36 protein-coding genes and 1 tRNA gene (1 of these 37 running past the window's edge) are annotated in these 57,671 nt (G+C 65.2%); 24 read left to right on the top strand and 13 right to left on the bottom strand.

Annotated elements, in window-relative coordinates; translation table 11 throughout:
• The 12 genes from pseI to N3J91_06450 all read left to right on the top strand — a co-directional run.
• Positions 1-584, top strand: the 3' portion of a protein-coding gene (gene pseI / locus N3J91_06505) for a pseudaminic acid synthase (protein MCX8156079.1). It extends 481 nt beyond the left edge of the window; 584 of the gene's 1,065 nt are visible here — the last part of the coding sequence; the start codon falls outside the window, past its left edge; its stop codon occupies positions 582-584.
• A 185-nt stretch (positions 585-769) separates the two neighbouring features.
• Positions 770-2,158: a DUF1501 domain-containing protein gene (locus N3J91_06500; GenBank protein MCX8156078.1), complete on the top strand. Its 1,389-nt coding sequence runs from the start codon at positions 770-772 to the stop codon at positions 2,156-2,158.
• A gap of 12 nt (positions 2,159-2,170) precedes the next feature.
• Entirely contained in the window at positions 2,171-4,138 is a 1,968-nt protein-coding gene (locus N3J91_06495) for a hypothetical protein (GenBank protein MCX8156077.1), read from the top strand.
• 175 nt (positions 4,139-4,313) lie between these two features.
• The gene (locus N3J91_06490) at positions 4,314-5,303 is read left to right on the top strand and encodes a MoxR family ATPase (protein ID MCX8156076.1); all 990 of its coding nucleotides are present in this window, start codon (positions 4,314-4,316) and stop codon (positions 5,301-5,303) included.
• A gap of 28 nt (positions 5,304-5,331) precedes the next feature.
• Positions 5,332-6,255, top strand: coding sequence for a DUF58 domain-containing protein (locus N3J91_06485; protein ID MCX8156075.1), 924 nt, complete (start codon positions 5,332-5,334; stop codon positions 6,253-6,255).
• Positions 6,256-6,279: 24 nt separating this feature from the next.
• Positions 6,280-6,861, top strand: a complete 582-nt coding sequence (locus tag N3J91_06480) for a hypothetical protein (protein ID MCX8156074.1) — start codon at positions 6,280-6,282, stop codon at positions 6,859-6,861.
• Positions 6,858-7,856 carry a VWA domain-containing protein gene (locus N3J91_06475; GenBank protein ID MCX8156073.1) on the top strand — a complete coding sequence of 333 codons (999 nt, stop codon included), beginning with the start codon at positions 6,858-6,860 and terminating at the stop codon, positions 7,854-7,856. The genes N3J91_06480 and N3J91_06475 overlap by 4 nt, the downstream gene beginning before the upstream one ends.
• Entirely contained in the window at positions 7,853-9,769 is a 1,917-nt protein-coding gene (locus N3J91_06470; protein ID MCX8156072.1) for a VWA domain-containing protein, read from the top strand. Before N3J91_06475 ends, N3J91_06470 begins: the two co-directional genes overlap by 4 nt.
• A gap of 67 nt (positions 9,770-9,836) precedes the next feature.
• Positions 9,837-10,763 carry a uracil-DNA glycosylase gene (locus N3J91_06465; protein MCX8156071.1) on the top strand — a complete coding sequence of 309 codons (927 nt, stop codon included), beginning with the start codon at positions 9,837-9,839 and terminating at the stop codon, positions 10,761-10,763.
• A 6-nt stretch (positions 10,764-10,769) separates the two neighbouring features.
• A complete protein-coding gene (gene nth, locus N3J91_06460) occupies positions 10,770-11,441 on the top strand; it encodes an endonuclease III (GenBank protein ID MCX8156070.1) in 672 nt (223 codons plus the stop codon).
• Positions 11,442-11,458: 17 nt separating this feature from the next.
• Complete coding sequence (locus N3J91_06455; protein ID MCX8156069.1) at positions 11,459-12,154, top strand: hypothetical protein; 696 nt, start codon at positions 11,459-11,461, stop codon at positions 12,152-12,154.
• Between the two features lie 207 nt (positions 12,155-12,361).
• Positions 12,362-18,361 carry an MG2 domain-containing protein gene (locus N3J91_06450; protein ID MCX8156068.1) on the top strand — a complete coding sequence of 2,000 codons (6,000 nt, stop codon included), beginning with the start codon at positions 12,362-12,364 and terminating at the stop codon, positions 18,359-18,361.
• Positions 18,362-18,410: 49 nt separating this feature from the next.
• On the opposite strand, the gene N3J91_06445 is transcribed toward N3J91_06450, so the two are convergent.
• Positions 18,411-20,903 (bottom strand): CHASE domain-containing protein, encoded by a 2,493-nt coding sequence (locus N3J91_06445; protein MCX8156067.1) that lies wholly within the window; start codon positions 20,901-20,903, stop codon positions 18,411-18,413.
• 117 nt (positions 20,904-21,020) lie between these two features.
• On the opposite strand from N3J91_06445, the gene N3J91_06440 reads away from it, so the two are divergent.
• A complete protein-coding gene (locus N3J91_06440) occupies positions 21,021-22,388 on the top strand; it encodes a Gfo/Idh/MocA family oxidoreductase (GenBank protein ID MCX8156066.1) in 1,368 nt (455 codons plus the stop codon).
• 17 nt (positions 22,389-22,405) lie between these two features.
• The gene (locus N3J91_06435) at positions 22,406-24,364 is read left to right on the top strand and encodes a HEAT repeat domain-containing protein (GenBank protein ID MCX8156065.1); all 1,959 of its coding nucleotides are present in this window, start codon (positions 22,406-22,408) and stop codon (positions 24,362-24,364) included.
• 51 nt (positions 24,365-24,415) lie between these two features.
• On the opposite strand, the gene N3J91_06430 is transcribed toward N3J91_06435, so the two are convergent.
• Positions 24,416-25,354: a TIM barrel protein gene (locus N3J91_06430; GenBank protein MCX8156064.1), complete on the bottom strand. Its 939-nt coding sequence runs from the start codon at positions 25,352-25,354 to the stop codon at positions 24,416-24,418.
• A gap of 104 nt (positions 25,355-25,458) precedes the next feature.
• Here N3J91_06430 and rpe point away from each other — a divergent pair, with 104 nt between their 5' ends.
• On the top strand, positions 25,459-26,145 hold the full coding sequence (rpe, locus tag N3J91_06425) for a ribulose-phosphate 3-epimerase (GenBank protein ID MCX8156063.1): 687 nt from the start codon (positions 25,459-25,461) through the stop codon (positions 26,143-26,145).
• Positions 26,146-26,155: 10 nt separating this feature from the next.
• Here rpe and N3J91_06420 read toward each other — a convergent pair whose 3' ends face one another.
• Positions 26,156-26,680, bottom strand: a complete 525-nt coding sequence (locus tag N3J91_06420) for a hypothetical protein (GenBank protein MCX8156062.1) — start codon at positions 26,678-26,680, stop codon at positions 26,156-26,158.
• 291 nt (positions 26,681-26,971) lie between these two features.
• Between N3J91_06420 and N3J91_06415 the strand changes: the two genes are divergently transcribed.
• The 7 genes from N3J91_06415 (at position 26,972) to N3J91_06385 (ending at position 37,798) form a co-directional block, all read left to right on the top strand.
• Positions 26,972-33,385: a lamin tail domain-containing protein gene (locus N3J91_06415; GenBank protein MCX8156061.1), complete on the top strand. Its 6,414-nt coding sequence runs from the start codon at positions 26,972-26,974 to the stop codon at positions 33,383-33,385.
• A gap of 94 nt (positions 33,386-33,479) precedes the next feature.
• Positions 33,480-33,785: a hypothetical protein gene (locus N3J91_06410; protein ID MCX8156060.1), complete on the top strand. Its 306-nt coding sequence runs from the start codon at positions 33,480-33,482 to the stop codon at positions 33,783-33,785.
• 3 nt (positions 33,786-33,788) lie between these two features.
• On the top strand, positions 33,789-34,604 hold the full coding sequence (locus N3J91_06405; protein ID MCX8156059.1) for a TatD family hydrolase: 816 nt from the start codon (positions 33,789-33,791) through the stop codon (positions 34,602-34,604).
• Between the two features lie 30 nt (positions 34,605-34,634).
• Positions 34,635-35,807, top strand: a complete 1,173-nt coding sequence (gene eboE, locus N3J91_06400; GenBank protein MCX8156058.1) for a metabolite traffic protein EboE — start codon at positions 34,635-34,637, stop codon at positions 35,805-35,807.
• Positions 35,804-36,814: a tRNA-dihydrouridine synthase family protein gene (locus tag N3J91_06395; protein ID MCX8156057.1), complete on the top strand. Its 1,011-nt coding sequence runs from the start codon at positions 35,804-35,806 to the stop codon at positions 36,812-36,814. The genes eboE and N3J91_06395 overlap by 4 nt, the downstream gene beginning before the upstream one ends.
• Positions 36,815-36,861: 47 nt before the next feature.
• Complete coding sequence (locus N3J91_06390) at positions 36,862-37,230, top strand: hypothetical protein (GenBank protein ID MCX8156056.1); 369 nt, start codon at positions 36,862-36,864, stop codon at positions 37,228-37,230.
• A gap of 82 nt (positions 37,231-37,312) precedes the next feature.
• A complete protein-coding gene (locus tag N3J91_06385; GenBank protein MCX8156055.1) occupies positions 37,313-37,798 on the top strand; it encodes a hypothetical protein in 486 nt (161 codons plus the stop codon).
• A 3-nt stretch (positions 37,799-37,801) separates the two neighbouring features.
• Here the strand turns inward: N3J91_06385 and N3J91_06380 are convergent, their stop codons facing one another.
• Together N3J91_06380 and N3J91_06375 are read right to left on the bottom strand one after the other, a co-directional pair.
• Positions 37,802-39,289: an insulinase family protein gene (locus tag N3J91_06380; protein ID MCX8156054.1), complete on the bottom strand. Its 1,488-nt coding sequence runs from the start codon at positions 39,287-39,289 to the stop codon at positions 37,802-37,804.
• A 38-nt stretch (positions 39,290-39,327) separates the two neighbouring features.
• Positions 39,328-40,869 carry an insulinase family protein gene (locus N3J91_06375; protein ID MCX8156053.1) on the bottom strand — a complete coding sequence of 514 codons (1,542 nt, stop codon included), beginning with the start codon at positions 40,867-40,869 and terminating at the stop codon, positions 39,328-39,330.
• A gap of 174 nt (positions 40,870-41,043) precedes the next feature.
• On the opposite strand from N3J91_06375, the gene N3J91_06370 reads away from it, so the two are divergent.
• Complete coding sequence (locus N3J91_06370) at positions 41,044-42,423, top strand: PQQ-like beta-propeller repeat protein (GenBank protein ID MCX8156052.1); 1,380 nt, start codon at positions 41,044-41,046, stop codon at positions 42,421-42,423.
• Positions 42,424-42,493: 70 nt separating this feature from the next.
• Here the strand turns inward: N3J91_06370 and N3J91_06365 are convergent, their stop codons facing one another.
• Complete coding sequence (locus N3J91_06365) at positions 42,494-44,281, bottom strand: alpha-L-fucosidase (protein ID MCX8156051.1); 1,788 nt, start codon at positions 44,279-44,281, stop codon at positions 42,494-42,496.
• A 942-nt stretch (positions 44,282-45,223) separates the two neighbouring features.
• A complete protein-coding gene (locus N3J91_06360; GenBank protein ID MCX8156050.1) occupies positions 45,224-48,247 on the bottom strand; it encodes an RNA-directed DNA polymerase in 3,024 nt (1,007 codons plus the stop codon).
• 550 nt (positions 48,248-48,797) lie between these two features.
• Between N3J91_06360 and N3J91_06355 the strand changes: the two genes are divergently transcribed.
• Positions 48,798-50,558: an AIPR family protein gene (locus N3J91_06355; GenBank protein ID MCX8156049.1), complete on the top strand. Its 1,761-nt coding sequence runs from the start codon at positions 48,798-48,800 to the stop codon at positions 50,556-50,558.
• Here the strand turns inward: N3J91_06355 and N3J91_06350 are convergent.
• The 6 genes from N3J91_06350 to N3J91_06325 all read right to left on the bottom strand — a co-directional run.
• Positions 50,497-50,805, bottom strand: coding sequence for a TetR/AcrR family transcriptional regulator (locus N3J91_06350; protein ID MCX8156048.1), 309 nt, complete (start codon positions 50,803-50,805; stop codon positions 50,497-50,499). The genes N3J91_06355 and N3J91_06350 overlap by 62 nt on opposite strands.
• 96 nt (positions 50,806-50,901) lie before the next feature.
• Positions 50,902-52,281, bottom strand: a complete 1,380-nt coding sequence (locus N3J91_06345; GenBank protein ID MCX8156047.1) for a hypothetical protein — start codon at positions 52,279-52,281, stop codon at positions 50,902-50,904.
• 30 nt (positions 52,282-52,311) lie between these two features.
• Positions 52,312-52,386, bottom strand: a tRNA-Cys gene (locus N3J91_06340).
• 101 nt (positions 52,387-52,487) lie between these two features.
• Complete coding sequence (locus N3J91_06335) at positions 52,488-55,004, bottom strand: hypothetical protein (protein MCX8156046.1); 2,517 nt, start codon at positions 55,002-55,004, stop codon at positions 52,488-52,490.
• A gap of 183 nt (positions 55,005-55,187) precedes the next feature.
• Entirely contained in the window at positions 55,188-56,300 is a 1,113-nt protein-coding gene (gene dnaN / locus N3J91_06330) for a DNA polymerase III subunit beta (protein MCX8156045.1), read from the bottom strand.
• Between the two features lie 205 nt (positions 56,301-56,505).
• On the bottom strand, positions 56,506-57,671 hold a 1,166-nt coding region (locus tag N3J91_06325), incomplete at its 5' end, for a cysteine desulfurase (GenBank protein MCX8156044.1).

The raw sequence follows: 57,671 nt of genomic DNA, 5'->3' as shown, positions 1-57,671 counted from the left end.
CCACTTTGGAGGAGATCACCGAGGCGGTCACCACGCTGCGCCAGGCCGGCGCCCGCGAGCTGGCCCTGCTCAAATGCACCAGCGCCTACCCGGCCCCGCCGGAGGAAATGCACCTGCGCACCCTGCCCGATCTGGCCGCCCGTTTCCAGGTGCCGGTGGGTCTCTCGGATCACACCCTGGGCCTGGCCGCGCCCGTGGCCGCCGTCGCCCTGGGCGCCTGCATCATTGAAAAACATTTCATCCTTTCCCGCTCCCTGCCCGGCCCGGACTCCGCCTTCTCGCTTGAACCGGCGGAGTTCCAGGCGATGGTCAAGGCCATTCGCGAAACCGAGCGGGCCCTGGGCCGCATCAACTACGAGCTCAGCCCCCAGGAAAGCAAGAGCCGCCAGTTCCGGCGCTCCCTCTTTGTGGTGGAGGCCATGCGGGCGGGCGAGGTGTTCACGCCCCAAAACGTTCGCTCCCTCCGCCCGGCAAACGGGTTGCATCCGCGGCACTATGAGGAAATCCTGGGCCGCCGCGCGGCCTGCGACATTCCCCGCGGCACGCCCTTGAGCTGGGAATTGATCCAGCCCCGGGAGCCGTGAAGCGGGCGGCGGCGAAGGCGCCGGCAAACCCCATCGGCCGGCGAGGGGGTTTGCCTTGGGCGGCGCTTTCATGTAATGTTTAAGCATCTCCAGGCGTCCAATAGTAGGCAGCCAGCGGTTTCCTTTGGCGGGAGACCGCCGGGGGCCTGCGGGTTGGGCCGGGTGCAGGCGCCCGAGATTGAGATATGAAGAACATCGCTGATCCGCTGGGGTGTCCGGAATATGCCGCGCTGGTGGCCGGCCAGGGGCCGCGTTTGACCCGCCGCTCGATGATGCGGGTGGGGTTGATGGGGGCCGCCAGCTTTCTGCTGGGGGATTTTCTGAGCTTTGGTCCGCTGGCGGCCACGCCCGATCCGGCCAAAAAACCCAAAGCCAAATCCGTCATCCAGATCTGGTTGTGGGGCGGGCCGTGTCATCTCGACACTTTCGATCCCAAGCCGGAGGCGGGCGCGGCGTATGCCGGTCCGCTGGTGTCGCCGATCGAAACGAATGTCAGCGGCATTCGCATTTGCGAGCTGCTGCCGTTGCTGGCGAAGCAGGCGGACAAATACACCCTCATCCGCAGCATGACGCACGGCAACAACGGCCACGAAACCGCCGCGTACTGGGTGCAGACCGGCCGCAGCCCCGGCGGCACGGACGTGTACCCCAGCATGGGGGCGGTCACGGCGCTGTTCAAGGGCTACGAGGCGGGCTACAGCGGTTTGATTCCGCCCTACATCGTGCTGACCGAGCCGCAGGGGCGTTTTTCGGAGGCGGGTTTTCTGGGGTCCAAATACAAGCCCTTTGCCACGGGTGGCGATCCGGCGCAGGCGCGCTTTGTGGTGGAGGGCGTGGTGGCGCAGGGGATCACCGACAAGCGGCAGCAGGACCGGCGCAATTTGTTGCAGGAAATTGACACTCTGCGGCGGCTGGCGCCGGCGGATCCGCAGGTTAAGGCCCTCAACGAGGCGGAGAAAATGGCCTATGACTTGATCCTGGGCGACGCGGGCAAGGTCTTCGATTTGTCCGAGGAAAAGGACGAGCTGCGGGATCGCTACGGGCGCAACACCTTTGGCCAGTCGTGCCTGGTGGCCCGGCGGCTGGTGGAGCGCGGTGTGCCGTATGTGACCATCAACTCGAAAGGCTGGGACACCCACAAGGAGCATTTCCAGGCCATGCGCCGCAAGCTGCCGGAATTGGACAAGGGGCTGGCCACGCTGCTGCAGGATTTGCACGATCGCGGCCTGCTGGAATCCACCATTGTCTGGTGTTGCGGGGAGTTTGGGCGGACGCCGAAGGTGGACGTGGAAGCCCCGTGGAATGGCGGGCGCGGGCATTACGGCAAGGTGTTCTCGGCCCTGGTCAGCGGCGGCGGCTTCAAGCCGGGCCAGGTGCTGGGCGCCTCCAGCGAGCGGGGCGAGGAGGTGAAGGAGCGGCCGGTGTATCCGGCGGATTTGATTGGGACGATGTACGAGCTGCTGGGCATTGATTTGCAGGCCCGGCTGCCCCATCCGCAGGGCAAGCCGGCCCGGGTGATGCCGGTGGGCGAGGAAGGGCTGAAGTCGGCGGGTTTGTTGCGGGAGATCATTTAATTCATGGCGGGGATGCACGTTGGGCGACTCATGGCCGCGCTGGCGGCGGTGATGGGGTGGGCCGCGGCGGCGCCGCTGGCGGCGCAGCGCAATCCTTATATCGGTTACCTGTACCCCGCCGGCGGGCGGCCGGGGACCACTTTTCAGGCGGTCTTGAGCGGGCAATATCTGGACGGCATCACCAACGCCGTGGTGACGGGCGGCGGGGTGGAGGGGGTGGTGGTGGAGCACATCAAGCCGCTGAACGGCCGCCAGTTGACGCTGCTGCGGGATCGCCTGCGCAACATGCAGCAGGCCCTGGCCAGCACGCCCAAAACCAATCCGGTGGTCAGCTTCGTCAGCGAGCTGAACACCAACCTCATCGAGCGCCTGGATCGCGCCGCGCTGGAGCGGGAGATGAATGAGATCCGGCGCAAACTGGCCAACCCCAAAAACCAGCGCCCGCCCAACCCGCAGTTGGCGGAGGATGTCGCCCTGCGCCTGACCCTGGCCCCGGATGCCCAGCCGGGCCGCCGCGAGCTGCGGATGCGCACGGCGGCGGGGTTGTCCAATCCCGTCGCGTTTTATGTGGGCGAGCTGCCGGAGCATGTGGAGGTGGAGCCGCGGCCCAACGCCACCGAGCTGGGCGCCAGCGTGGCGCTGCCGGTGGTGATCAATGGCCAGATCTTGCCGGGCGACGTGGACCGGTATCGCTTCAAAGGCCGCCGCGGCGAGCGGCTGGTGGTGCAGGTGCAGGCACGGCAGCTCATCCCGTATGTGGCGGACGCCGTGCCGGGCTGGTTTCAAGCCACCATTGGCCTGTACGACAGCCGCGGGCGGGAGCTGCAATATGTGGATGATTTCCGGCACAACCCGGATCCCGTGCTGTACTACGAGCTGCCGGCCGACGGCGAGTATGTCCTGGAAATCAAGGACGCCCTGTATCGCGGGCGCGAGGATTTTGTGTATCGCATCACCGCCGGGGCCGTGCCGTTCATCACCAGCATTTACCCCCTGGGCGGGCCGGTGGGGCAAACCACCAGGGTGGAGCTGAAGGGCTGGAATTTGACGCAAACCACGCTGGACATCACCCCCACTGCGGCGGGCATCCAATGGCTGCAGGTGCGCGGCGACAAGGGGGAGTCGCCCCCCGTGCCGTTTGCCGCCGACACCCTGCCCGAGCGGGAGGAAACCGAGGCCAACAACGTGGTGCGCACGGCGCAGCCGGTGGAGCTGCCGGTGGTGCTCAACGGCCGGATTGACCGCCCGGGCGATGTGGATGTGTTCGTGTGGGAAGGCCGGGCGGGCGAAACGGTGGTGGCCGAGGTCATGGCCCGCCGGCTGAATTCCCCGCTCGATGCGTTGCTGCGCGTCACGGATGCCCAGGGACGGACGGTGGCCTTGAACGATGATCACGAGGACAAGGCCAGCGGCCTGAACACGCATCACGCCGATGCGTATGTCCTGTTCAAGCTGCCGGCGGCGGGCCGTTATTTCGTCCACCTGAGCGACACGCAAAATCAGGGCGGGCCGGAATACGCCTATCGCCTGCGCTTGAGCGCGCCGCGGCCGGACTTCGAGCTGCGGGTGGTGCCGTCCAGCCTGAATGTGCGTCCCGGGGCCAGTGTGCCGGTGACCGTCCACGCCCTGCGCAAGGATGGATTCACCAATGAAATCAAGGTGGTGCTCAAAGACGCGCCCAGGGGCTTCGTGCTCGGCGGGGGGCGGGTGCCGGCGGGCACGAATGTGGCGCGGTTGAATCTCACCGCTCCGCCCGCGCCGGAGACCAACCTCCTGCGCCTCACCCTGGAGGGGCGGGCCGTGGTGGACGGGCAGGAGGTGGTGCGCACGGCCGTGCCGGCCGAGGACATGATGCAGGCCTTTTATTATCGGCATCTGGTGCCCGCGCAGGAATTGCTGGTGGCCGTGATCGGGCGTCCCGCTCCCCCGGCGCGTCCCGCCGCGGCGGCCAAAGCCGGGAATCCCCCGCCCAAGAAATAAGCGCGCCTTCAGCGGCTGAGACTTGGTCATCTCCCGCTGCCCACGCTCCGGCAGCGCAGCCCATTCCCTTGCGCCAAACGTTAACAGGCGTCCCGGCGCGGCGGCGTGAATCGGGCGGAAAATGAACATTATTGCCCCCACGCTGTCTATGGGGCAGGATACAGTGCATCAAGGCATGAGCACGGCATTAACGGCGATCAATCAGGAAGTGGCGCGGGCCTCGGCGTTTGTGCGCCCGCTGCTGGAGGAAATGGGCAGGGTCATTGTCGGCCAGTCGTATCTGGTCGAGCGCCTGATCATCGGGCTGCTGGCCAACGGCCATGTGTTGCTGGAGGGCGTGCCCGGCCTGGCCAAGACGCTTTCGGTCAAGACCCTGGCCGCCTGCCTCAACGTCAAGTTTGCGCGGCTGCAGTTCACGCCGGACATGCTGCCCGCCGATGTGATTGGCACGCAGATTTACAATCCGCAGACGGGGGGCTTCACCACGCGCCGCGGGCCGGTGTTTGCGCATCTGGTGCTGGCCGATGAAATCAACCGCGCGCCGGCCAAGGTGCAGAGCGCGCTGCTGGAGGCCATGCAGGAGAAGCAGGTGACGATTGGCGAGCAGACCTTCCGCCTGGAGGAGCCGTTTCTGGTGCTGGCCACGCAGAACCCGATCGAGCAGGAGGGCACCTACCCCCTGCCCGAGGCGCAGGTGGACCGCTTCATGCTCAAGCTCAAGATTGGTTATCCCTCGCGGGCAGAGGAGCGGCAGATTCTGGATTTGATGGCCCGCACCAGCGGGCTGCCGGCGGCGCGGCCGGTGGTCACGCCGCAGCAGATTCTGGCGGCCCGGGAGGTGCTCAATGAGATTTATGTGGATGAGAAGGTGAAGGATTACATTGTGGATCTGGTGTGCGCCACGCGCGATCCGGCGGCCTACAAGCTGCCGTTGCAAGGCATGATCCAACTGGGCGCCTCCCCGCGCGCCACCATCGCGCTGACCCTGGGCGCCAAGGCCCACGCCTTCCTCAAGGGCCGCGGCTACGTGACGCCGCAGGATGTCAAAACCATTGGCATGGATGTGCTGCGCCATCGGGTGACGGTGACCTACGAGGCCGAGGCGGAGGACAAGACCAGCGAAACCATCATTCAAAAGATTTTTGACGAACTGCCCGTGCCGTGAGGCGCGGGCGGGGCGGGCGCCCCGGCCTATGATCCCCCCGGAAATTCTCAAAAAAATCCGGCAGATTGAAATCCGCACCAACCGGCTCGTGACCGAGACGCTGGGGGGGCAGTATCACAGCGTCTTCAAGGGGCAGGGCATGAACTTTGACGAGGTGCGCGAGTACCAGCCCGGCGATGAGGTGCGCGCGATTGACTGGAATGTCACCGCCCGGATGAATCATCCCTTCATCAAGAAATTTGTGGAGGAGCGCGAGCTGACCGTCATGCTGCTGGTGGACGCCAGCGGCAGCGGGCGCTTTGGCTCCGCCGGGCCGTCCAAGCGCGAGCTGGCGGCGGAGATTGCGTCGGTGCTGGCCTTCTCGGCCATCCGCAACAACGACAAGGTGGGGCTGGCGTTGTTCACGCGGCAGGTGGAAAAGTTCATCCCGCCGCGCAAGGGCCGCCGCCACGTGCTGCGGGTCATCCGCGAGATTTTGTTTTACGCGCCGCAGCAGGCGCAGACCGATCTGGCCGGGGCTTTGGACTTTCTCAACCGGGTCCTTCCCCGCCGGGCGATTGTGGTGGTGCTGTCGGATTTTCTGGACAACACGCCGCGCTGGGCGCGCCGGGCGCCCCTGCCGTCCCCGCCCTGGCTGTCCGCCCTGCGGCAGGCCCGCCGGCGGCATGATGTGGTGTGCGTGCAGATCACCGATCCCCACGAATTCACGCTGCCCGATGTGGGCCGGCTGGTGTTGCAGGACGCCGAAACCGGCGAGCAGGCGGTGGTGGACACCGGCCACGAGGCCTGGCGCGCCGCCTGGCAGCAGCAGCGCCGCCAGCAGCAGGCGCAGCTCGAGCAAACCTTCCGGCTTGCCCGCACCGATGCCCTGCAGGTGCGCACGGATCAACCGTACGAGGCCGCGCTGGGCCGTTTCTTCGCCACGCGCGAAAAACGGCGGCTGCGCGGATGAGCGTTTATGGCGGCGGGTTTGCCCATGCCTCAACCTTCTGCGCCGGCGGCCGTGACCAACGCCGTGGAGGAGCTGCGGCCGCTCAAACCGCCGGTGGACATCCCGTCCGGCTGGGCCTGGCTGGGGTGGGTGGCGGCGTGCCTGCTGCTGGCGGCGCTGGCGTGGGGGCTGTGGCGGTGGTGGCAGAAGCGGCGCCTGGCCCCGCCCGCGGCCGCCGCCCCGCCGCTGCCGCCGCACGTGGAGGCCCGCCGGCGGCTCGAGGCGGCCTGGCAGCTTCTGGGAGATCCGGAGCGCTTCACCGTGGCCGTGTCCGCCGCCCTGCGCTGGTATCTGGAGCGCCGCTTTCATCTGCCCGCCCCGGAGCGGACCACGGAGGAGTTTCTCCAGGATTTGCAGCGCACCCTGCTGTTGCAGCCGCGCCACAAGGAGCTGCTGGCCGATTTTCTGACGGAGTGCGATCTGATCAAGTTCGCCCGCTTCGAGCCGACGGAGGAGGCGCTGCGCCGGTTGCATGCCGCGGCGCTGCGCCTGGTGGATGAAACTTCGCTGGTGGAAACCGTGCCGGCGGCGGAGGCCCCGCCCGCCGCGCCTGCGTGCCGGTCATGACCTTTGCGCATCCCCAACTGTTATGGTTGCTGCTGCTGGTGCCGGCGGTGGCGTGGCTGGTGGGGCGCACGGGCCGGCGCGCGGCGCTGGTGTATTCCTCGCTGCAACTGCTGCCCACGGGGCTGCGGCCGGCCCGCTCGGCGCCGGGGAGCTGGCTGGCGCATTTGCGCTGGCTGGCGCTGGCGCTGGCCCTCGTGGCGCTGGCCCAGCCGCGGCGGACCCACACCGAGACGTCCATCAGCGCGAGCGGGGTGGACATCATGGTGGCGCTGGACATGTCGGGCAGCATGGAGGCCATGGACTTCAACCTGCGGGGGCGGGATGTGAACCGGCTGGACATGGCGCGGGAGGTGCTGCGGGAGTTCATCAAGAAACGGCCCAGCGATCGGATCGGCATCGTGGCCTTTGCCGGGCGCCCGTACGTGGCGGCGCCGCTGACGCTGGACCATGATTTTCTGCTGCAGAATCTGGAGCGGCTGCAGTTGGGGGCGGTGCGCGAATACAACTCCACGGCCATCGGCTCGGCCCTGGCCACGGCGGTGAATCGGCTGGAGCACGTGCCCGCCAAAAGCCGCCTGGTGATCCTGATGACCGACGGCCAGAACAACGCGGGCAAGGTGCCCCCGCTGGCGGCGGCCGAAGCCGCCCGGGCGCTGGGCATCAAGGTGTACACCATCGGCATCGGGCGGCAGGGACAGTCGTATGTGCTGCGCCAGTTCATGGGCCGGCTCATCCGCGAGCCGGTGCTGGTGGACATTGACGAGGAGACCCTGCAGAAAATCGCCGAGCTTACCGGCGGCAAGTATTACCGCGCCGACAACACGGAGCGTTTCCGCCAGATTTACGAGGAGATTGACCGCCTGGAGAAAACCGAGGTGGTCATCAAAAAATTTTCGCAGCACACCGAGCTGGCGCACTGGCTGCTGCTGGGGGCGGTGGGGCTGCTGGTGCTGGAAATGGTGCTGAGCCAGACCTGGCTGCGACAGTTGCCATGAGATTTGCCGAACCCCAACTGTTATGGCTGCTGCTGCTGGTGCCGGCGGCGCTGTGGCTGTTCTGGCACCTGGGCCGGCGGCGCCAGGCGCTGCTGGAGCGCTTCATTCACGCGCGGCTGCTGCCGGGCCTCACCGAGGGGTTCTCCCCGGCCCGCCGGCGCGGGCGGCAGGCGCTGCTGCTGGCGGCGCTGGCCCTGCTGATTGTCGCCGCCGCCCGGCCGCAGTGGGGGTATCACTGGGAGGAGGTCAAACGCCGGGGCGTGGACATTCTGCTGGCCGTGGACACCTCCCGCAGCATGCTGGCCGAGGACATCAAGCCCAACCGCCTTGAACGCGCCAAGCTTGCCGCGCTGGACCTGGCCCAGACGGCCCGCAGCGACCGGGTGGGGCTGATTGCCTTTGCCGGCTCGGCGTTTCTCCAATGCCCGCTGACGATGGACACCGAGGCCTTCCGGCAGAGCGTCATGATGCTGGACACGGAAATCATTCCGCAGGGCGGCACCGCGATTGCCGAGGCGATCGAAGTGGCGCAGGCCGCCTTCACCAACGCGGGCGAAAGCCACAAGGTGCTGGTCGTGTTTTCGGATGGCGAGGATCACGAGGCCGGCGTGCTGGAGGCCGCCGCCGCCGCCGCCAGGGCGGGCATCAAGATTTTTACCATCGGCATCGGCACGCCCGAAGGCGAGGAATTGCGCGTGCCCGAGCCGGGCGGCCGCCGCGAAACGGCGCGGGATGCCGAGGGCCGGCCCGTGCGCACCCGGCTGGAGGAGCGCCTGCTGCACGAGGTGGCCACCACCGGGGGCGGGTTTTATCTGCGGCTGGCCGGGGCGGGCACCATGGCCCTGCTGTACGAAAAAGGCATTGCCCCCCTGCCCAAAGCCGAGCAGGCGGCGCGCATGGTGCGCGTCTATCATGAGCGGTATCACTGGCCGCTGGGGCTTGCCATTTTGCTGCTGCTGGCCGAAATTCTCGTGGGCGATTGTCCCATGCGTGAACGCTGGACATGGCGCCGCGCCCGGCGCGTGGTGTGGGGGCTGGCCGGCCTGGCCCTGCTGTGGGCCGGCGGGCCGGCGCAGGCGGTGTCGCCCGCGGAGGCCCGCCGGGAGCTGGATCGCGGTTACCACAAGGCGGCCAAAAAAGCCTATGAAGAGCTGCTGCTCAAACGTCCGGAGGACAACCGCCTGCGCTACAACCTGGGCGTGGCGGCCTTCCGCGATCGCGATTACGAGCGGGCCGCCCGGGAATTCGAGGCGGCGGCGATGACCCCCGAAAACCTGGATTTGCAGCAGCGCGCCTTCTACAACGCCGCCAGCGCGCGCTATCATCTGGGCCAGGCCGAGCCGGAGCTGGAGAAGAAAAAGGCCGCCTGGCAGACCGCCACCAATCATCTGGCCCATGCCCTGCGCCTGAATCCGCAGGATGCCGATGCCCAGCACAACCTGGAGGTCATCCGGCGCAAACTGGAGGAGCTGGAGCAGCTTCAACAGCAGCAGCAGCAGCAACAGCAGCAGTCCTCCTCCAATTCCCAGGATTCGCAGGGGGAGAACTCCCCCAACCCCTCCCAGCAATCCCAGGCGCAAAATGAGCAGCAAGGCGGACAGAATGCCCGGCAGCCGGAGCAGAACCCGGCGCCGCAGGCTCAACCGCAGCCCACGCCGGACCAGCAGCAGCAGCAACAGCAGGGCGATCGTTCACCCGCGGAGGCGCAAGACGCCGCGGGCAACAAAAATCCGCCGCCCGAGGGACAAGGCCAGGCGGATCCCTCCCGCGCGGTCAAAGTCATGGGCCTGACGCCGGAGCAGGCGCGGCAGTTGTTGGAGGCGGCCAAGGTGGAGGAGAAAATGCTGCCCTACATTCCGCCGGAGGCCGCTGATGCCCGCAAGCGCTCCAACCGCACTTTCAAGAATTGGTAGGCCCGCAGCCGGCGCGGGGGCGCAATTTTTTCGTGCATGAGCGGTCACACCCATTAACATCACCGCCGTGAACGGGTACCAGCAGCTTCTGGAAGCCACCATTGCCCACCTGGAAGAGCTGCGGCATCGCGGCCAGTCCTGGGTTTTGGTGAAACCTGAAACCCTGGCCGCGCTGGCCAGGCCGGCCGTGGCCGCGCCACGGCGGCCGGCGGCCGCCCCAGCGCTGCCGCCCGCGCCGTCTGCGTCCCCCGCCCCGCCGAAACCCTCCCTGCCGCCCGGCACTCTGGGTTTTGTTACCGCGCCGAAACCGCCGGCAGCGCCGCCCTCCGCTGCGCCGGCGCCGGGGCCGAAGCCGGTGCCGGTGGAGGCCGGGGATCGCGAGCTGGCCCTGGCCTCCCTGCGGGCCCGGGTGCTGGCCTGCGTCAAGTGCCCGCATCTGGTTCGCAGCCGCCGCACGGTGGTTTTTGGGGTAGGCAACCTATACGCCGATTTGATGTTTGTGGGCGAGGCGCCGGGGGCGGATGAAGACGCGCAGGGGGAGCCGTTTGTGGGGGCGGCGGGCCAGTTGCTGACCAAAATGATCCAGACCATGGGCCTGCGGCGGGAGGAGGTTTTCATAGCCAACGTGCTCAAATGCCGGCCGGACACCCCGGGCCAGACCAGCGGCAACCGCAAGCCCACGCCCCAGGAAATGGTCACCTGCCTGCCGTGGCTGCAGCAGCAGATTGATCTGATCCGGCCCAAGGTGCTCGTGGCCCTGGGCGCCACGGCCCTGGAGGGGCTGACCCAGCAGAGAGTTTCCATCACCAAGGAGCGGGGGGTGTGGCGCGATTACCGCGGCATCCCGCTCATGCCCACGTATCACCCCGCCTACCTGCTGCGCAATCAATCCCTCGCCGCCAAGCGGCAGGTGTGGGAGGATTTGCTGCAGGTGATGGAGAAGCTGGGCCTGCCGATCAGCGAAAAACAGCGCCAATATTTTCTGAAAAAGTAACCTGCCATGCCCCGTCCCGCCTCTTCCGGCCGCGAGTCCGCCGCCGCCCGCGCGGCGCGCGTCGCGCGCCTGTGCGCCGCATTGCGGGCCACCTACCCCGACGCGCATTGCGAGCTGAATTACACCAATCCCCTGGAGCTGCTCATCGCCACCATCCTCTCCGCGCAGTGCACGGATGCGCGGGTGAATCAGGTCACGGCCATCTTGTTTCAGAAATACCGCTGCGCCGCCGATTACGCGCGCGCGCCGCAGGCCGAGCTGGAGAAGGACATCCAGAGCACCGGATTTTATCGCAACAAGGCCAAAAGCATCCAGGCCGCCTGCCGCGCGCTGGTGGAGCGCCACGGGGGGGAGGTGCCGCGCACCATGGAGGAGTTGACCGCGCTGGCGGGCGTGGGGCGCAAGACGGCCAACGTTGTCCTCGGCAACGCCTTTGGGCTGAATGAGGGCATTGTGGTGGACACCCACGTGAGCCGGCTGGCGGCGCGGCTCCAGCTCACGCCCGAGAAAGATCCGGAGAAAATCGAGCGCGAGCTCATGGAGCTGGTCCCGCGCGCGGAGTGGACGCGGTTCAGCCACTGGCTGATCTGGCATGGCCGCCGCCGTTGCAGCGCCCGCAAACCGGACTGCGCCCACTGTGAAATCCGCGCCCACTGCCCCAGCGCGGACAAAGTCTAGCGCCCCCTGCCGTCTGCATGGCCGACACGCTGCATGCCTGGTATTACCTGCCCTGCGCCCTGCACGAGCCGGCCTTCAACATGGCGTTGGATGAGGCGATCCTGCGGGCCGCTCCGGCCCTTGGCCGGCCGGTGCTGCGGTTCTACGGCTGGAGCGCGCCGGCGGCCACGTTTGGTTTTTTCCAGAAATACGCCGAGCTGGAGCGGCTCACCGCGCTGCGCCCGCTCATCCGGCGTCCCACCGGCGGCGGGCTGGTGCCCCATGACGCGGATTGGACCTACAGTGTGGCGGTGCCGCCGGCCGATGCCTGGTATGACCTGCGCGCCGCGCAGAGTTATCAGCGGATGCATCAATGGATTCAGGGCGCGCTGGCGCGGCTGGGCCTCGCCACCGAGCTGGCCCCCCAGCGCCGCGAGGAAGCGCCCGGGCAGTGTTTTGCGGGTTACGAGCAATTTGATCTGCTGCGCCACGGGCGCAAGATTGCCGGGGCCGCCCAGCGCCGCACCCGCGAGGGGCTGCTCATCCAGGGCTCCCTTCAGCCGCCCCCGCGCGGTCTGGCCCGCGCCGATTGGGAGGCGGCCATGCTCGCCCACGCGCGCGAGCAATGGCAAGTGGGCTGGGAGGTGCTCGTCCCGCCCCCCGCCCTGCTGGAGGAAGCCCGCCATCTGGCGGCCACCAAGTACGCCTGCCCCGCCTACAACGCCCGCCGTTGAGGCGGCGCCCGGGCGGCAGGGCACGGCCGGGGCGGATGGCGTTTTCATGCCGGGGGAGATGTCTCCGGGGCCCAATCCACGGCGGAGGCAGCAGGAGAGGGAGCATTATTACGGTTTTGCCGTCTCACAGGGAGAGTGATACAAATACTTATGATGCGCACATGGCTAGCCCTGCTGGGGACGGTTTTGGCCGTCCAGATTCCACTTATGGCTGGTGTGAGAGATGCCCAATGGAAGAAAGTGGACGAGGCCATCAACCAAGGCCTGCCCAAATCGGCCATTGAGGCCCTCGAGCCCATCATTCAGGGGGCCACCAAAGACAAGGCCTGGGGCGAGGTGGCCAAGGCCGTCTGCCGGAAGATCGTTCTGGAGGCCAACATTCAGGGCAACAAGCCGGAGGAGAAGATCACGCGGTTGCAGGCCGAGATTGCCAAGGCGCCGCCGGAGCTGAAACCAATCTACCATGCCCTGCAGGCGACGTGGTACTGGCACTATTTCCAGCAAAACCGCTGGCGCTTCATGCAGCGCACCGCCACCGCCACCGAGCCGGGCAAGGATTTCACCACGTGGGATTTGCCCCGGCTGTTTGCGGAAATTGACAAGGAATTCACCGCCGCGCTGGCGGCGGCGGATTTGCTGAAGCAGATGCCGGTGGCGCAGTTTGATGACCTGCTGATCAAGGGCACCATTCCCGATCGGTACCGGCCGACGATGTACGATTTTCTGGCGCACGAGGCCCTGCAATTCTACACCTCCGGCGAGCAGGCCGCGGCCAAGCCGCAGGACGCCTTTGAAATCCCGGCCACCAGCCCGATTTTGGAGCCGATGGCCGCCTTTCTGGCCTGGAATCCCGAGACCACCGATACGGAGTCGCCCAAGCTCAAGGCCCTCCGGCTGTATCAGGCCCTGCTGCGTTTTCACCAGCCGGATGCTGATCCCACCGCGCGGTTGGATGTGGATCTGGCGCGGCTGCATTACGGGTACAACACGGCGTTTGGGGATGAGAAACGCGCCCGTTACAAGGCGGCCTTGAAGGCGTTTGTGGATCAATGGGCGGATCACGAGCTGGCCGCCATGGCGTTGCATCGGTGGGCCGTGGTGGTGCGCGACGAGGGCGACTGGGTGGAGGCCCACCGGCTCGCCTCCCGCGGGGCGAAGGTTTATCCCAAGAGCGCCGGGGGCATGATGTGCCGCAATTTGGTGACCGAGATCGAGAGCCGCGAGCTGAGCCTCAACACCGAGCGGGTGTGGAATGCGCCCTGGCCGCCGATCCGGGTGCACTACCGCAATCTGACCGAGGTCCACTTCCGCCTGGTGCCGTGGGACTGGAATGCCGCCTTCTCCAATCGCGGCCGCCGGCCCGAATGGCTGGACGACGCCGGGCGCAAGGAAGTTCTCAAACGCGCGCCGGCGCAGGCGTGGTCCGTGAAGCTGCCGGCCACCACCGATTATCAGAGCCGGGTGGAAAAGGTGGCGGTGCCCGAGAACCTGAAGCCCGGCTTTTACTACCTCCTGGCCAGCGCGAAGGCCGACTTTGGCGAGCAGGATAATGTGGTGCACTTCACCGATATCTGGGTGAGCGAGCTGGCCCTGATCCCGCGCACCTTCAACGGGATGCTGCAGGGCTTTGTGCTGGACGCGCGGAGCGGCGAGCCGGTGGCCGATGCCGAGGTGCGGAGCTGGCATTTCGACGCCCAGGGCAACCGCGTGGCCAACGCGCCGGTGCGCACGGACGAAAACGGGCTGTTTATCGTGGATGCCCCGGCGCAGCGCGGCCACATCCTGCACGTCCGGCATCAGGGCCAGGAGCTGGCCACCCAGAATGAATATTGGGCCTCGAGCCCCGGGCGCCGGCGGCCGACTTCGCAAACGCTGTTCTTCACCGATCGGGCGCTTTACCGGCCCGGCCAGACCATTTCGTTCAAGGGCATCTGCCTGCAGGTGGATCAGGAGCAGGACAAGTACGAGCTGCTGCCCGGCCAGAAGTTGACGGTGGTGCTGGCCGATCCCAACGGCAAGGAGGTCGAGCGCCGCGAAGTGCAGGCCAATGATTTCGGCTCGTTCAGCGGCAGCTTCACCGCGCCGCGCGATCGCGTCACCGGGCGCATGCGGCTTTTTGTGCAGGGCGGCCCCAATGGCAGCACCACGGTGAGCGTGGAGGAATACAAGCGGCCGAAGTTCCAGGTCGCCCTGGAAGCCCCCAAAACCGCGGCGCGCCTGAATGACCGCGTGGAGCTGGGCGGCAAGGCCGAGAGCTACACCGGCGCGGCGGTGGACAACGCGCTGGTGAAGTACCGGGTGGTGCGCGAGGTGCGCTACCCCGTCTGGTGGCGCTGGTATTGCTGGTGGGATCCCTTCCCGCCATCGGGCGCCCAGGAAATTGCGCATGGCAGCACCCGCACGGGCACGGATGGGACGTTCAAGGTGGAGTTTGTGGCCAAACCCGATCCGTCCATCTCCCCCACCAACGAGCCGACCTTCCATTTCACCATCTATGCGGACGTGACGGATGCCACGGGTGAAACGCGCTCGGCCCAGCGGGCGGTGGTGGTGGGCTACACGGCGTTGCAGGCCAGCCTTGCGGCCGAGGAATGGCAGGTGAGCGAAAAACCGGTGGCCATTGCCCTCTTCACCGCCACCCTGGACGGCGAGGGGCAGGCCGCCGAAGGGGCGCTGAAGATTTATCAGGTGGAGCAGCCGGCGGCGGTGATCCGGCCCGAGCTGGCGCCGCCCTACCACCCGCGCGGGCGCGGCGGGGCGCAGGCGGGGGGAGCGGAGCAACCGGGGCCGACGGCGGATCCCAACACCTGGCCCCTGGGCAAGCTGGTGGCCGAGCGCGGCCTGACCACGGCCACCAACGGCCGCCAGACGGCCAGCTTCAACCTGGCGCCCGGGCTGTATCGGGCGATCTTTGAGACCCAGGATCGTTTTGGCAAACCCGTCAAGGCCATGCTGCCGCTGCAGGTGCTCGAGCCGGCGGCGGAAAAACTTAACCTCAAGCTTCCCAGCCTGCTGGCCGCGCCGAAATGGCAGTGCGAGCCGGGCGAGGAGTTTATGGCCGTGTGGGGCACGGGCTACGACACCGGCCGGGCCTACGTTGAAATCGAGCATCGCGGCAAGATGATCCAGAAGTATTGGACCCGCGCGGGCCGCACGCAGGAGCAGATCAAGCAGGCGGTGACGGAAGCCCAGCGCGGCGGCTTCACCCTGCACGTGACCCAGGTGCGGGAAAACCGCGCCTATTTGGAGAGCCGGCGCATCGAGGTGCCCTGGAGCAACAAGCAACTGCAACTGAAGTGGGAGCGGCTGGTCTCGAAACTGCTGCCCGGCCAGAAGGAAACCTGGAGCCTGGTGATCTCCGGTCCCAACGCCCAACGGGCCGCCGCGGAGATGGCGGCCGCGCTGTATGATGAATCGCTGGACGCCTATCTCAAGCACAACTGGATGCAGCGGTTCAACATTTTCCGCACCGATTACTCCAACTTGAGCCGGCAGTTTGAAAACGTGCTGAAGCACTTCAACCATCTCTACGGCGGGTGGCGCGAGGAGTATGTGGGCGTGGACTGGCGCTACCGCGCCTTTCCGCCGGATCTGACGCAAAACCTGTGGGGCTACATGTACTTTAGCGGCCGGGGCGGCGGCCGCGTTCTGATGGCCCGGCGCGGCGTCGAGATGGAAGCCGCCATGGCCGACGGGGCGCCGATGGCCGCCATGGCGATGCCCGCCGCTCCCCCGCCCGGCCTGGCCGGCGAAAACGCCGCCATGCGCCAGGCCGGCGCGCCCATGGACATGGCCAAGGCCGCCGAGGCCCAAAGCGATCGCGCCGCCGCCACCCGGGAAGAACGCAAAGGCGCCGGGGCGGGCGCGGGCGGCGCGCCGGATTTAAGCAAGGTAAGCCCGCGCAAAAATTTGAATGAAACGGCCTTTTTCTTCCCGCAACTGATTGCCGACAAGGACGGGGTGGTGCGCCTGGAGTTCACCATGCCGGAGGCGCTGACGACGTGGCGTTTCCTGGGCTTTGCGCACGACAAGGAGCTGCGCTCGGGTTTCATCGAAGAAAAGGTGGTGACGGCCAAGGATTTGATGGTGCAGCCCAACCCGCCGCGCTTTTTGCGCGAGGGCGACACGCTGGAGTTCACCGTCAAAATCTCCAACCAGTCCACCGAGCGCCAGACGGGCAAGGTGGTGCTGACCTTGCGCGAGGCGGCCACCGACGCGCCGGCGGACAAGAAGCTGGGCAACACCCGCAACGAGCTGGCGTTTGACATTCCGCCCAAGGAATCCCGCACGTACGCCTGGCGGTTGAGCGTGCCGGACGGCCTGGGCTTCCTGATTTACAAGGCGGTGGCCTCCACCGGGAAGCTGGCCGATGGCGAGGAGGGCCATCTGCCCGTGCTTTCGCGGCGCATTTACGTGACCGAATCGCTGCCCCTGCCGATCCGCGGCGCGGGCACCAGGAAGTTTGAGTTCACCAGGCTGGTGAAGAACCGCTCCAGCACCCTGCAGCATCAGGGTTTCACGGTGCAGATGGTGTCGCAGCCCGCGTGGTATGCGGTGATGGCGCTGCCGTACCTGATGGAGTATCCGTATGAATGCTCGGAGCAGATCTTCAACCGTTACTACGCCAACACCCTGGCGCGGCACATCGCCCACAGCGATCCCAAAATCCGCCGCATTTTTGACCAGTGGAAAAACACCCCGGCGCTGGACAGTCCGCTGGAGAAAAACCTCGAGCTGAAGTCGGTGCTGCTGGAGGAGACGCCGTGGTATCGGGACGCCCAGAATGAAAGCCAGGCCCGCCGCAATGTGGGGCTGCTGTTTGAGGACAACCGCCTCAATTACGAGCTGAATCGCGCCCTGCAAAAGCTCACCGAGATGCAAATGAACGACGGCCGCTGGCCGTGGTTCCCCGGCGCGCCGGGGGACGACTACATCACCCTCTACATCGTCACCGGGTTTGGCCGGCTGCGGCATCTGGGCTGCGATTTGAAGGTGGATCCCGCCCTCCGGGCGCTGGGCCGCCTGGACGAATGGATGACCGAGCGGCATGAGCAGATTCTGCGCACGATGAAGAATCCCGACGATTACGCGCCCAGCTTTCTGGATGCCCTGTACCTCTACGGGCGCAGCTTCTTCCTCAAGGACAAGGCCGTGGGCAAGCCCCATGAGGCGGCGGTGCAGTTTTACCTGAAGCAAGCGCGCAAACACTGGCTCAAGCTGGGCGTCCGGCAGAGCCAGGCGCATCTGGCCATTGCGCTGAAGCGCTGGGGCGGGGCCGAGAACGTGGAGGCCGCGCAGGCGATCATGCGCTCCATCAAGGAGCGCTCGGTGTCGAACGAGGAGATGGGCATGTTCTGGCGCGATCTGGAGCTGTCGTGGTGGTGGTTCCACGCGCCCATTGAAACCCAGGCGTTGATGATCGAGGCGTTTGACGAGGTGCTGAACGACGCCCGCGCCGTGGAGGACTGCAAGGTCTGGCTGCTCAAGCAGAAACAAACCCAGAACTGGAAGACCACCAAGGCCACGGCCGATGCGGTGTACGGCCTGCTGCTGCGGGGCAGCAATCTGCTTGCCAGCGACGCCCTGGTGGAGGTGAGCGTGGGCGGCCTGGCCATCAAGCCGGAGAAGGTGGAGGCGGGCACCGGGTTCTATGAGAAACGCTTCAGCGGGGCCGAGGTGAAGAGCAAGATGGGCCAGATCACCGTCAAAAAGACCGATGCGGGGGTTTCCTGGGGCAGCGTGCACTGGCAATACCTGGAGGACATGAGCAAGGTGACCCCCTACGAGGGGACGCCGCTCAAACTCAAAAAGACGTTGTACGTTAAAACCACCACCAAGAAAGGCCCGGTGCTCGAGCCGGTGAAAGGCCCCGTGAACGTGGGCGACGAGCTGGTGGTGCGGATCGAGCTGCGCGTGGATCGCGACATGGAATACGTGCATCTCAAAGACCAGCGGGGCAGCGGCGTGGAGCCGGTGAATGTGCTCTCACGCTACCGGTATCAGGACGGGCTGGGCTACTACGAGAGCACCCGCGACACGGCGAGTCATTTCTTCATCAGCTATCTGCCCAAGGGCGTGTATGTGTTTGAATACTCCACCCGCGTGCAGCACCGGGGCACCTACCAGACCGGCATGGCCTCGATCCAGTGCATGTACGCGCCGGAGTTCAACAGCCACTCGGAGAGCTTCACGCTGGTGGTGAAGTGAGCGGCCGCCGCCGCCCCTGCAGGGGCGGGATCAAACGCTCCGGCGCGGATCAGGGCGTGGCGGGCGGGGAATCCTGGGGTTGATCCTGCCCGGTCGGTTGCTCGATGGGGAACCAGAGGATCGCCCGCGCGCCGCCTTCGGGGCGGTTGAGCACCTGGATGCGGCCGCCGTGCCATTCCATGATCTGGCGGCTGACGGTCAAGCCCAGGCCGGTGCCCTGGCCGGTGGGTTTGGTGGTGAAAAACGGCTCGAAGATGCGGGTCAGTTTTTCCGGCGGAATGCCCGGGCCGGTGTCGTCCACCACCGCCTCCACCACGGGCTGGCCGGCATGAAAGCGCAGGGCCTCGCGGCTGCCGGCCTCGAGGCGGACCTCGTCGGCCGCGAGGGTGCGGACGTGGGTGCGGACGGTGAGGGTGCCGCCATTTTCCATGGCCTGACAGGCATTGAGAAGGAGGTTGACGAACACCTGGGAGAGCTTGTGGGCATCGCCGCGGATGAGGGGCAGATCGGGCGCCAGATGGGTCTGCACCTGGACCAGGGCCCCCACCTGCTCATGGCGGGTCAGGGCGAGGGCCTGCTGGATGATCTCGTTCAAGTTCACCGGCTTCAGCTCCAGGTCCCGCGGCTTGGAGAAGTCCAGCAGGCCCAGGATGATGTTGTCGGCGCGGCGGATGGCCTGGCGCATGTCCTCCACCACGGTGCGGAGGGTGGGGTCCTGCATGTCCACCGAGCTGGCCAGGTAATCCAGCCCCATGCCGAGGATGGCGAGGGGATTTTTGACCTCATGGGCCACGCCGGCGGCCAGGCGGCCCACGCTCTGCATTTTCTCGGCCTGGATGAGCTGCATTTGCGCGGCCTTCAACTCCTCATGGGAGCGCTGCAGCTCGGCGTTGGCCTTTTTGAGCTGCTCGGTCATCTCGCGCAGCGAGGTGATGTCGCGCGAGATGCCGAAGGTGCCGATGATGTTGCCCTGCTTGTCCCGAAACGGCATTTTGGTGGTGTGGGCCCAGCATTTCTTGCCGTCGGGCAGGGTTTCGAGCTCGATGCGGCCGATGAGCGGCTGGCCGGTGCGGATGATTTCCTGTTCATCCTCGAAGGCCGGGCGGGCGTGTTCCAGGGTGAAGAAGTCAAAGTCGCTCTTGCCCACGGCCTCGCGGGGGTGTTGCAGGCCGAACAGGTCGGCCAGCGCGCGGTTGATGCGGAGGAAGCGGCTCTGGGTGTCCTTGAAGTAAATGCGGTCGGGCAGGTTGTCCAGCAGCGTGTGAAACAAATCGCGCTCGCGCTGCAATTCCTCCTCCAGGCGGGCGCGGCTGGCGATTTCCTCCTTCAGCTCGCGGGTGCGCTGGGCGACCAACTGCTCGACGTAACTGGCCCGCTGCATGATGAGGCGCTGGTAATTCACCAGAAAGCCGGTGAACATGAGGCCGACCACCAGGATGGCCCAGAAGCTCCAGGAGCGGTAGGCCGCCATGAACTGCCGCGTGGGATAGCACAGCACCGCCCACGGGCGGCCCGCCAGATCCACGGCCCCCTCCCACACGATGGGGCTGCGGCGGAGGCGCTTGATTTCCTCCAGCGGCTGCCGCCGGACGCTCCAGCCGGCGGGGGTGAAATGAATGGTGAGCGGCGCGCCGTCCTCGGTGGATTCATCGGCCAGAAAGACCTCCACATTTTTCAGCGCGCCCGCCGGCAAAGCCCGCCGGACCAGGCCCTCGACGGTGACCACGGCGGTGAGGAAGCCGGCCAGGTTTTTCTGCCGCTGCTCCACGGTTTCGGCCGGCAGGCCGTTGGTGTACACGGCCTGATAGAGAAACACGCCGTAGTCGGTGGCCGTTTCCGTTTCCCGCTGGGCCAGGCGGATCCAGGGGGTGGCGACGGGCGTATCGGTATCGCGGGCCAGGTTCATGGCGGCGCGGCGGGGCGGCTCCTGGTAGTGATCCAGCCCCCGCAGAAACCGGTTTTCCCAGAACGGCTCGATGTAGAACACGGGAAAATATTCCGGGCGCGTCTCGGCGGGCGCGAGGGTGCCGTTGGGGGTGAGCTGGAGGATGCGGAAGCCGCGGTTGATCCGGGGCGGGAGGCGCTCAATGCTCTGGCGCTGGGCGTGGGTGACCCGCGGCAGCCAGGCGAGGTACACCGTTTCGGGATGCCGCTGCATGGCGCGCGTGGCGAAGTGGCGGAATTCATCCGGCTCCACGCGCTCGCTGGCGGCGTAGAGGTCGGCCATGGCGCTGAGCACCTCCACGCAGCCATTGGCGGCCAGTTGCACGGCCTGGGCGCGGTCATCGGCCAGCTTGGCAAATTCCATGCGCCGCCGCTCCTGGTCGCGCTGATAGACGAGCAGCAGAATGCCCGCGGTGATGATCAGCCCCAGGGCCGCGATCAACCCCAGCGAGAAATACATCCGCGCCTGCAGGCCGGCCAGATCGCCACCCGGCGCCTGGCCCGCCAGCTCGTCGCCCCCCGGCGGGGGCCCTCCCGCGGCCGGGGCCGGCGTGGCAGGCCGGGGGTTGGGGTTTGGGTTGTTGGGTGGTTCTGCCACGCCCCCAGCGTAACGCGCCCGGCAGGAGGGGGGCGAGATTTTTTTCAACCGCCCGCCCGGGCGGGCGGCTGAATATTTTGTTTTGCGGGGCGTCAGGAATTTTTGTAATTAAAACTTATGACACCTGCATCCACGCTCCCACGCAGGGGACGGGCTTTTGCCGGCCCGGCTCCTGGTGCTTCTTCGTCGTTAAGTCGTCGTACCTTCCTGGGCCGGCTGGCGCTGGCGGGCGGGGCGCTGGCGGCGCCCACGCTCATTCCCGCCACGGCGCTGGGCCGGGACGGGCGGGTGCCGCCCAGTGAGCGGATCATCATGGCGGGGCTGGGGATTGGCAACCGGGGGTTGCACGATTTGAACTGGATGCTGCCCGAGCCGGATGTGCAGTTTGTGGCGATCTGCGATGCGCGGCGCTCCTCGCGGGAGCGGGTGAAGCAGCGGATTGACAACCACTACGGCAACCAGGACTGCAAGATGTACGATGACATCCGCGATTTTCTGGCGCAGCGGCGGGACATTGACGCGGTGCTGGTGGCCACGGGGGACCGCTGGCACGCGCTGGCGGCCACGTGGGCGATGCGGGCGGGGATGGATGTGTATAGTGAGAAGCCCTCCGCCATGACGGTGGCCGAGGGGCGGATGGTGGTGGAGACGGCCAAACGGTACGGGCGCATTTATCAGACGGGCACGCAGCGGTTGAGCGAGGCCAATTTTGTGTTCTGCATCGAGGCGGCCCGGCTGGGTTATCTGGGCAAGGTGCACACCACCTACGCGCACATTGCGCCGTGGGACGCGGCCAAGATGCGGACCGACTGGCTGCCGGCGCAGCCGCTGCCGCCGAAGGAGGAGGTGGACTGGGATCAATGGCTGGGGCCGTGCCCGTGGCGGCCGTACAACGTGGCCTACGTGAACGGGCAGTGGCGGAATCATTTTGATTTTCACACCAGTTGCATCGGGGAGTGGGGCGCGCACACCTTTGCGCAGGCCATGGCGGGCATCGATCAGTTGCACACCGCCGGCGTGCATTACAAGTATGTGGACAATGACTCCGGCGACGGCATGGAAATCCTCTTCCCCAACGGGGTGAAGATGGTGCTGTCGCGGTTTGACAAACATTTCCACGGCTCCTGCGGCATGCGGTTTGACGGGCCGGAGGGCTGGGTAGCGGCGGGCGACGGGTATCCGCGGCCCGATGTGTCGAAGCCGTCGCTGCTGGCGGATTTCAAGAAGATTGTGGGCGATTACATGGCGCGGACGGGCCGGCCCATGAATCATGTGCGGGATTTTCTGAACTGCGTGAAGAGCCGGCGGCAGCCGGTGGCCAACGCGGAGGTGATGCACCGCTCGATGACGGTGGTGCACGCGGCCAACGTGTGCATGTGGCTGCAGCGGGATGTGCGCTTTGATCCGGAGAAGGAGGTCTTCCTCAATGATCCGGAGGCCAATCGTTACCTGTCGCGCGCCATGCGCGAGCCGTGGACCTTCTAAGCCCTCAACCTCAACCTGTGAATTTAGCCCTGATTATGCGTCCTTCCATCGCCTGGCTGACCGCCCTCGCGGCGGCGTGCTTTGCCCTGTCCCCCGCCACCCGCGCCGCCACGGAGGCGGAGCTGCTGGGGGTGTTGAAATCCAATGCCGACCGGTCCGCCAAGGCGGCGGCCTGCCGGCAGCTTGCCATTGTGGGCGGCGCCTCGGCGGTGCCCGTGCTGGCGGAGCTGTTGACCGACGAGGAGCTTTCGCACATGGCGCGGTATGCGCTGGAGCCGAATCCCGCGCCGGCGGTGAATCCCGCCCTGCGCGAGGCGCTGGGCAAAACCCGGGGCCGCCTGAAGGTGGGGATCATCAGCTCCCTGGGCATGCGGCGGGACGCCCAGGCCGTGCCGGCCTTGAGCGCGCTGCTGACCGATGCGGATGGCGACGTGGCGCAGGCGGCGGCGCGCGCCCTGGGGCAGATTGCCACGCCGGAGGCGGTGAGCGCGCTGGAGAAGGCCGTGGGCCAGGCGCCGCCAGCCCATCAGGTGGCCTTCTGCGAAGGGCTTTTCCGCGCGGCGGAATCGCTGGCGGCCGCCCGGAAAACGACGGAGGCCTTGCGGGTGTACCAGCGGTTGCGCGCGCTCAGCCCGGCGCCGCATCAGGTGCGGGCGGGGGCCTTGCGGGGCGCGATTTTGAACAGTCCGGCCAAGGCGGCGGTGAATCTGGTGCTGGAAGGCGTGCGCAGCGAGGATTACGTGCTGACCGCCGCGGCGGCCGGGGCGGCCATGGAATTGAAAAACGCGGAATTGAGCAAGGTCCTGGCCGCGGAGCTGCCCAAGCTCAATGCCGACAAACAGATTCTGCTCATCCAGGTGCTGGGCCGGCGGGGGGATGCCGCCGCGTATCCCGCCCTGTTTGAACTGGCGCGCAACGGCCAGGGCCAGGTGCGCCTGGCGGCCATCCGGGCCCTGCCGGAAATTGGCAAGCCGGGCGCCGTGCCGGTGCTGGCCGGCCTGCTGGGCGACGCCGACAAGGCGGCGAGCACCGCCGCCATGGACGCGCTGGCGGGATTTCCCGGCAAGGAGGCTGACGCCGCCGTGATGAAGCTGTTTGAGGCGCCGGAGCCGGCGCAGCGGGCGCGGGCCATTGAGCTGGCGGCGCGGCGGCGCATGACCCAGACGATCCCCCTGCTGGCCAGGGCCGCGAGCGACACGGCGCCGGAGGTGCGGCTGGCGGCGTTGCGGCGGCTGGGCGAGCTGGGCGGCCCGGCGGAGGTGAAGACGCTGCTGGATTTGGTGTTGAAAAACACCGGGGCGCAGGAATTGGGGGCGCTGGAGCAGGGGTTGATTGCGATTTGCAACGCCACCGGCCGGCCGGATGAATCGGCCGAGAAAATTGCCGCGGTGCTGCCGCAGGCGCAGGGGGCGCAGAAGAGCACGTTGTTGCGCGTGCTGGGCGGCGTGGGCGGCGCCCGCGCGCTGCAGGCGGTGCGCTCGGTGGTGGGCGATCCCAACCCGGATGTCCATGCCGACGCCATCCGCACGCTGGGCGAGTGGCGCACGCCGGACGTGGCGGAGGTGCTGCTGGAGCTGGCGCGCACGAGCCAGAAGCTGACGGACAAGGTGCTCTGCCTGCGGAATTATCTGAAGATTGCCGACGGCGTGCAGGGGGCGCAGAAGATCACCATGTGCAAGGCCGCCGAGCCGCTCATCACCCGGGATGAAGAACGCCGCGTGCTGCTGGGCGTGTTGAGCAAAGGCTCGCTCGAGGCCCTGCCGGTCATTCTGCCCTATCTGGAGCAGGCGGGCACCCGGGAGGAGGCCAGCTCGGCGATTGTGAATCTGGCCGAGCGCACCCTCAAAGGCGTGCGCACCAACACCGCCGACGCCGCGGCGCGGCTGAAGGAGCCGCTGGCCCGCGTGGCGGCCGTGGCGCAAAACGAAGCCGTCAAAAAACGGGCGCAGGATTTGCTGAAATCCATCGGGCCATAGGCCGCGGGAGGCCGGGGAGGCAAGGGGTGCCCGCGCCGGGGGGGCGGCGGCTCACACGTCACACACTTTCGCGGCGTGACGCAGCGCGAGCGCCTTGTCCGGCCAGGTGGGGATGAACTCCTGAGCCACATAGCCCGTGTAGCCCAGGTCCAGCAGCGCCCGCATGAGCACGGGATAATTCAGCTCCTGGGTTTCGTCGAGCTCCCCGCGGCCGGGCACGCCGGCGGTGTGCACGTGGGCGATGACGTCCCGGTACTGGCGCAGGCGGCGGAGGACGTCGCCGTTCATGATCTGGACGTGGTAGATGTCGAACAACAATTTCATGTTGGGCGAGCCCACGCGCCGGATCAGCTCCACGCAGAAATCCACATCATCCCCAAAATAGCCCGGGTGCCCCTTCATGGGGTGGGTGTTATCGCGGCTGTTCAGATGCTCCAGGCAGAGGTTGACTCCTTTTTGCTCGGCGTAACCGATGACTTTTTTCCAGCAGTCCACGCAGTTGCGGGCGCCCTGTTCGTCGCTGATGCCAGGCTCGCGCATGCCGGTGAAGGTGATCACGTTGCGGCACTGGACCTGCACGGCCAGGTCAATGCCCTCCCGCAACTTTTCCACGCAATGCTCATGATGGGCGGGGTTGAAGGGCCCGCGGGCAAACCCGTGGCTGCCCACCAGGGAAATGGCCAGCCCCAGCTCGCGCACCTGCGGATAAAACTGCGCGTCAATTCCCTCCATGGCGACCAGGCCGATCTCCTTGCAGAGCCGGGCCAGCTCCAGCGTGGGCATGGGGTTGAACGTCCAGCCCATGATGGACTGCCGGATGCGCCCGTGGCGGATGCGGTAGTCGGGCTCCACACTGGCGCGGGCGGCGGGGCTTTGGGCGGAGGCGGCCAGGGGCGGGAGGAGGGCGGCCGCCGTGACGGCAGCGCCCGCCTTGAGCCAGTGCCGGCGGCTGCACGGCGGAGCCGGAGCGGAAGGGATTTGCATGCTCATGTTTTGGCAGGGCGGAGCGGGGCCGTCAATGTTTTGCGCGCGCGCCGGCGGGGGGTGCTTCCAGACTGGACGCGGGGGGCGGCGGTTTATATGGTGAGCGCGGCATGATCATTGCGCCTTCAATGCTGGCGGCGGATTTTGGACGCATCCGCGCCGAGGTGGCCCGCGCCGTCCGCGCCGGGGCGGACTGGCTGCATTTGGACATCATGGACGGCCATTTTGTGCCCAACATATCGTTTGGGCCGGCGATGGTGAGGACGGTGCGCTCGGCCACGCGGCTGTTTCTGGATGTGCATTTGATGTGCCAGAAGCCGGAGGTGCTGTTCGAGGCGTTTGCGCGCGCCGGCGCCAACCAGCTCACGGTGCATGTGGAGCTGGGGGAGGCGCAGGTTTCCCAGCTTTTGTGGAAAATCCGCAGCCTGGGCCTCAAGGCGGGGCTGGCCATCAACCCGCCCACGGCCATGGAACGGGTGCGGCCGCATCTGCGGCAGATTGATTTGCTGCTGGTGATGACCGTCAACCCCGGCTACGGCGGCCAGGAATTCATTGCGGAATGCGTCCCCAAAATCCAGCAGGCGGCGGCCTGGCGGGCGGAAGGCCGGCTGCCCTACCGCATTGAAGTGGACGGCGGCATCAATTATCAAACCGGCGTCGAGTGCGCCCGGGCCGGGGCCGACACGCTGGTGGCCGGCACGTTTCTCTTTCAAAAACGCCAGATGAAAACGGCGGTGGCCCGCCTTCGCCGGCTTGCCGCCGAGGCTCACGCCGGGCAGCCGGCCGCCGTGGCCTGAGGGGGCTGCTTCACGGGGCGGTGGGATTGGGGCCGGCCGGCGCCGCCGGGGCGGGGGCGGCCCCGCCTGCGCGGCCGGGGGCGGGGGGCGAGAAGAACTGGTTGGAGCGCGGCAGGAACCACAGGACGACACTCACGGCAAACAACACCGCCTGCGGCCAGGCCAGCTTGGGCGTTTTGAGCACCTGCCAGAAAAAGGCGTTGCCAAACCAGACCACAAACACCCAGCGCGCCCAGTTGCGCCCGTAGAGCATGAACCACACCAGCGCCAGCATGAGCACCGGCATGGCGTAGCGCATGTAAAAGGCAAACGGCGCCTTGACCCGGAAGGATTCCCGCCAGCCTGCGTTGCCCGGGGCCCAGTCGGCCAGCAGGATCATGGCCAGATTCAAGCAGGCCAGGGCAAAGAACACCCAGCACGGCAAACTCACCGTCCACGGCCGGCCCGCCCGGCCCGCGCCGGCCAGGGCGGCATGACAATGCGGACATTCCGGCAGCCGAAACCACAGCGACTTACCGCAGGCGGGACATTTCATAAATGCTTTGTTTCGTGGCAGCAGCGGGCGAGGTCCCGCCGCCGTGTTTGCATGCCAGCCTAAAGCAAGCGCCCCGCGCCGACAAGCCTGCAAACCACCGGGGGGGTCATCTGGCCGGGCCACAGCCGGGGGCTGGCCTGCGTGGGCGGCAAGCCGGCGGCCTGGAAACGGCCTTTTTTAAGTGGTGATGGTTGTCAAAACCCAATGGCTCGCGTAGATTAGGCGGGAACCCGAGAAGATGCTGCGGTGAACATGCGTTTTTGCGTCGTTTGGCAACGTAGTTGTGACACGTTGGTTACAATCTGGTGGGCCGCGCTGCTGGTGCTGGCCCCCGCCCTCTCCGCCCAATCCCTGCTGCGCGAAGTGTGGTATGGGGTGGAGGGCAACAGTGTGGCGGATTTGACCAGCCATCCGGATTACCCCTCTTCACCGGCGGAGTTTTCCTACATCACCCTGTTTGAGGGGCCGGTGAACATCGGGGAGCGGTACGGGACGCGCATCCGCGGCTATCTGATTCCGCCGCAGACCGGCAATTACATTTTCTGGATTGCCAGCGATAATGCGAGCCAGTTGTTGCTCAGCACCAACGAGATGCCGGCGAACAAGCGGCTGCTGGCCACGGTGCAGAACTACACCGGCTCGCGCGAATGGACCAAAGAGCCCAACCAGCAATCGGCCCCGGTATCGCTGGTGGCGGGCCAGCGGTATTATGTGGAGGTGCTGCACGTGGAGGGCACGGGCGGGGATAACATTGCGGTGGGGTGGCAACTGCCGGATGGGACGCTGAACCGGCCGATCACCAGCGAATATCTGGCGCCGTGGGTGCGCTCCACCAATCCCCCGGTGATCCTGCAGCAGCCCCAGAGCCAGGTGGTGCAGGAGTTCAGCCAGGTGGCCTTCACCGTGCTGGCCGGGGGGGATGAGCCGCTGCGCTACCAGTGGTATCAAAATGGGGTGGCGCTCGACGGCGAGATCACCGCCACGCTGCTGTTCTACCGCGTGGTGCGCGAGGACAGCGGCGCGCAATTTTATTGCCTCATCTCCAATCCGTTTGGCGCGGTCACCAGCGCCGTCGCCACGCTTACGGTGACGCGGGACATCACCCCGCCGGCGGTGTTGCGGGTGCATCCGACCACCAACGCCGTGGTGCGGCGGCTGGAACAGGTGGAGGTGCATTTCACCGAGCCGGTGACGGGGTTGCGGGCGCAGGATTTGCTGGTCAACGGCCAGCCGGCCACCCAGGTGACCGGGCTTGGGTCAGGGCCGTATGTTTTCCAATTTCCGGCGCCGGCGGCGGGGCCGGTGACGTTCTCGTGGGGGGCGCATCAGATTACCGATTACTCGGAAGTCTCGAATCGCTTTGGCGGGGGCAGTTGGACGGTGCATTATCAGCCGGGAGCGCCGGCGCCGCAGGTGCGCCTGAATGAGTTGGTGGCCAGCAATGAAAAGGGGCTGCTGGACGAGGACGGCCAGGAGGTGGACTGGATCGAGCTGTACAACGCCGGCAGCAACACGGTGGATTTGACGGGCTGGGCGCTCACCGATGATCCGAATCTGCCCGGGCAGTGGGTGTTTCCCTCCGTCTCGCTGGCGCCGGGCGGTTATCTGGTGGTGTTTGCCTCCGGCAAGGATCGCCGCCCGGCAGGCGGGGGCACCAACCGGCTGCACACCAACTTCCAACTGGCCGGCGCGGGGGAGTATCTGGGGCTGTATGACGGCAACAGCCCGCGGCAGGCCGTGAGCGAGCTGGCGCCGCGGTTTCCGGAGCAGCGCAATGACATTGCCTACGGCGTGGACCCCAACGGCCAGTGGCGTTATTTCCTGCAGCCCACGCCCGGCGCGCCCAACACGGGCCTCACCGCCACGGGGATGGTGAGCGCGCCGGTGTTCAGCGCCCGGCGCGGTTTTTACACGGCGTCGTTCAATCTGCAGCTTTCCTGTCCCACGCCCGGGGCCATCATCCGGTACACCACCGACGGCCAGCCGCCCACTGAAACGGTGGGGCTGGTGTACACCGGCAGGATCGCCATCACCTCCACGCGCATGATCCGGGCGGCCGCCTTCAAGCCGGGCCATCTGCCGTCCAAGGTGGTGACGCACACCTATCTGCTGGGGCAGAGCGCGGCTGTGGCGTCGCTGCCGGTGATGTCGCTGGTGACCGCGGAGTCGAATCTCACCGGCCCCACGGGCATTATTGGCATCAACGGGGGGACTTATTCCAACGGCGTGTGGCAGGGGGTGAATCCCGGGGATTATTTCAACCCCACCAATCATGGGATCGCCTGGGAGCGGCCCGTGTCGGCGGAGCTGATCCGCTATGACGGCGCCGACGGTTTCCAGATTGATTGCGGCATCCGCGTGCACGGGAGCGATCACATCCGGCCCCGCTACACGACGACCAGCAAGTTCAGCTACCGCCTGTATTTCCGGGGCGATTATGGGGAGGGCAAGCTGGTGTATCCGCTGATGGGGGATTCGCCGGTGCAGACCTTTGACCGGCTGGTGATCCGGGCCGGCAAGAATGATTTGACCAATCCGTTCATCAAGGACGAGCTGATCCGGCGGCTGGCGATTGACATGGGCCAGGTCAATGTGCGCGGCACGTTTGTGAACCTCTTTGTCAATGGGGTGTACAAGGGGTACTACAATCCCACCGAGCGGGTGGACGACACCTTCTTCAAGGCGTGGCTGGGGGGCGAGGAATGGGACGTGGTGGGGGTGCGCAGCGAGGCGATTGACGGCAACAATCTGGATTTCAACGCCATGCGCTCGTTCATCAGCGGCACGCGCATGACCAACCATGCGAACTATGTGGCCGCGGCGCGCTGGCTGGATCTGACCAATTTTGTGGATTACCTGCTGGTGAACATCTATGGGGCGATGCGGGACTGGCCCCACAACAACTGGCGGGCCGCGCGCGAGCGGCGGACGGGGGCGCTGTGGCGGTTTTACATCTGGGATGCCGAGGGCGCGTTTGGCACGTTTGGGCAGCCGGTGGACGAAAGCACCTTCACCAACGCGCTGGTGTCGGGCACGTCGGAAATTCCGCGGCTGTACCAGGCGCTGGTGCAGAACCCGGAATTTCGCCTGCTGTTTGCGGACCGCATTCAGAAGCACTTCTTCAATCAGGGGGCGCTGACGGACAGCAATGTGGTGGCCCACTTCCAGCGGATGCGCCAGGAGCTGCTGGGGGTGATACCCAGCATGCAGACCACCATCATTGACACCTGGGTGCCGCAGCGGCGCCCGGCCATTTTCAGTCATTTCCCGCAATACGGTCTGGCGGCCTACACCAATGCGCCGGTGCTGCGGCAGCATGGGGGGCGCGTGCCGCCGGGGTATCAGCTCACCATGACCACGACCGCCGGGCAGATTTACTACACCACCAACGGCGCCGATCCGCGCGTGCCGTTCACGGGGGAGATTTCCCCCGACGCCCGCCTGTACAGCGGGCCGCTGATCCTGAACCAGAGCCTGCCCCTGCGGGCGCGGGCGCGCGTGGGCACGCAGTGGAGCGCGTTGACGGCCGCGGATTTCCAGGTGGGCGAGCTGGGGGTGCCCATCCGCATCAGCGAGATCATGTATCAGCCGGTGGGCGGGGGCGCCTATGAGTACGTGGAGCTGTTGAACACCGGCGGCGCGGCGGTGAATCTGGGCAACTTCTTTTTTGGCGGGATTGACTTCAAGTTTCTGCCCGATACGTGGCTGGCGCCGGGCCAGCGCCTTGTGGTGGCCTCCGCGCAAAGCCCGGCGGATTTCCTGACTCGTTACCCCGGCCTGGCGGTGGCCGGGTGGTTCAACGGCAACCTGCGCAACGAAGGCGAGCGCCTGGACTTGTTTGATTTCAACGGCCGGCTGGTGGACTCCGTGACCTACCACTACAAAAACGGCTGGCCGGCGGCCGCCGCCGGGGGCGGCGCGTCGCTGGAGCTGGTGGATTGGGGGGGCGATCCCAGCTCGCCGGCGTCGTGGCGGGCCAGTCTGGTGCCCAACGGCACGCCCGGCGCGGGGCCGGCCCTGCCCCCGCCGTCGCCGGTGCTGCTGAGTGAGTTGATGGCGGACAATGCCGGGGCCGTGAATAACGGGGGCGCCTTCCCCGACTGGCTTGAACTTTACAACCGCAGCGCCGAGCCGGTGCTGCTGGCCGGGTGGCGGTTGCGGGATGCCGGCACCAATGTTTTTGTCTTCCCCACGAACACCCTGCTGCCCGCCGGCCAATATCTGGTGGTGTGGATGGATCGTGACTTTGCCGCGCCCGGGTTGCATGCGGGGTTTGGGCTGAGCCGGCGGGGGGGCGCGCTCTTTCTGGAGAACGCCGCGGGGCAGACGGTGGACGCCGTGGAGTTTGGGCAGCAGTTGCCCAATTACACATTGGGCCGGAGCGGGGGCGAAAGCTGGGGGTTGTGTGTGCCCACGCCGGGCGCGGCCAATCAGCCTGCCGCCACGGCCGCGGCCACGAATTTGTGGATCAATGAATGGCTGGCCAACAGCCTGCCGGGCCAGCCGGACTGGCTGGAATTGCACAACCGGCATCCCTCGCTGCCGGTGGCCGTGCAGGGGCTTTACGTGGGCACCAGCAATGTGCTGCACCGGTTGCGTTATCCGGCCTTCATCGGGCCGTCCGGCTTTCTGGTGTTGGAGGCGGACGAAAACCCCGGGCCGCAGCATGTCAACTTCAAGCTGCCGGCCGGCGGGGGCGCGATTTTCTTGTATGATGCCTGGGGCTTTGAGCTGCAGAAGGTCACCTACACGGCGCAGGCCCAGAATGTTTCGCGGGGCAGCCTGCCGGACGGGAGCACCGTGCAGACCACATTCACCGCCAGCCAAAGCCCCGGCTTTTCCAACTACCTGAACGTGGCCAGCGGGATTGTGCTGAATGAAATCATGGCGCGCAACTTGAGCTTCCGCACCAATGCGGCGGGCAATTATGCGGACTGGATCGAGCTGCACAACACCAACAACACGCCGGTCTCGCTGGCGGGCATGAGCCTGTGCCTGGACCAGCCCGGCAAAAACCGGTGGTATTTCCCGCCCGGGGTGACGCTGGAGCCGCGCGGCTTCCTGCTGGTGTGGTGTGACGGCCGGCAGCCGCCCTCCACCAACGCCGGGGGCGCGTTGAACACCGGCTACGGCCTCGAATCGGAAGGCGGCGGCGTGTACCTCTACACCGCCGACGGCCGCGTGACGGATGCGGTGGACTTTGGTTTTCAGCCGGCCAACTGGAGCCTCGGGCGGGTGAGCGGGGTCTGGCGTCTGTGCGCCCAGCCCACGCCGGGCGCCACCAACAGCGCCGCCGCGGGGCTGGCGGTGGGCAGCAACCTGCGGCTCAATGAATGGTATGCCAACAGCCTGCCGGGGGAGGATGACTGGGTGGAAATCTACAACATGGCCTCGCTGCCGGTGGAATTGAGCGGCTTCTACCTCACCGATGATCCCTCCATCCCCGGCCAGACGCGGTATCAATTTCCGCCGCTGTCCTTCATTGCGCCGACGGGCTTTGTGCAGGTGATTCTCGATAATCGGCCCGAGCGCGGGGGCAATCACGCGGCGTTTGCCCTGGCGGCGGTGGGGGAAACGTTGCGCTTGTACAACACCACCTTTGGCATTGTGGACAGCGTGGACACGCTGCAGACGCTGCCGGGCTACGGCCAGGCGCGGCTGCCCAATGGCTCGGTCAACGTGTATTTCACCAGCGTGCTGACGCCCGAGGGGCCCAACGTGGTGTTCTTTCCGCTGACCATTTTCCAGCAGCCCGCCAGCGTGCTGGCCACCAACGGGAATGCCGTCACCTTCTCCGTGTGGGCGCAGGGCACGGGCACCCTGCGTTATCAATGGCATCAAAACGGGCAGCCGCTGGCCGGCGCCACCAACGCCACGCTGTCGCTGAGCAACGTGGGCAGCAATCACCTGGGGCAATACTTCGTGCGCCTCACCGATGATCTCGCCACGCTGGACAGCGAGCCGGCCACGCTGACGCTGTTGTTCCGGCCCAATTTCGTGCTGCCGCCCTCCAACCGGATTGCGCTGGCGGGACAATCCCTGACCTTCCGCGTGGGGGTGGAGGGCACCCCGCCCCTGACCTTCCGGTGGCAGCGCGGCCCCAGCACGATGCTGGCCACCAACGTGGACGATCCGGTTCTGATCCTCACCAATCTGAATGCCGAGGCCGCGTCGTATTACCGCGTGACGGTCACCAACGTGGCCAGCGCGGGGGTGGCCAGCCGGCTGTTCTTTGTGGTGGTGGTGACCAATTACCCGCTCAGCCAGGTGGTGGCCGAGGGCGCCACGGTCACCCTGCAGAGCGGGGCCACCGGCATGGTGGCGGTGGCCCGTCAATGGCTGTTCAACGGCGAGCCGCTGCCCGGCCAGACTAATGTGAGCCTCACGCTCAGCAATTTCACCGCCGCCCACCAGGGGGCCTACGCGGTGCGCCTGACTATTCCGGAGGATGAGCTGGTGACGCCGCCGGCCTGGCTGACGCTGCCGCGGCCGATCGTGCTGGAGGCGGCTCCTGCGGCCACGCCTGAAGGGTTGCGCCTGACGGTGCAGGCCAATCCGGGCCTGCGCTACGTGGTGGAAGGCAGCGCGGACCTCCGCCAGTGGCGCGAGTTATCTTCCTTCACCCATACCAACGGGCCGGTGGTGCTGCCGTGGATGCCGGGAAGTCCGCAGCAGTTTTACCGCCTTCGCCGGGGCACCCCCTGAGGCGCCGGGCGGGGCGGCGGCGGCGGGGCGCGGAGCGGGGCAATTAAGAGCTTGAGCGCGGGCGGCGCGCGGCCCAAGATGGCGGGCGTCGCGTATGACGAAGACGCAAGTCCTGGATCAATACTTCATTGCCGCCCGCCATCAGTTGCTTGAGCTGGCGGCGTTTCTGGACCGGGTGGAGCGGGCCGAGGGGACGGCGGACTTCCGCCTGGCGGCCCTGCGGCGCGCGCTGCCGCTGCTCCAGCAACCGCGCGGGCCGCGGGTGGAGAAAATCCTGGTGGCGTTGAGTGATCCGACGCGCCAGCCGATTGCGCGGGCCACCACCCAATCGGCCTGTGGCACGTGTCCGCCGCCGGTGACGCGGCGGCGCGGGAGCGGGGCGCGAGCGGCCCGGAGGTGAGGTATGCGCTACATCGAGCCGCATGCCCACATGGTCAGCCGCACCACGGACGATTACCGCGCCATGGTGGCGGCCGGCTGCGCCGCGGTGAGCGAGCCGGCGTTCTGGGCCGGCTTTGATCGCAGCTCGGTGGATGCGTTTTATGATTACTTCTGCCAGCTCACCGATTACGAGCCGCGGCGGGCGGCGCGGTTTGGGCTGCCGCATTATTGCTGGCTGTGCGTGAATCCGAAGGAGGCGGAGGACGCCGGTTTTGCGCGGGAGGTGATGAAAATCATTCCGGAGTTTCTGCCGCGGCCCAACGTGCTGGGGATCGGCGAGATTGGGCTGAACAAGAACAGCCGCAACGAGCTGGCGGTGCTGGAGGAGCACATCGAGCTGGCGGTGCAGCACGATTTGTTGATCCTGGTGCACACGCCCCACCTGGAGGACAAGCTCAAAGGCACGCGCCTGACGCTGGACGTGCTCAAGGCCCATCCGCGCGTGCGGCCGGAGCGGGTGATTATTGATCACGTGGAGGAGCACACCATCCGGCTGGTGCTCGAGGCCGGTTTCTGGGCGGGCATCACCCTGTATCCGGAGTCCAAGGTGAGCCCGGCGCGCGCGGTGGACATGCTGGAGCAGTACGGGCCGGAGCGGCTGTGGCTCAACAGCGCCTGCGACTGGGGCCACAGCATACCGCTCAACGTGCCCTACACCGCCCTGGAGATGCGCCGGCGCGGGCACAGCGCGGCGGCGGTGGACCGCATCCTTTTCCAGAATCCGTGCCAGTTTCTGCGGCAAAGCCCGCGTTTCAAGCTGCCGGAAACGCCCGGCTGAGGCCCGGCTTCCGGGGTGATTTCATTTCCCATGCAACTGCGTTACGGACTGCACCTGGCCTACTGCACCAATGTGCATCGGGGGGAGCGCTGGGGGGAAATCCGGGCCGCGCTGGAGCAGCACGTGCTGGCCGTGCGCGAGGCGGTGTGCCCCGGCGGGCCCTTTGCCATCGGGCTGCGGCTGGGGGCGCAGGCGGCGGCGGAGCTGGGGGATCCGGCCGCCCTGCTGGAGTTCAACCGCTGGCTGGACCGGCATCAGTGCTACGTGTTCACCCTCAACGGCTTCCCCTACGGGCCCTTTCACGGCACGGCCGTCAAGGAGCGGGTGTATCAGCCGGACTGGACCACGCCGGAGCGGCTGGAGTACACGGTGCAGTTGCTGGAGATACTGGCGCAGCTTTTGCCGCCGGGCCTGGAGGGCAGCGTGAGCACCGTGCCGGTGGGGTTCAAGCCGGCCCTGCGCAGCCCCGCGCAGGAGGCGCAGGCGCGCCGGCAGCTCTGGGCCTGTGTGGAGCAGGCGCACCGCATCTGCCGCCGTTACGGGCGCAACCTGCACGTGGGGCTGGAGCCGGAGCCGATGTGCGCGCTGGAAACCACGCGGGAGACGGTGGACTTCTTTGCGCGCCTGCGGGCGGACCGGCCCGGCGACACGCGGCTGGAGGAGCTGCTGGGGGTGAATTATGACTGCTGCCATCTGGCGTTGCAGTATGAGGATCCGCGCGAGTCGCTGGAGACGCTGCGCCGGCACGGCATCCGCGTGAGCAAGATTCACCTGAGCAACGCGCTCAAGGTCACGCCCACGCCGGCGGTGCGCGCGACGTTGCAGGCCTTTGTGGAGCCGGTGTACCTGCATCAGGTGGTGGCCGCCGATCGCTGGGCGCAGCTCACGCGCTTTGTGGATTTGCCGGAGGCCCTGGCGGCGGCGGCGGCCTGGCCCGCGGAGCACCCGCTGCCGGAGTGGCGCATTCATTTCCACATTCCGCTGCATCATCCGCCGGACGGGCAGTTTGGCAACACCCGCGAGCACGTGACGGGCGTGCTGGATTACCTGGCGCGGCGGCCCAACCTTTGCAGCCATCTGGAGATGGAAACCTACACCTGGGCGGTGCTGCCGCCGGAGTTGCGCGCGCGGCGGGTGGAGGACCAGATCGTGGCGGAGTACCGCTGGACGCTCGACGAATTGCGGCGGCGGCAACTGGCATGAGCTCCCCCCGGCTGTTTGCCTTGGCCACGCTGGGCCGGCTGACGCTCAGGCCCGCCCGCGTGTGCGCGCCCATGGCGTTGTACACGCACAGCGCCTTTCGCCGGCTGCTGGCCGAGCTGGGGGGCTGCGGCGCGGTGTGGACGGAGATGCTGGCGGCGCGGCGGCTGTTGTGCGAAGATTTCCACACCTCGCCCTGGCTGAAGCGGCGTCCGCACGAGGGGCTGGTGGTATATCAGCTCATGGCCCGCCCCGGCGATCCCCTGGAGCGGGTGCTGGGCCGGATGGCCGAGCACGGCGTGCAGGCGGTGGATTTGAATCTGGCCTGCGACGCCCACAACATCCGCGCCATGGCCTCCGGCAGCGCCTTGTGGGACGACTGGGAGGGGCTGCGGCAGGTGGTGAGGCAGATGCGCGCCGCGTGGCCCGGCTGGTTCTCGGTCAAAATCCGCCTGGGCCATCGCCGCGACGGCTGGCAGGAGGCCTTTCGGGAGCGGCTTAAATTTTTGGAGGAGGCCGGCGTGGATGCGGTGGTGCTGCATGCCCGTTTTTTCGAGGACAAATACCGGCGGCCGGCGCAGTGGCAATGGATTCCCTGGGCCGCCGGATTGACGCGGCTGCCGCTCATTGCCAACGGCGATTTGCAAAGCGCCGGGCAGGTTGAGAGTCTGCGGGAATGGCTGGCGCCCGCGCGGGCCATCATGCTGGGCCGGATGGCGGTGGTGTGCCCGTGGGTCTTCGCGCATTGGGAGCGGCCGCAGCCGGTGGATTACGCCGCGGTGTGGGAGCGGTATTGCGATTATGTGGAGGAGGATTTTCCGCCGCGCCCGGCCCTGCGGCGCATTCAAGCCTTTGCGCGGTATTACGCGCTGCATTTTCTCTACGGGCATCAATTTCAGACCACGCTGGGCCGGATGGCCACCGTGGCCGAGGCGCGGGCCTATGCGCGGGATTTTTTGGGCCGCGGGCCGGCGTTGAATCGGACGCTGCTGCTGGGCGGGCTGCGGTGAGGGCGTTTGCCGTTGACCTTTGGGGGGCGGGTTGAATAATGGAAATTATGCGCATCGTGGTGTTCATGCTGGTGGCGGCGTTGGCGCTCGGCGCCGGGGGCTGCCGCAAGCGGACAACGGACGTCCCCGCCGGCGGGCCGGGCAAGACCCGGCCGGCCCGGGGCCAAAAAGGGCCGGTGGTGACGCCGGATCTGGCGCTGCAGGGGCGGGTGGCGATGGTGAATCCGCAGGCGCGCACGGTGGTGCTGAGTTTTCCGCTGGGCTGGCTGCCCGCGCTGGAGCGGCGGCTGAATGTGTACCGGAAGGGCCTCAAGGTGGGGGAGGTGAAGGTCACCGGCCCGCAGATGGACACCAATATTGCGGCGGATCTGGTGGTGGGCGAGGCGGCGGTGGGCGATGAAGTGAGGGAGGATTGAGCGCGGCGCGGGCGCGCGCGAGGGGTGGAAATAGTCCGATTGCCGGCTTGCTTTGGCGGCGCGGGTGTGGTTTGGTTGGGGTATGGCTCCGCAAAAATCATGGCCTTGGCCGGGACGGGCGGTTGCATGGCTGGGGTGCGGCCTGTGGCTGGCCGGCGTCATGGCCGCCGCCGCGCAGACTGCGCAGGTGGACTGGTTCAGCATCAGCGCCGGCGGGGGGACGAGCACGGGAGGGGTGTACACCTTGCAGGGCGTCGTCGGCCAGCCGGCCGCCGGCCGCCTGAGCGGGGGCGCCTACACGCTGGAGGGGGGATTTCTGGCGGCGGTGGGGCTGGTGCAAGTGCCGGGGGCGCCCCGGCTGGAATTGACCCTGACGAACAATCTGGCGCGGGTGGCGTGGCCGCTGCCGGCGGAGGGGTATCGGCTGCAGAAGAGCCCCTCGCTGGAAGGCTCACCCATTCCGTGGGGGCCGGTGAGCGGCGCGTATCAGACCAACAGCACGCACATTTTTGTGTTGGAGCCGCTGACGCCGGGGCGGCAATTTTTCCGCCTGCAAAAGACGCCGTAGCGGTCAGTTGAGCGGGAGCGGTTTCATGGTCAGCGGATCCCGGAGCGGCAAATCCACCAGCGGCCCGCGGGACAAATCTTTGAGCGCCACCGGATGCTGCGGATGGCCGAGGAGGATGTCGGGTTTGTGGCCCACCACCAGGATCACGGCGCGCTCCGGTTGCAAGAGGCGCCGGGCCACGCGTTGGACGTCTTCGCGCGTGACCGCCGCCACGCGGGCGCGGAATTTTTCCCACCAGTCGGGATCGGTGGCGTAGCGGCCGGTGAGTTCTTCATCGGCCAGGGCGGCGGCGATCTGGGCCTTGGTGGCGAACTGGCGGGGGAAGGTGTCAATGAAGGCGCGCTTGGCGGTTTCCAGCTCCTGCTCGCTGACCAGCTCGGTGGTGATGCGCCGCATTTCCTCGAGCACGATGCTGGTGGCATAGGCCACGGTGCGGGACTTGGTCTGAAAACCGGCCTGAAAGAGGCCGCGGTAATAGACGCCGGGGGTGAGGCGCGTGCCGGCGGAGTAGGCCAGTCCTTCATCGCTGCGGACGCGGTTCATGATGCGGGAGGTGAAGCCGCCGCCGCCCAGGATGTGATTCATCACCTGGGAGGCAATCAGGTCGGGGTCGCCGCGCCGGACGCCGGGGAGCAGGATTTGCACGCGGCCCTGATTCACGTCCTTTTCGGTGAGGTAGATGCCGGGGGCGGCCATCTGGTAATCGGCGGGGGGCGGCGGGGCTTTATCGCCCTGGTGGGGCCACTGGTCGAGAAGCTCCTCGAGTCTGGCTTTCATGGCGTCGCGGTCGAAATCGCCGCTGACGGCCAGAATGAAATTGGCGGGATGCACCCAGCGCCGATGAAAGGCGAGCAGGTCGTCGCGGGTGAGGGCGTCGAGGGAGGCCTGGGTGATGTGCCAGTTGAGGAAGAAGTCCTCGCCATAGGCGAGGAAGCTGGATTGATAGGCCTCGATGGAGGCCGATTCATCGTTGCGCTCCTTCAGGCTTTGGAGGAGCTGCTGCTTGCGCAGGGCCAGCTTGTCCTCCTGAAAGCGGGGCGTGGCCAGGACTTCGCGGAGCAGGCGCAGGCCCTCGTCCAGGTCCTTGGAGAGCAGATTCAGGCTCACGCTGCCGCGCACATCGCCGAGGCTGGAATTCAGGTTGGCGGCCAGGAAGGCCAGGCGCTCCTCCAGCTCCTCGGCCCGCAGGCGGGCGGTGCCGCCGCGCGCGAGGAGATAACCGGTCAGCTCGGCCAGGCCGGCCTTGCCGGCGGGCTCCAGATAACTGCCGCCGCGCAGGAGCACGACGACGTTGACCAGGGGGAGGGAGCGATCGGGCACGAGGTAGGCGACGGTGCCCTGCCGCAACACCACGCGGTAATCGGCCGCCTTGGGCGGCTCATAGTGCAGCGGCGGGAATTGCAACTTTTCCGGCCGGTCCGGGATGGCGTCGGCCGCGGCCAGCGGCAGGGCGGCGAGCGCCCACAGCCAAAATGCCCAAGGTTTGTTCATAAGCCCGCGCATGGTTTTGGTGCTCTGCCTGGTTAGTGTTATTTCACCGCCGCGGTGGCGGCCGCCGCCGGCGCGGCCTTGCGATGGTACAGGGCCACGGTGCGGTTTTCGCGCGTGAGGTATTTTTGCGCCACGCGCTGGATGTCGGCGGCGGTGACGGCCTGAATCTTGGCTCCGGCTTCGTTGATTTCGCGCCAGTCGCCCAGGCCGTCATTGAAGATCAACTGGAACAAGATGGCGGTGTTGGAGGTCAGTTTGCGATACTCGGCGGCGGCGAAGTTGTTTTTGACCTTCTGCAGCTCGTCCGCCGGCACCTGGCGGGTTTTCAATTCGTCCAGGACCTCGTAGAGGGCCTGCTCCAGCTCGGCGGGGGTGCGCGGCTCGCGGACTTCGGCGCTGAGGCCGAACAAACCGCCCCACTTCATGGAGTCCTGGGCGGCCTGGGCACTGGTGGCGAGCTGGCGCTCGAGGACCAGGCGTTTGTAGAGCCGGCCGGTGCGGCCGTTGAGCACCTGGGCCAGCACCTGGAGGGCGTAGCTGTCGCGATGCTGGAAGGGCACGCTCTGCCAGACCACGTCCACGCGGGGGTTGGTGTCGGCCTCGGCCAGGAGGCGCTGCTCCGCCGGCTGGGGGGGCTCGAGGGTGATGACCTCCGGGGCCGGCTGGGGGCCGCGGGGGATGCGCCCGAAATACCGCTCGGCCAGCGCGAGGGCGGTGTCGGGCTGGAAGTCGCCGACGAGGATGGCGGTGAGGTTTTGGGGGGCGTAGTAGGTGGCATAGAAGGCGTCGGCCTCGGCCTTGGAGATGGAGGCGACATCCGAGGGCCAGCCGATGACCGGCCAGTGATAGGGGTGGGCCTTCCAGACCATGGCTTCGAAGGCCTCCTCAAATTTGCCGAGCGGGGTGGCTTCCACGCGGAGGCGGCGCTCCTCATAGACGACATCGCGCTCGGCGTAAAACTCGCGAAACACCGGGCGGTAGAGGCGCTCGGATTCCATCCACATCCAGAGCTCGAGTTTGTTGGCGGGGACGGTGATGAAATAGGCGGTCAAGTCCTTGCTGGTAAAGGCGTTCATGCCGGAGCCGCCCTGGGCGGTGTAGATGCGGTCAAATTCATTTTTCACCAGCAGCTCGCGTTGCTGGCGGATAAGCTCCTGGAAACGCTGGTTCAACTCGCGCCAGCGGGGGGTTTGGTGCTCCGGCTTCTGCCAGTCGTCAATCTCGCCCCGGCGGAAGGCGGCGCGCACGCGGGCCTCCTCGACGCGCATGGCCTCCCGGATGCGGTCCTGCTCGGCCATGATCTGGCGGTCTTTTTCGGGGTCTTTGGTGCCGATGGTGGGCGTGCCCTTGAACATCATGTGCTCGAAGAGATGCGCGATGCCCGTGATGCCGGGGCGCTCGTTGGCGCTGCCCACGTGCGCCACCCAGCCGCCGGCGATGGTCGGCTCGTCCGTCCGCACCACCATGAGCAGGCGCATGCCGTTGCTGAGCGTTTTTTCGATGACCGGCACCTGTTGCGCCGCGGCGGGCAGGAGCCACAACAGGGCCGCGAGCGACCCGAGTTTGCAGGCAGTTTGCATAAGCAGTCGCCGCAATATAGACGCGGGAGCGGGGAGTGACAATGCCCAAGGCCCCGCCCCCCCGCCCGGATCCCCTGCCCCGCGCGGCCCAAGCCGGCCGGCCGGCGGCCCTGGCGTTAGGCTGTAACCAATCCGGCGGTTTGGGCGTCTAGGGCGGTGTCACGATGGCCGGGTGTGCCATCGGCTATTAACCTGGTGAATCTCATGATGCATTATTCGTCGTCCCTCCTGGCTCTGCTTACCGCCGCGGCCTGCGCCAGTTTTGTCGGCGCCGAGGACTGGCCGCAATGGCAGGGTCCCCAGCGCAACAATCTCTCCAAGGAAACCGGCCTGCTCAAAGAATGGCCCAAGGAGGGCCCGCCGCTGGCCTGGAAAGCCACCGGCCTGGGCGGGGGCGACAGCACCCCCTCCGTTGCGGCCGGCCGCATCTACGGCATGGCCAACCGCGGCGAGGACGAGGTGGTCTGGGCGTTGAACGAAAAGGACGGCAAGGAAATCTGGGCGGCCCGCCTGGGCCCGGCGTACAATCAGCGGATGACCCAGAGCCGCGAAGGCCCCGCCTGCACCCCCACGGTGGACGGCAACCGGCTGTATGTGGTGGGCCTGGGGGGCGAGGTGGCCTGCCTGCAAACCAGCGACGGCAAAATCCTCTGGCAGCGCAGCCTCACGCGCGATTTTGGCGGGCGCGTGCCGGCGTGGAGCTATCGTGAGTCCCCGCTGGTGGATGGCGACAAAGTCATCGTCACGCCCGGCGCGCCGGACGCCATGCTGGTGGCGCTCAACAAAATGACGGGCGAAACGCTCTGGAAAACCACGGTGCCCCAGAGCACCAATCCCCCGCCGGCGGAGGGCGGCCCGCCCGGCCCGGGCGGCGGGCGGCGGGGCGGCATGGGCGGCGGGGGGGCGGCCTATGCCTCGGCCATTGCCATTGAGGTGGAGGGCCAGCGGCAGTATGTGCAGTTCACCGCGCGGGGCGTGATTGGCGTGGCGGCGGCGGACGGCAAACTGCTGTGGCGCTATGACAAGCCGGCCAACGGCATGGGCATCAACTGCTCCACGCCCATTTACCAGGACGGGCTGGTCTTCGCCGCCTCCGCTTACGGCGCCGGCGGCGGGGCGGTGAAACTGAGCAAAGATGCCGCCGGCAACTGGACGGCCGAAGAAGTGTATTTCACCCGGCGGATGCAAAATCATCATGGCGGCATGGTGGTGCTGGACGGCTGCCTGTACGGGGCCAACGGCGGCAACGAGGGCGGTTACCTGGCCTGTTTGAACTTCAAAACCGGTGAGGTGCTGTGGGATGCGCGCGATCTGCCGGAGCGCCCCGCCCCCAAAGGGTCGGTGGCCTATGCGGACGGCCGCATCTACTACCGCACCGAGCGCGGCACGGTGCTGTTGATTGAGCCGAATGCCAAAGAGTACCGCGAGCGCGGGCGTTTTGAGCAGCCGGACCGCACGCGGCTGCCGGCGTGGGCGCATCCGGTGATTGCCAACGGCAAGCTCTACCTCCGGGATCAGGAGACGCTCTACTGCTACGACATCCAGGCGAAGTAACGCCGGCCCGAAGGGGCAACTGGCGTTGGATCGGCGTGATGCCTGCCGTACCTTTGCCCGCTCGGGGGGGTTAGGGGAGGGGGATGAGTTTGACGGCGCGGAGGTTCATGAGGGCTTGGCCCTGTTTTTTGAGGGGCTGGAGGGTGAAGGTGACGGGGCCGGCGGTTTCGAGGGTGAGGCGGCCGATGCGGGTGGTGACAAAATCGGTCCAATCCTGGGTGGGCGCGACGGTGGCCTCCAGTTTTTGGTTGCCGGCGGTGAGGGCGAACTGGCCGCCGTTGTTGGGGGCGCAGGCGTAGTGCAGCTCGACGGCGAAGGCGCCGGGCCGGGTGATTTTGGCCGTCCATTCCACGCGGTCCTGGGGGTTGGTCCAAAAGCCGATGTTGGGCACGCCGCCGGCCTTGGTCTCGAGCCGGGCGGTGCGGCCGACAATTTCGGCGTCGTCGGCTTTCAGGGTGAGGGTGCCGTCGGCCGCCTGGGTGAGGGGAGGGGCCAGGGCGGTGACCTGCGGCGGGCCGGTGATTTCGAGCACCACGACCGAGGCGTGGGGATCGGGTGCGGCGGCGGGCACGCTCACCAGCAGGCCGCCGGTGTCTGCCGGGCCGGGGGCGACGGCCAGGGCGGTTTGGCGGTGGGCCAGGAGGTAGGCGCGGGTGACTTGATTGGCGAGGGGCACCAGCAGGCGGCCGTCGTTGGGCCAGTCGAAGACGTGCAGGTAGAGCTTGCCGGGTTTTTGGGTGCAGCGGCCCCAGGGGAGTTTTTTGAAGGGGCTGGCGGTGGTGCCGTAAATGGCCTCGCCGTTGAGCTTCATCCAGGCGCCCATCTCGGCGAGGCGTTGCACGCAGGGTTCCGGGAAGGTGCCCTCGGCGGTGGGGCCGATGTTGAGGAGGTAGTTGCCGCCTTTGCTGGCGCAGTCAATCAGGTTGCGGAGGAGGGTGCGGGTGGATTTCCAGTTTTGATCGTGTTTGTTGTAGCCCCAATGGTTGTTCATGGTCATGCACGATTCCCAGTCCACGCCGGGGCCGAAGCCGGTGGGGGGGATTTCCTGCTCGGGGGTGCCGTAATCGCCGACGCCCTGGCCCTGGTCCATGCCGCTCATGCCGGCGCGGCCCTTGCCGACGCGGTTGTTGACGATGATGCGGGGTTGCAGGCTGCGCACGTAGTTGTAAAGGTCCACGCCGCGCTCGTGGGTCCAGGGGCTTTCCCATTCGCCGTCGAACCACAAGATGCCGATGGGGCCGTAGCGGGTGAGGAGTTCCTTGAGCTGGCCTTTCATGAAGGCCACGTAGCGGTCCATGTCGGGCGTGCCGGTGGCGAGGTCATGATATTTGCGGCGCGTGCCCCAGTCGGGGTGGTGCCAGTCCATGATGGAATAGTAGAAGCAGAGCACGAGGCCCGCGTCTTTGCAGGCCGCGGCCAGTTCCTGCAGCGGATCGCGCGGGAAGGGGGTGCGCTTGATGCACCAGTCGGTAAGCTCGGAGCGAAAGAGGCCGAAGCCGTCGTGGTGCTTGCTGGTGATGACGAGGTAGCGCATGCCGGCCTCTTTGGCCATGCGGACCCATTGGCGGGCGTCGAATTTCACGGGGTTGAACTGCTGCGCGAATTGCTCGTACTGGGAGACCGGCATTTTGGTTTCCTCCAGAAACCATTCGCCGTAGTGGGTTTTGCCCTGCCATTCGCCGGCGGGCACGGCGTAAACGCCCCAGTGGATGAACATGCCGAAGCGGGCCTCGCGGAACCAGGCCATGCGGGCGTCGCGCTCGGCGGGGGTTTCCTGACGGAAATCTTTGGTGGGGGTTTGCGCGGCCAGTGTCCCGGCCAGCGCGAGGACGAGCGGGAGGAGCGTGCGGTAGATCATGCCGGCATCTTACGCGCGTGCGCCGCCGGGGGCAAGCGGGCGATGCGCCGGGGGGAATGCAGGGGCGCGGCGGGGGGACGGGCCGCCCGTGGATTATTCTTGGCGGAGGGCTTCGATGGGGTCCAGGCGGGCGGCTTTGCAGGCCGGGACGAAGCCGAAGATCACGCCCACGGCGGCAGGAGGTTAACCCAATTCTTGCGCTGACTTTAATTTAAGATGACCCGGTTGAACGGGGCAAGGAAACTACAAGGGGCAATCTCGAAGAGCGGAATGGCCCGTCCATACGGAGCCTCTATCATTAAGCCTGATGACCTGAAGGCTTTGCGCCTTCATCAATCTCGTTGATGCTCCTTCCCAGGTGCTTTCAGTAAGAGCTGTAGGTGCCTTGATTTGGGTTGTCAAATGCGATGATCGGTCCCTTGTCAAGTAGCCGATCTATCACAACATCTAGAAGCAGAGCCATGGCGCTGGCTGGAGTGGCCGGTGCTTTGGCGGAAAACTCATTATTATTCATGCCACGGATTCCGCAATGAGCCGCATCTTTACCCCTGGAGCGGCCTTGTATTTTGCGCTGAAGGCGGCCGCTACGGCTTGCCTTAGGGTTTGGATGAGCTTCTATTTAACTTCAGAAGCATCGCCTTGTAATTGTGTGGGTAATGTCTCATGTGTCGCCAACGTCCTGCGCTTGCTGTTCAATTCGTGGGCTGTCCTCGATGTGGCCTTCCTTAACCCGTTGTTTCCGAGCAGTACTGAGACCGTCCTTGATGCAATGGCGACTCAATTATTTAGGCCTATTTTCCCGCTAGAAGAAAAAGATTGAAGCTTTGCTCAAAAGTAGTGTCGAATCCAGGCATCCAAGCGCCCGTTGCGAGAAGTCTTGACTACGACTTTGGGGCGTTTATCACTGTTTCAATGAGGATTCGCAATGCCTGTTCTTGTATTTTACCCATTCAATGACGGGGGACTTTGACGAAAAGGCGCCAATTCAAACCCGGAAGGCACCGGCTTAAAAGGTTTATCAGGTGACCGCGCCTGTGACTGAAACTCTCGCAATGCGGGCACATCCAATTCACCAACAACAAAGTAGTCGGTTACCCCCCCCTTGAGGCGCACCAGGTCCCGGTTGTGATCCTCTTTTGCTGGCGCTCTGATGCGGCAATCACCGTAGGCACGATTGTTGACCTGAACTACGTAGCAATGGACATCCAAGGCGGCAGCCTCGACCAAAGACGCAAACGTCTTGGTATCTTGATTCCACTCGGCGACGAAGATGGCGTCAACATTCCCACGGAAACGCAACCGGTTCTGCATGTCCGTAAGCTCGCTGCACACCAGAAGGCCAAAAGCACAGAGCCCATGTTGAATCACAGGCTTCTGAATCGCCCCCATTGGAGCGAGCCGCAGACGGGCCTGCTGCCACAACTCTCTTTCTTCGTGCAGAGCGGCTTCCTCTTTTTCTTGCCAGTATATGACGCTCGAGCGGTATCCCAGAACGTCGGTCACGAGGGAGGCCCACACCTGATTCGAGACGAGGCTATGGCCGTGGTGCTCATACTCAAGTCCGGCGATTACTGAAATCCCACTCTTGGCCAGCTTATAGGCAATCCGCCCAAACCAGTTCCTAGGAATGGACAGCTCTGGAAAAATAATGTAGTGGGGCTTCTTGGGGTGTCGCAAAATATCGTTAACCAACCGGTTGATCCTAAAATACCTTCTTTTGTCAGGGTCGATCTGACCGCGAACGGATGCCCTCCAGCTTCCCAAGTGGGTCAGCAGGCAAGGCAAAGCAACGAGCGGTTTTGCAGGTGCGTTTTCAACTGGCAAGCGGATTGGGCGGTCACCCTGAATGGTTTTCTGGCCCGTGCCATTGCCAGGCGGTGGACTGATGGCCAGCCCCCTCAACGCCTTCACGAACCGCCACAATATTTGCGGTTTATTAAGCGATTCGGGGATGAGTTGTGTGATCTCGGCAGGGGAGAATGGGCGGGTGGGGAATACCAAGGCCCCCAGGAATGGAGTGCGCTTCAACAAGGGTTGCGCAGCCTCAATAAATGCCTCGATTTCAGCGACGCGCAGTTTCCGTTTCGCCACTACATCAATTTTAATTGGCGGGAACTTTACGCGGGCCTGCGCGGCAAGGGTGCCGCGCTTCATGAGGCTCTCCCGGTAGCTCTGCCTCCCAAGATCATGAAGCCAGAGTTGAAATGCTGCAGATGAAATCTCGCTTTTGGTCATCGCCAGTCGGCCGTCCGCCAGTGCATCCAGTGCCTTCCACAAACGCCAGAGGCTTTTTTTGACGTTCGGAGACGGGCCAAGAGCTTGAAGTACGCTCAAGGCAAAAGCGCGTGCTGTGTATTCAAGGCAGGAAGCAACCGCATTAGTCGGTTCAAAGCGCGTCGTTTGCTTCATGTGCCTCATGACCTGCTGGAACCTGCGAACCAGTTTTACGGCGATGTCGAATTCCCCGCAGGCGACCGACAATCCAAGGAGGCGGGTCAAAAATGGAAAGAAATCAAACACCCCCGGAATTGTGAGAATATGGTTGAAAACCACGTCGAAGAAAGCCTTCCGCTGTTTCTTCCAGGCGCTCGGGGGCAAGTCGCGCTCAATGGCTTCCAAATTCCGCAGCACGAGAGAAAACTCCAATCGGCGAACGCTGACACCGTCGGCTTTGCGGAGATTGTCCACGGCAGCACTGGCGTCTCGACCGGGGCACAAAATGTTTTTTAGCAATTCACCTTCATCGTCCGGTAAATCCGCGAGCATCCGCCATTCGCTGGACGCATCGTTCACCTGCTGCTCGATGCCATCCAGCAAATCGAGTCCAGCCTGCCCGGACAGCAAAAACATCTTCTGTTTGGCCTCCGCAAACTCCATAAGGCTGCGTTCTTTGTCATACACAGGCACGAACCGGTAAGAGTTTCCCGTATCAGCCTTCCGGAGCAGACCCCTGAGACGATCGACGATGAACTGACCCAAAGCGGAACTTGATGAAAATTCCCCGGTGTCCCGGATGACTAGAAACACGTCGTCCACGTAACGCCCATAGTAGATTGGGCTGAGCTCTCGCTTAACGGCACGGTCGAAAGCCAGGAGCGCGACGTTGGCGATAACTTTCGAGGCTGTCAGGCCAACCGGCAGCCCAATGGGGCGCTGGCTGGTTTCAGGCTGTCCAGATGACTGCGCCCAGGTTGCCAAGGCTGTGATCATTTGACGGGTGAAAGTCTTCTGGTCCGCGGAAAGTTTCAGTTTCGCCTCATCCAGAAAATCAGGATCAAGCAGAAACTCAGGGCAAACCCGGTGATAGAACTGCCGGATGTCCATTGTGATGGCGACAACCGACTCTTTGTTTTCCAAAGACTTACGAATAGCAGCCAGGCCGCTAGACCGCCAGTTTTTGTAATCCACCGCATATGGGCGAAAACAACCTGTTGCATACGGATTCAATTCCGGTATTCGATCAGGCGGCAGGTCATTCTCGACTTCCGTATAGCGCCGAAGGCGTGAACCTTTTGCCTCCACCCCTAGGCAGGCATCGTAATATTGGCCCACCTTCATAATCCAGAGGGTCGAAACGATGTGGAAGTCCACTGGGTGTTGGCCGACTAAACGGAATGAGGCCTCCGGCTTATCTTTGTTCTGTTGGCACCACCAGTCCCACCGCTTGTCCGCGTCGGAGCTGAAAAAGTGAGGACAGCTCGTGTCCGCCATAAGTCTTGGGTCTGGTTCAATGGATTTCGGAATGTAAGAGTGTGAACCGATAAAGTTGGTGTTAGTCATCCAAGCCGGCCGGTCGGAACTCAACTGTTTGAGGAGGGAACGGAGATTGCGATCCAGATTGACCTCGTATTTGCAAAAGGGGACTCCGGCGATGTTAACCTTTTCGTAATACACGTCAACTTTGGCCTTCCGGTAGGCCAAATAGAGGTCGGACAGGGTGATGAAGTTAGGGTCTTCCCAGGACATAAATCTTATTCAAGTTGCCGGACGTGGCGTATGCCGCCACGCGGGGACCAACAGGCGGTGGGATGAGACGAATTGGGTGGGACTGGATTCCCTCCGAGAACGCAAACGTCCGCCCGGCACACCATTCGGCGTCCGCCATTCGCATCAACTAGACAGTCTCGCGCAAATGAGTCCAAGTGCCATGCTATGCAAGCCAGCGCGAGGACGAGCGGGAGGAGCGTGCGGTAGATCATGCCGGCATCTTACGCGCCTGCGCCGCCGGGGGCAAGCGGGCGATGCGCCGGGGGGAATGCAGGGGCGCGGCGGGGGGAAATTGACGGACTTGACCCCACCAAGGCTACATTAGATAATGCGCCACACTAAACTACCCATTGGCTGCTGTGCAGCGTTGGGCCGATGAACCCATGTGCAACCCACCAGACTGCAAGCTACGCCGGCATGGCCGCAAAGCCAAGCGGGGCATGGCCAAGCCCTGGCCCGGTTCCTGGATGTTCGGGACGCAGCAAAGCTTGCATAACCATGTGGGGGAGGAACTAGAAAGGATTGCTGAATGATCACCGAAAAGATGCTCGATCAAACCTATTCCGACCTGAAGAGCACTTGCGGAGGGAGACGTGAAGACTACTTCGGGCTCCTGGTGCTAGAGCGTGATTACAAGGTGCCGCGTGAGCAGGCCCTGAATCAGGTGGCTTTTGGGGGAAATGATTACGGGGTGGACGGATTCCACTTTGATCCCGAAAGAAAGAACCTCTATTTGTTTCAGTTTAAATACACCAAATCGCACGCGCAATTCAAAGCCTCCATGCAACGATTGATTGATGAGGGGATGGAGGTGATCTTTCTTAACCCGCAAAAAGCAAATCCCGCCAAGAATCAGATACTCCTGCAACTTCGCAGTTGCATGCTGGAGAACCGAGAAGCCATCAAGCAGGTGTGCCTGCGATTTATTTATCTTGGGGATCCCGCAGAAGCCGACAAAAGCCCGTTGCTTGATCATCTCCGCGAGGATTTGGAAAACAAAAAATACCTTATTGACAAGTTTTTCGAGGGCCGACAGGTCAGTTTTCTGGTCGAGTTCCGTTCGGTTACCGGCAAAATCGGCGCAGTGGAAGACCACACCCATGCGCGGGTGTATCAAATCCCTATCACAGATTTGATCGAACGTCCCGGCCCCGGAGGTGAGCAGATGTTTGTGGGGTTTATACGTCTGACGGACCTGCATGCGATGTACCGCGACATGGGAGCGCGTTTTTTTGAACGCAACATCCGTTATGGGCTGGGGCTGAACCGCTCGGTCAACCGGGCACTCATGCGCGCCTTCAAGCAAATTGCGATGGATGGCGAATCCCCGTTGATTTTTGCCTTCAACCACAACGGCATCACGCTTGCCGCCGAGCAGTTGGAAAAGCTGGACGGGCAGTGCCATATTACCTCTCCCCGCCTGCTTAACGGCGCTCAAACCGTGACCACTTTCGATGATTTCATGAGGAACAATGTTGAGAACCCTCTGCTTAAGCAACGGCAGGCGGCCATGGAAGAAGTGCGCGTGCTGTGTAAAATCATCACCAAGGCCACCGCCGATTTTATTACGGGCGTCACCATCAACAACAACCGGCAGAATCCGGTCGAACCATGGAACCTGCGAGCCAATGACATGATTCAGCTTCAGTTGCAGGAGAAATTCAAAGAAGATTTGGGCATCTTTTACGAGCGCCAGGAAAACGCGTTTGAAGCTTTGGATGATCTCGATGACGAAGGCATCACGGAAAGCAAGCCCATTCAAATCCGCTTGCTGGCGCAAACCTTTCTCGTCACCGATGGCGAGGTGGACAAAACCAACAGCATTTCCGAGGTCTTTGAGGAAGATCGCATCTACAACCTGGCTTTCAACGAGGCACGCCTGCGGGCTGACACCCGGCACATCGTGCTCTGCTACAAGATCCATTACCGCCTCCGCCGCCTGATGAGCGACATTGTCGAAAAAGGACCCAACCGTTACAGCTACATCAGCCGCGCCCGCGGGCTGTTGTGGGCGCTGCTATGCCAGGGAGTGCTCAATGAATCCAACCTCCCCGATTTGGCCGAGAAATATGGAACGAGCCTGAGTGTGGAGGCGGATTATGTTGCCAGGCTCAGTTACCTGGCGACTGCTCGGTGTCGGATGCTGATGAGCTGGTTGATTGACTGCAAGGAATACCGTGACCGCGTGGCGGAGGGCAATTTTGCGTTTCTGCGCACCAATGCCGCTTTCAGCAAATGCATGGAGCGGGCCTACACGCAATGGCGTTGGGTGCATAAAAAACTGCGCTAGGTGCCGTCCTCCCCGCCGAATTATTATGGCGGAGGGCTTCGATGGGGTCCAGGCGGGCAGCCGCGCTGGGCCCTAGCCCCCGCTCGAAGACGGCTTCTGGCAGCCGGTCTTTGCTGCTGAAGTGATAATTGATGGCTTCCAGGTTGGCGCCTGCCGCGGCGGTGATGTCGCGGAAGGACACTGCATCCACCCCGCGTTCGGCCAGCAGCCGCTCGGCGGCGTCGAGTCCTACGTATGTAGGGCGTATCTGGGAATATGGGTCATCTTATTTTGGTTTTTCTTCCCGCAGAGGCAGGCCCCCTGCCCTGCCCTGCCCTGCCGTGCCCCGTCCTGCGGGGCGGGGTTATTCGGGGGCGGCCAGTTCGAAGGCCGCCCAGGCGGTGCACCATTGTTTGTCCACCGGACTGTTGCCGTAGGCCTGGTAGGTCCACAGCCGGCCCGGCGCCACCGGGTCCACACAGGTGGAGCTGTAGTGGCTCAAATTGATGGCGGGGTAATCGCCGTAGCGGTAACAGGTGGTGCCGCGCATGGCCAGGACGGGAGGCCGCAGGGTGTGCGGCGGATCGGTGGGCGCGCGCATCAGGACATAGACGGAGGGGTATTCCGTCTCGGAGGTGCGGGTGCAGCCCAGGCCCAGATTGCCCCGGGCGTCCACCGCCAGGGAGGGATGGAGATAGTCGCTGTGGGCATCTTCCACGAAACCCTCCTGGAGCAGCGCGCCGTCGCGCAGGCGGATTTCATACCACAGGATGCCGGGGCGGGAATCCGGGGCGCGCTTGGCGCCGTGGCAGCCGAAGAGGCTGCCCTGGAAAACAAAGGCGCTCTCGAGGCGGCGGTTGCCGCCGCCGGCGCGCAGGCGGGGGCCCGGCGCGGGCTGGACGGCGAGGTTGGTCGCCGGGGTGTAATAGGTGCGGCTGAGGGGAATGGTTTGGGGGGCGGACAGCGCGGCGCGGCCGGCGGACCAGGTGAGGCGGTAGAGAAACAATTGGCGGCAGAGGCCCTCGCTGAATTCATTGATTAGCAGCGCGTGGGGCGCCTCCGGGGGTTTGCGGGGGTCCAAATCCAGCGCGGGCATGAGGGCGAAGATCAAGCCGGTGAAGGTCTGCGCCCGGTGGAGCAGCGGGCCGTCCGGCGCCAGGACATCCTGCTTGGGGATGACGTAGCAGTTCATGCCTTTGCGCCAGTCGGGATCGCCGTTGCAGGAGCAGATGTAGAGCGCGTGTTTATCGAGCCCCATTTTCATGTAGGGATCAATGGGCGGGAGGGGCAGTTTAACGCCCTTCCACGGCCCGGTGGGGTCGGCGCTGGTGGAGACGGCCAGGAAACAGTCGGCCACGGTGGTGCCGGCGGCGCAGGCATACCAGCGCTCGGCGAGCGGGTCATAGAGGATGCGCGGGTCATTGGCCTCGGCCTGGGGCACGAGGGTGTGGGCGGGTTGCACCCGGCGCCAGAACTCGCGGGGCGCAAACCGCTGGACTTCGCGGCCGGTGGCTTTTTCCTGCACCACGAATCCTCCCTCGTCAAAGGCCACCACGTGGCGGGGGCCGACGGCGCCGGCCACATCAATGGTTTGCTTCCACCCCGGGCCGCGGTTGGCCGGGAAGGCGGTCACCACCCGGACGGTGCCGGTGGAGTCTGCCGCGGCGGCGGCCGCCCCGAGGCAGGCCGCCAAGAGGGCGGGCAGGGCCGGGCGACAAATGGGGCGGTTGGAAGGGCGCGACATTGGCGGCGAGAACACCATGCGTATCGGTTTTGGAGGCGAGGGTCGGAATCGAACCGACGAATGGAGCTTTTGCAGAGCTCTGCCTTACCACTTGGCTCCCCCGCCGTTCCGGGCACCCGGAGGGGGTGCGTCCTGAGGGGCAAGTTTATGCACCCGCGCGCGCGGCGCAAGCTTGTTTTTGTGGTTGGTGGGGCGGCCCGGGCAGCTCAGGGGGTGAGGACGCGGTAAAGGCGGGCCCGGTTGGTGGCGGTGAGGTCGCAGTAGGTGTAAGGGGCGGTGTAGGTGAAGTTGGTGAGGGTGATCCAGAGGGCGTCGTGCTCGAGGGTGCGGTATTGCAGGCGGTAGTTCGCGCCGGGGGTGGCGTCGGCGAAGGTGAGGCAGAAGCCGGCGCCGGGGGAGTAGGCGAGGCTGCCGGGGAGGAACCGGCCGCCGGCAGGGGCGGTGGAGGCGGGAGGGGAGTAGTAAAGGACGGGGCCGAGGGAGGTGGTGGCACCGAAGGCCAAGCCGTTGGTGCTCAAGCTGCCGCGGTTGAAGGAGATGGAGAGGATGGCGGCGCCCGCCTGGGGGGCGGTGTTGAGGTAGAGGAGTTCGAGGCCGCCGGGGGTGTAGCGGTATAGGCCCACCAGGGAGCCGTTGAGGGCGTTGAGGTAAAGGCCTGAAGGCTCGACGACGAAAGCGGAGAGGGAGGCCTGGCCGGGGATGCCGGGGAAGAGGGTGGTTTCGTCCAGCACGGTTTGGGGCAGGAGGGAGCCGGCGGGGACTTTGAGGAGGTAGTTGCCGGAGAAGCCGGTGCCGGAGGCCTGGGCGCTGAAGTAGAGGTCGCCGCCGTAGAAGGCCACGGTGTTGAGGCTGGCGAAAACGCGGTTGGTGCGGTCGGGGATGGTGGCGCTGTTGGTGATGATGAGGGAGAGCACCTGGTTGCTGGCGAGGAGCACGGCCATCTGGGAAGGGTTGTTGCCGGGGTAGGCAATGAGGCTCAGGAGGCTGCCCGCGCGGTCAAAAGTGAGGATGCGCAGGTTTTGGGTAGTGCCCGGGAAGAAGGAGGTGGAGTCGAGGAGGGGGTTGATGGCGTTGCCGTTGAACTCGTAGATGCCGGTGAAGTTGTTGGTGCCCGAAGCGCTGAAGGTGAGGTGGGGGCCAACCAACTGGGCGCGCGGGGCGGTGGTGAAGTTGCCGAAAGCGCCGCCGGGGATGGGGGTGTTGTGGTCCACGACTTTGGTGAGGCTGGAGCCGTCGTGGATGAAGAGTCCCCATTCGCCGCCGGCGCCGAGGGCGCGGATAACCAGGCGGGAGGTGTCGGCCGCGAGCAGGTCGAAGGCGGCGAAGGTGTTGGTGCTGCCGGGGAAATTCAGGGAGGTGTTGAGGAGGACGGAAAACTGGCCGTTGCGATAGAGGTAAACGCCGAACTGCCCACCGGCGCCGTTGCCGATGAAGGCGAGGCCATCGCTCCAGAACATGGGCCGGTCAGCGCTGGTGAAGTTGCCGGAGCCGCCGGGGATGGGGGTGTTGGTGCCGACGAGGTTGGTGAGGGCAAGGCGGGAGGGGGGCGGGGGCGTTTCGGTGGCAAGATAGAGAGCCTTGGAGTTGTTGGAAAAGCGGGCGACGAAGGTCAGGAGGCCCTGGTGACCGCAGTTTTGGTTGAGGGTGAAGCTGGCGCTGGAGGAGATGGTGAGGGTGCTGTCAAGGCGCATGCCGCTGGAAATGATGCGGGAGTAGCGATTGCTCTGCCAGAGGAAGAGGCTTTGGCCGCCGATGCCGCCGGCCTGAAACCAAACGCGGCCGTTGTCCACGGCCATTTCATTGAAGGTGGTAAGGGAGCCGGAGAAGCCGGGGTGGGGATCGCCGCGGCGGACCACGGGGACGATGTCGCCGCCGTCGAAGCGGCGCAGGAAGATGCCTTCCTGGAAGTTGGCGGCCGAGCCTCCCTTGAAGGCCACCAGGCCCAGGTGGAGGTCGGGCGGGCTTTGGAAGGTGGAAAATTTCTCGCTGGTGGAGGGGATGGTGTGATTGGACGAGACGAGGAAGTCTTTGACGCCGTTGGCCCAGGTGAAGATGGCGTTCTGATTGGTGGTTAAGGACCAGAACGCCAAGCGGTTGCTTTCGACGGTGAACTGGGCGCTGAAACCGTGCGGCGAGGCAGTGCCGGGGTAGAGCTCGAGTGAGCTGACCAGCCCGGTGCTGACCACGCCGTTCACCAGGCGATGTATGCCGCGGTAGTTGTCGGCTCCGCCTCCGAGGAAGTAGAGCACGCCCTGATCGAGGGCCGGCAAGCCGAAGAAGTTAAAGCGATTGGTGCCGGCGCCGGGGATGGGGTCGCCGTTTTTTACGAGGCGGGTCAGGGTTTGGTTGGTCCAGTGGAAGATGGCGGGGCCGTTGTTGTCGGAGGCCACAAACACTGCCGCTCCGTTTTCGAGCGAGTAAGCATAGAAGGAGATGTCCCGCAGCGTGCCTCCGCCGGGCGAGGCGGTGTTGGTGTCGGCGATTTTCACCAGCATACTGCCGTTGTAGAGGTAGAGGCCGGGCATGCCGGCATTATTGGTGGCGTAAAAGAGAACCTGGCCGTTGTAGAGGAAGGGCTGGCCAATTTCTCTGAAGGTTGTGCCGGGGGCATGGGGGACGGGGGTGGTGAAGTCAGCAATTCTGGAAAGATTTATTTGGGCATTGATTCCAAGGGGCAGCAGGCAAATCCCGAAAAAAACAAAAAAAGCCGGCTTGGCTGACATAGTAGAAAATTTATAGGCGCAAACATAGGATAGTTCCGGTGCGGGGGTTTGTCAAACGAGGGTGGCAGGGCGGGCAGGGATCAAGGCTTGGGCTGTTGAATGAAAGCAGCAGCGCGGTGATAGGATGGCGGCGACGGGCTGGTCGCCGGCCGGCGCTGATGCTGTTGTTGTTGGCGGGGGCGCCTAGGAGAGGCGCATGGGCATGACGACGTAGAGGAAGGGGCCTTTGATGCGGATGACGCCGGGGGCCAGCTCGTCCACGAAGTCAAAGAAGATTTCTTCCTCGCCTTCCAGGGCTTCCAGGGGACTGATCAGGAAGCGGGGGTTGAAGGCGATGGAGAGGGGCTGGCCCTGGTAGTTGACGGCGATCCGCTCTTCGCCTTCGCCGACTTCGGGGCTGTTGGCGGTGATGATGAGGGTGTTGTTGGCGAAGATCAGGCGGACGGAGTTTTGTTTGTCGCTGGTCATGATCTCCGAGCGGCGGAGGGCGTGGAGGAATTCTTCGCGCGGGAGCTGGACGCGGATTTTGGTTTCGGAGGGGATGACCTGGCGGTAGTTGGGATAGATGCCGTCCACCAGTTTGGTGAAGAGGCTGGTGGGAGGCTGGCCTTCGCCGCGGAGGGTGAAGCCGGCGTAGTTTTCGGAGCTCATGATCTCCACCTGCCCTTCCGGGCCCAGGAGCCGGGAGAGTTCATTCACGGCCTTGGTGGGGATGGTGAAATCGGCCTGCATGCCTTCTGGCAGGTCCACTTCTTCTTCGGCGAGCGCGAGGCGGCGTCCGTCGGTGGCGACCATGGTCATTTTGTGATCGCGGAGGCTGAAGTTGATGCCGTTGAGGACGTAGCGCGCTTCGTCAAAGGAGGCGGCGTAGGAGGTGCGCTTGAGCATGGTGAGGACTTTGCTTTGGTCGAGCACCACCTTGCGTTCGTCTTTGAATTTGGGGAGCGGCGGAAATTCTTCGGGGGAGAGGCCGTGGATTTTGTAGAAGGAGGCGCCGACGCGCATGTTGCAGCGGCATTGGTCGTCCACATCGAATTCAATGTCACCGGTGCCCAGTTCGCGGACCAGGCTGAAGAGGCGGCGGGCGGGGAGGGTCACCTGGCCTTTTTTGGGGACATCAGCCGGGACAACGCGCGTGACGGTAACGTCCAAATCCGTGGCGGTTAAATCCAGACGACCAGCATCCGCATGGACCAGCACATTCGACAGAATGGGCAGAGTGGTGCGATGCCCCACAACCCCTTGTAGGGCTGCCAGTCCGTTGAACAGGTTGTCTTTGGTGATCTTGAATTTCATGCGGCTTAATATGCTGATGTCTTAGTAAAACTGAAAGACTAGTATTAAGGCCTGTGGATAAGGCAAACAACTATTGCTGTCAAGCTTCCATCAAGGGGTTGGGCGGGTTCAGTGGCGTGGATAACTGCGTGGTCAAAATTGGGCAACCGGGAAAAAGGGAGGTTGTTGGAGGTATTCACAGGCTGTGCCGGGGGGTTATGGGGGGTTATCCAGAGGTTATGCACCGTTGGAGGACGGCGGGAAAGACTTGTTTGAAGTGAGCCACGTCTTCCGGGGTGTTTTCGCGACCGAGGGAGAGCCGGACGAGCGAGGCGGCCTCGGCGTTGGAAAAGCCCATGCCCAGGAGCACGTGGGAAGGCTGGAGTGCACCGGACATGCAGGCTGCTCCGGCGCTGGCTTGGATGCCTTCGAGATCGAGATTGGCGAGAAGCTCGAGGCTGGAGGCTCCTTTAACGGTAAATGAGAGGGTGTTGGGGAGTGAGTGAGGTGGTTGAATGAGGCGGACGGAGGGAAAGCTAAGCAGATCGTCTTTCAGCTCCTGGACCAAGGAGCGGATTTGGGGAGCGTCGAAGATGGGGGAGGCGGCGAAGAGTTCGAAAGCCTTAACGAGGCCGACGATTTGGGCGAGGTTTTCTGTGCCGGCGCGCATTTCGTTTTCCTGGGGGCCACCCAAGATGAGCGGCAAGGGATGCAGGGGGGAGCGGATGTAGAGGAAGCCGGCGCCTTTGGGGCCGTGCAATTTGTGGGCGCAGCCGGAGACCAGGTCGGCCTGGAAGTCTTGGATGCTGGAAAAAGGCATTTTTCCAAACCACTGGATGGCGTCGGTGTGAAAGAGGATGCCGCGCTCGCGGCAGAAGGAGCCCACTTCGGCCACGGGCTGGAGGGCACCGGTTTCGTTGTTGGCGGCCATGAGGGAGACCAGGATGGTGCCGGGGGTGATGGCTTGGCGGACTGATTGAGGACTGACACATCCATCGGGTTGGGCCGGGATGTAGGTTACGTCGAAGCCCTCATGTTTTTGGAGGAATTGGAAGCACTCCAGGACGGCGTGGTGTTCGATGCGGGAGGTGATGAGATGGCGGCCCTTGGATTTCAAGGCGCGGGCGGTGCCCAGGATGGCGAGGTTGTTGGCCTCGGTGCCACCGGAGGTGAAGACGATTTCCGAGGGTTTGCAATGGAGGAGGGCGGCCAGACGCTCGTGGGCTTCGTCGAGATGCGCCCGGGCTTCCCTGCCCCGCGCATGGATGCTGGAAGGGTTGGCGAAGATTTCCGCAAGGAAAGGCTGCATGGCCGCGAGGACGCTGGCATCCAGCGGTGTGGCGGCGTTGTAATCAAAATAAACTGAACGGGCGGCGGCCATGTGCTGCCTGA

Source organism: Verrucomicrobiia bacterium (genome assembly GCA_026414565.1).
GTDB lineage: Bacteria > Verrucomicrobiota > Verrucomicrobiia > Limisphaerales > Fontisphaeraceae > Fontisphaera.
The sequence above is the reverse complement of the archived record's forward strand: the minus strand, read 5'-3'. Positions and strand labels throughout refer to the sequence as shown.

Bases quoted from the DNA above. Each gene is read 5' to 3' on its own strand.
- N3J91_06390 (MCX8156056.1), top strand. From the start codon at position 36,862: ATGCGCATCGTGGTGTTCATGCTGGTGGCGGCGTTGGCGCTCGGCGCC.
- N3J91_06405 (MCX8156059.1), top strand. From the start codon at position 33,789: ATGCGCTACATCGAGCCGCATGCCCACATGGTCAGCCGCACCACGGAC.
- N3J91_06345 (MCX8156047.1), bottom strand. From the start codon at position 52,281: ATGTCGCGCCCTTCCAACCGCCCCATTTGTCGCCCGGCCCTGCCCGCC.
- eboE (MCX8156058.1), top strand. From the start codon at position 34,635: ATGCAACTGCGTTACGGACTGCACCTGGCCTACTGCACCAATGTGCAT.
- N3J91_06450 (MCX8156068.1), top strand. From the start codon at position 12,362: ATGGCTGGTGTGAGAGATGCCCAATGGAAGAAAGTGGACGAGGCCATC.
- N3J91_06475 (MCX8156073.1), top strand. From the start codon at position 6,858: ATGACCTTTGCGCATCCCCAACTGTTATGGTTGCTGCTGCTGGTGCCG.
- dnaN (MCX8156045.1), bottom strand. From the start codon at position 56,300: ATGAAATTCAAGATCACCAAAGACAACCTGTTCAACGGACTGGCAGCC.
- N3J91_06485 (MCX8156075.1), top strand. From the start codon at position 5,332: ATGATCCCCCCGGAAATTCTCAAAAAAATCCGGCAGATTGAAATCCGC.
- N3J91_06410 (MCX8156060.1), top strand. From the start codon at position 33,480: ATGACGAAGACGCAAGTCCTGGATCAATACTTCATTGCCGCCCGCCAT.
- N3J91_06360 (MCX8156050.1), bottom strand. From the start codon at position 48,247: ATGTCCTGGGAAGACCCTAACTTCATCACCCTGTCCGACCTCTATTTG.
- N3J91_06490 (MCX8156076.1), top strand. From the start codon at position 4,314: ATGAGCACGGCATTAACGGCGATCAATCAGGAAGTGGCGCGGGCCTCG.
- N3J91_06440 (MCX8156066.1), top strand. From the start codon at position 21,021: ATGACACCTGCATCCACGCTCCCACGCAGGGGACGGGCTTTTGCCGGC.
- N3J91_06395 (MCX8156057.1), top strand. From the start codon at position 35,804: ATGAGCTCCCCCCGGCTGTTTGCCTTGGCCACGCTGGGCCGGCTGACG.
- N3J91_06430 (MCX8156064.1), bottom strand. From the start codon at position 25,354: ATGAGCATGCAAATCCCTTCCGCTCCGGCTCCGCCGTGCAGCCGCCGG.
- N3J91_06355 (MCX8156049.1), top strand. From the start codon at position 48,798: ATGATCACCGAAAAGATGCTCGATCAAACCTATTCCGACCTGAAGAGC.
- N3J91_06375 (MCX8156053.1), bottom strand. From the start codon at position 40,869: ATGCAAACTGCCTGCAAACTCGGGTCGCTCGCGGCCCTGTTGTGGCTC.
- N3J91_06455 (MCX8156069.1), top strand. From the start codon at position 11,459: ATGGCCGACACGCTGCATGCCTGGTATTACCTGCCCTGCGCCCTGCAC.
- rpe (MCX8156063.1), top strand. From the start codon at position 25,459: ATGATCATTGCGCCTTCAATGCTGGCGGCGGATTTTGGACGCATCCGC.
- N3J91_06495 (MCX8156077.1), top strand. From the start codon at position 2,171: ATGCACGTTGGGCGACTCATGGCCGCGCTGGCGGCGGTGATGGGGTGG.
- nth (MCX8156070.1), top strand. From the start codon at position 10,770: ATGCCCCGTCCCGCCTCTTCCGGCCGCGAGTCCGCCGCCGCCCGCGCG.
- N3J91_06500 (MCX8156078.1), top strand. From the start codon at position 770: ATGAAGAACATCGCTGATCCGCTGGGGTGTCCGGAATATGCCGCGCTG.
- N3J91_06385 (MCX8156055.1), top strand. From the start codon at position 37,313: ATGGCTCCGCAAAAATCATGGCCTTGGCCGGGACGGGCGGTTGCATGG.
- N3J91_06335 (MCX8156046.1), bottom strand. From the start codon at position 55,004: ATGTCAGCCAAGCCGGCTTTTTTTGTTTTTTTCGGGATTTGCCTGCTG.
- N3J91_06420 (MCX8156062.1), bottom strand. From the start codon at position 26,680: ATGAAATGTCCCGCCTGCGGTAAGTCGCTGTGGTTTCGGCTGCCGGAA.
- N3J91_06480 (MCX8156074.1), top strand. From the start codon at position 6,280: ATGCCTCAACCTTCTGCGCCGGCGGCCGTGACCAACGCCGTGGAGGAG.
- N3J91_06470 (MCX8156072.1), top strand. From the start codon at position 7,853: ATGAGATTTGCCGAACCCCAACTGTTATGGCTGCTGCTGCTGGTGCCG.
- N3J91_06365 (MCX8156051.1), bottom strand. From the start codon at position 44,281: ATGATCTACCGCACGCTCCTCCCGCTCGTCCTCGCGCTGGCCGGGACA.
- N3J91_06380 (MCX8156054.1), bottom strand. From the start codon at position 39,289: ATGAACAAACCTTGGGCATTTTGGCTGTGGGCGCTCGCCGCCCTGCCG.